This window comes from Stenotrophomonas maltophilia group sp. SKK55, assembly GCF_057179845.1.
The window spans coordinates 2,148-57,949 of sequence record NZ_JBXUHP010000059.1; the positions used below are offsets into that span (position 1 = coordinate 2,148).

The following is a 55,802-nucleotide window of genomic DNA, read 5'->3' on the forward strand; positions in this document are numbered from 1 at the left end:
CCATGTTCTCCATGGCGGTGCTGGCGGCGATGGTCTCGATCGCGCTGGACATGGTGATCCGCGTGTCGGCCTCGTTCTGGATGACGGCGCTTGTGAACAAGTTCCCGCTCATGGGCGCATCCAGTGACGGTATGACCAGTCAGGCGATGCAGCAGGGCGGCATGGGATTGATCCTGACTACCTTGATTCTGACTGCGCCCCCAATGGCGGCCATGTTCTTCCAGGGCACCTTGGGCAGCTTCATGGCATATTCGCAGATAGGCGGTAGCCCGGTGGCGCAGGCACCGGGCCCGAATGGGCAGCCGCCGGGTAGTTACTACACGCCGGATAAGCCTTCGACGAGCAAGGGAAGTGAAGGCGCTAATGAAGTTGGTGCTCCAACAAAGATGTTCACCGGTCCTTCTAACTCCACGCCTGAGCATGATCCAGGCAGGATGGGGATTGGCAATAAACCGAGATAGAGCCAGGGTGATTGTGATGCGTGCAGCGAATAAATTCAGGGCGAAGCAACTGGTAGCAGCGTACGCCTCGATGCTGTCTTTGCTGTTGATCCTCTTCTTGGTGGATGCTCCCTCCGCTAGCGCAGAAGGTCGTTGCCCACCCGGACAATATCCCATTGGTGGGCAGGGCGTGGGGGGGTGTGCACCGATTCCGGGCGGGGACAGTGGGGCGAATGCAACGGCGGCGCCTCGGCCAACAGGCCGCTGGTTGAAAACTTGGGGAGCTATTGCCACTGCTCCGAGCGGTGATGCCGGTGCATCAACGGGTCAGAGTTCGAAAGGCGCTGCAGAGAAAGAAGCTATTTCGCAGTGTGCCCGCGGAGGCGCTAGTGATTGCCGAGTGACGATGTCCTACAAAAACCAATGCGCTGCAATGGTTACCCCTTCGAGTATCGAAAGAGGAGGAGCGGTGACGTGGCGGGCCGAGACGGAGGCTCTCGCCACGAAGCTTGCAATGGATGAATGCACAAAGCGGGGAAGCGCAGGGTGTAAAGTATTTTATTCCGCATGCTCTGATCCGATTTTTCAGGAGTACTAGTGGAATTTCAGCGTGAGCGAATTTTGAGGCTGGCTTGCAAGTATTCCTACTTGGCAGGTGGAGTCTGGAGCTGACGGGCGGTGCGCTTTGCTGCTAGATTTAAGTGACGTCCGTTTATTTGAGGTGGCTTAATTCAGTTGGGCTCCTCAACATGATGTCGCGAATAGCCTCCAACTTCGTCAGGCTGTACGGCTACTCCGCGTGCAATCCTATGCGTGTGTTTTTGATGGCGCGCGTATACGCTGAGCGCGAATTGAATTGGTAAGCTTGGGCTCAGTTCGTGGGAAGTGCTGATGTGATATCGGCTCATCAATGATAGCCCCGGTGATTCAAGAGACGTAGGCCGGCCTGTTCTCGACTGTTGTGGCGACGAGCATGGGCATGTTCGGTCGCGACCTCCATGAATTTCTGACGGAAGACGTGAAGGGGCTGATCACGTACGTTGTGACCGGCAAGGACGAAAAGCCCGAGGCGCAGATCGACAAGAGCCTTGCCTGGATGCAGGTGGCGTTGTCCAGCATCGATGGGATCAAGATTCTCAATGATCCCGAGCTGCAGGCTGACAAGACCCGCGCGATGTGGTTCATCGGCCTGGGCACGGGTGGCCCTGCGGTGACGGCAGGTTCAATGCTGCTGCTGTATGAGGTCGCCATGGCCCTGTTCATCGGCTTGGGACCACTGTTCATTCTGTGCCTTCTGTTCGACCAGACCAAGCAGCTGTTCCAGCGATGGCTGTTCTACGGTATTGGAATCATGTTCTCCATGGCGGTACTGGCGGCGATGGTCTCGATCGCGCTGGACATGGTGATCCGCGTGTCGGCCTCGTTCTGGATGACGGCGCTTGTGAACAAGTTCCCGCTCATGGGCGCATCCAGTGACGGTATGACCAGTCAGGCGATGCAGCAGGGCGGCATGGGATTGATCCTGACTACCTTGATTCTGACTGCGCCCCCAATGGCGGCCATGTTCTTCCAGGGCACGTTGGGTAGCTTCATGGCATATTCGCAGATAGGCGGTAGCCCGGTGGCGCAGGCGCCGGGGCCGAGCGGACAGCCGCCGGGTAGTTACTACACGCCGGATAAGCCATCCAACAACGCTAATGTGTCCACCAACACCCAGGACGCGACCGCTGGAGTATCACGCATGACGTTGCCGCAGAGTTCGACGTTGGGAGCACAGGAGACGGGTCTTCGGGGAGCAAATCGTTAGGTCCGCCGTCCTCCATGATGGCCGTTTCACCGAATTGTCTTGGTCGTTGAATAGAGCTTATGAAAATTGAGAAAGTGATGCTGTTAGTTCTGTTGCTCGCGTTCTCTGTAAGTGCATATGCGGAGGGTCGTTGTCCGCCCGGACAGTACCCGATTGGCGGCCAAGGAGTAGGCGGCTGCGCTCCGATCCCTGGTGGAACTGGTGGGGGGGAGGTTCCGAGCCCTCGAGCGACCGGGCGTTGGATAAAGACCTGGGGGGCCATCTCTCGTTCGATTACAACGGGTGACGTGGGCGCTTCTGTCGGAAAGCGTGCCAAGGCGGAAGCAATAGCTGAGGCGCAGTCGCGATGCGCATCGTATGGGGCGGTGGACTGCGCTGTTGGGCTCACCTACAAGAATCAGTGTGCTGCTCTCGTGGCTCCTGAATCTGGGTCTGGTGGGAGGATATCAATGGCTGGAGGGCCTTCTAAAGATGTCGCTACAAAGGCAGCGATGAAGAGTTGTTTAGATAACGGGGGGAGGGCTTGCGTGGTTAAGTACACCGACTGCAGTGAGCCCTTGTTTGAGAAGTTCTGACTCAACTGTGAACTTGTCCTGCTCGCTGCCGTTGTCCACATTGACTGCGCCCGGCGATCCTCGCTGGGCTGCCAACCTTGTCATTGCCTCCGCCACATGCTCCCCGCGTAGCGACTGGTCCACGACGATGGCAAGACACTCACGCGTGAAGTAATCAACCACGGTCAGCATCCGGAAACGGCGACCGTCAAACAGTGCGTCGCTGACGAAGTCCATTCCCCAAAGTGCATTGGGAGCAACGGCTACCTTTATCGGCTGACGCTGGCGTGCACTTCTACTGCGCCGAGGCAGGCAATGCCTTAAAGAATGGCCTTCCTCCTTGCAAATACGATGGACCCGCCGACCCGGGTGCGTCGCTGGGCAGGCCTCAGAACTTTTTTGTGACCACCTCCTGCAACATGGCTTTGTCCAGGCTGAGATCAGCAACCAATTGCTTGAGCTTTCGGTTTTCCTCTTCCAGCAGCCTTAAACGTTTCAATTCCGAATGGCCAAGTCCACCGTACTTATTTCGCCATACGTTGAAGGTTGCCTCGGCAATACCCATTTTCCTGCAGATCTCGCCAGCTGCCGTTCCCAGCTCCGCCAGCTTCAGCGCGTAGGCAATCTGCTCCTCGGTGAAACGCGACTTCTTCATGCCTGAATCCTCGTTTGTCACGGGGCCCAATGCTGCCGACGTCTCTACTTTAGCCTGCACCAGTTTTCTGGGGGTGGGTCACTTTCGTTCACGCTTAAGGTGCCGACTCTGCGCCAAAGGGGGGGCGTCCCGCGAGGCGACGCGCCTGGCCGTGCCATAGGGCGCCATCCGCGCTACCGTGAGTCTTCGCGCCATTCGAAGGAACGAATCATGCAGAATCCAGGCCGTGTTGCCTTGCTGATTGGCGGACTGCTGTTCGCTTCGCTGGCACAAGCTACTGATAGCTGGGTCATCTTCACCGGTGGCGAAACGCCGAACCGCGAGGCATGGGTGGTCGATGCGCAAACGCTCGCCGACCGCTCGGATCTGGGCGGTTTTCTTCAGCGTGCCATGCCGGCAGAGCAGAACGCGTACCTGAAGCAATTGCGCCGCAGGAAGCGGCCAAAGCCCGGTGAGCCCGTTGCTGGGCCGGAGCCGTGTACGAGATCCAGGTCGATACCGTCTACGAGAACGCGACCAAACCGAATCGATTGGTCAGAAAGTACTGGGTGAACTGCTCACGGAACACCGTGGCCATCAGGACGAGTCTGATCCAGTGGCGCGATCGGCCAATGGAGAACGACCCTCCGGATAAGTTCGAACCGCGAATCGAGGCGATTGCTCCTTGGCAGGTGCAACTGGTGCGTTTTGCCTGTCTCGTGGGGCCTGATCCCAAGGCCAAGGTGCCGGCGGAAATGATGAAGCGTGGCTTCCTTTCCATCGGTGACGTCGGGCGATCGCCTGTGGATTTCATCTGGGGCAGCCTGTGGAAGGACGGCAAGCGCCCAGCATTCACCTATCGGCCGACCGACGCTGAAATGGATCGTACTGTGCGTAGCCTGGAAGCGACTGTGGCGCGCGGCCAGAATGAAACCAGCAGAGCTCTGGATGAGTCGCGTCGCGCAGCGAACCGGGTGGGTCGCAACAATCTCATGGAGCTGTGGATCGGCAAGACAGAGCAGGAATTCGTGCGGACGTGGGGCCCACCGGATCGTGTGGAGATTGGGGCCGATGGTTCGCGCACCTTGTACCTGCATCGTGGCGAGCGTATGCAGGGATTGAATGCTTATGGGCATGTCGTCAGTGACGTCAACCATCGATGCGATATCACGGTGCTGACGATGGACGGCTACGTCCGTGACTACGCCACACAGGGGGCTACATGCGCGCAGCAGTTGCGCTGATTGTGATTGCTGGCTACGACGCGCGGATCCAAGGCGCGTGCAGGATCCAGTACCCATCCGCATAGGCGACGCAGACCTTCCGTGCAACATCGCCCCGGCCGGACCAGACCGTATGTGGGAATGCGAGCCATACCTGCGGTGCCATCCACCGCGTGTCTGATTGTCGGATAAGCCACCATTCACGTTAACCGCGCTTTTTATGTGATCAAGTGCGCTTTTCATCCCGAGCCCCCTTCGACGAGCGCTGCCTCCTCGAAGTAAGCTGCGTGCGCGTCAAAATCCCGGCGCGCCGGTGCCATCGAACGCAGGAGCTTTTCCGTCCATGAGGACTGTGTCCCCCCGCGATGCGGGTGACGCTTGCCACCATCGCGGTTGCCGTGGGCTCGGGGCTATCATCCGCCATGGCGGCCGCAGGACACGTGCGAGGCATCGCCCCGTTTCCGGCCTCCGCTCGGGAACTGGCAAGACGGGATTGAAGGAGTTGCAGGGGATGGAGAAGGGGAGTGGCGTACACATGGACAATGCCCTGGCGTTCGTTCCGTCCGGCGCGAACCTGCTGGAAGCCGTGCGCGGTGATCTGACCGGCAATGGTTTCCAGGACCAGCTGCTGGTGATCGACCAACCTCCTCCGGAGGGCTTGCTGCCCGGCGAGCACGGTCCCAACCGGGTGCTGTTGCTGCTGCTGGGCGACGCCACGGGTCGATGGCAGTTGGCGGCGCGCAACGACAAGCTGGTGCCGTGTTCCACCCGGGGAGGCATTGCCGGCGATCCCTTCGCGTACGTGACCATCGAGGATGGTGCGTTCAGTGTGATCACCAACGGCGGCAGTCGCGAACGCTGGAGCAGCGTCTACACGTTCCGGTATGCACCTGCCGAGCAGGCGTGCTGGGTGCATGGCGTGCAGCGCAGGGTGGTCGACACCGAGACCGAAGCCACCCATACGCGTGACTTCTCGGCCGCCGAACTTGGCCGGGTGCGGTTCGAGGATTTCGATCCGTCCGTCGTCGCCGACGTCAGCTTGCCCTGAGTGCCATGCCGGTGAGGAGGCGGGAGTATCCAACGATGATCGAGCAGGAGTTTCACCGTGTCGCAGGATAGGGAGTCGCAGCTGTTGCGGCAGGCCACGGAGGCCGGCATGACCTCGTCCCGGGAACTGGCCAACTTCATGGCGCAGGCCGGGCACGAGTCCCGTGGCCTAAGCCGGCTCAATGAAAGTTTCAACTTCACCCGGGGTATCTCGCAGATCCCGGTGGAAGCGGCGTGGCGCAATGGCAATGGTGCGCTTGAGAGCGCGCGCCAGGAGGCGCTGCGTGGGCGGCCGGAGAACCTGGCCGAACTGATGTATGGCGGGCGTATGGGCAATGACGCGCCTGGCGATGCGCTGAAGTATCACGGCCGTGGCTATCTGCCTCTGGTCGGCAAGGAGAATTACGAGCGTGCCGGCAAGGCGCTGGATCTGGACCTGGTGAATCACCCGGAACTGGCCGCGCAGCCCGAGCACGCAGGCCGCATTGCCGTGTGGCAGTGGCAGACGCGGGTGCCGGAAGCGGCGCGCGAGGACGTGCGCGAAGCGACGCGCGCGATCAATGGTGGCCTGAACGGCATCGAGGCCCGCCAGCAGCGATTCGAGGTGTGGCAGCAGAAGCTGACGCCTGATGTGATGGCGCGGCTGGAGCGGGGCGAAGTCGGGGCGCCGGCCCAGCAGGCCACCGTGCGCGACATGTCGCAGCCTGGCGCGCCGGGGCATGCCCTGTTCCAGGGCGCCCGCCACCATCTGCAGCAGATGGGACCACAAAGCGGTCTGCGCAGCGTGCAGGAACTGGACAATGCTGCCGGCGCACTGGCGCTGAGCGCGCAGAAGGCGGGGATGTCGCGCATCGATCATCTCCTGGCTGGCAACGACGGCCGCACGTTGTTTGCCGTGCAGGGCGCGCTGGGTGACCCGGCCATGCTGCGCGCTTCGGTCGAGCGCGAACAGGCGGCGCAGCAGCCGCTGGCGCAGAGCAGCCAGCAGTTGGCCGCCAGTGTCGCCCAGCAGGACCCCGCGGCCGCGCTCGCCCGCGAGCAGGAGCAGCGCTCTCGATCCCTGTAGCACCTGATGCCGGCGGGCAGAGTGCCCGCAGGCGCTTTACGTACGACGCGTGGCGCCCTGTGGCGCCGACATGGAAACCCACTCGTAAGGACACCACATGCGAATCGTTCCCTCGAATACCCGGCACGCCGCTGCCCGCTGCACTGCATCCGTGCGCTGCCTGCCGCCGCTCTGGCTGTTGTCACTTGGACTTGTCGCGGGCGCGGCACAGGCTCAGGAGGCAGCGGCACCTGTGGTGGAGACGCCCCCCGCTGCCGAGGCTACCGTTGAGGCGCCTGCAGAGGCGGCGCCCGTTGCCGCGCCCGCGGCGCCGGCGCCTGTGGCTGCACCGCCTGCCGCCGTCGAGCCAACCGTTCCCGCGGTAGCCCCCGCTCCGCCCGCATTGGCCATCGTGCCGTTGCCGCCCGAGCAGGCGACCGAGCGGGCGCTCGGTGCTCGCTGCCCGGTGGATCTGGCCGGGCGACTGGCGACCCAGGGCGACCTGCTGATTGGCGCCTGCCAGGGCACCATGCCGGCGCATCTGGCCGCGTTGCTGGTCGCGCTGCCCGTGCAGGACATCCACCTGCCGCGCAGCTGGCGCGAGCGTGAGGTGCGGCAGAAGGCCTGGTTCAAGGCTGTGCCGGGCTACGGCCAGCGCCCGGACTTCATCGTGCGGATGGGCGACATCTGGGTGCGTTCGCTGGAAGGGCGCGACGCCGACAGCACGTTCTATCTGGTGTCGGCGCCGTTCACCTGCAGCGACCAGGTTGCCAACCGGGATGAGTACGGCGCGGAGCCGGTCCGCGTACCCGCAGGTGATTGCCGCGAGGCTTATGTGGCCCAGCGTCTGTACCAGGTCCGCGGCGATGCGGCGCCGCGGGATGTGACCGCCGATGCCATGCCGACGATGCCCCCGGTCACGGAGGCCGATCGTGCGCGCCAGCTGTCGCGTGAGGGCCGGATCAGCCTGGACCACAGCAAGCTGCAGTACGGCCCGGCCATGCGTTGGTTCGTGCAATACCCGGAGTCGGCGCAGAAGGGTGGTCCGCGCGCCTACAGTGACTGGAACCGTGAGCACATCGCGTTTGTGGTCTGGACCGGTGATCGCTTCGAGCTGCGCGAGAAGGTCGCGCGCGCGCAGTGGCCCTGTGACCCGGTGGCACCCGGCGATCGCGCCTGTGGCGGATTCCCGGATTCCGGGCCCGATCTGTTCGTGACGGCCGCAGCATCCGTGCCAATGGCAGCGTCCAGCCCCTGAGCCGGAGTCTCGAAGTGATGCGGGAGCCGGGCTGACCGGCTCCCGCGCTGCATCAGGCCTGCAGGCTGCGGGTCTGGTTCCGCTGCTGTTCCAGCTGCTGGTCGCGCTCCAGCGCAACGCGCTGGTCGGCGGCCTGCTGGTCGATGCGCTGGCTGCTCTGTTCCAGCGGGGTGTTCATCGCCACTGCCGTATCCACCGACACGCGAAGGTGGGCCGGGTCGCCGCCCTGGCCCTGCACGGCGAAGCTGCGCGAGGCATCAGCATTCATGACCACTTCGTCGATGCGCTTGCCGCCTGCTGCGTGCATTTCGGCGGCCAGGCTGCCTGCCAGTTGCGTGCTCATCACGTCTGGCACGCGTCCGACGCGCACGTCCTGCGCGTGCACGCCGCGGATCGCATCGTTGAACAAGGGATTGCCAAGATGGTTGGCATCGTCCATGCGCAGCATGCTGGTGTGATGGCCGTTCTTCTCCGCTTCGCGACGTGCCGGCTCACCGGGCTGCAGCGGGCCGCGGATATGGTCGTACAGATCGACGGCGCCGCCCGGAATGCCGCGTGCCGCGCGGGTGACACCACGACGCAGTGATTCGACGTCGTCGCGGTACTCCTCGATCATCTTGGCGTTGTCTTTTGCCAGCTTCTGCGTTTCCGGGTGTTGCAGCACCGAGCCGTCACCGAGGAAGTTGCCCAGCTTGTGCGCGCCGAACGAGCTGCCTGCTGCGACGAGCGGGCTGTCCGGGATCAGGGCGCGCATCGGGTGATTGCTGAAGCCGTTTGCGGCGAGTGTCTTGATCTCATCCGGCCTGGCATAGATGCGCACCTGGCCGAAGTGCGGCGAGGCCGAGCTGACCGGATCGGAGGCCATGACGTGGTTGATCATGGTGTTGCCGCCTTCCGGGATGCGGTAGCTGAGGCTGACCGCGCCATAGGCGTTGAAGGTCTCGCCCTTGACGTTGAAGTGGTGCGAGGTGATCTGGGCCAGGGCGCCGCCGAGAGAGTGGCCGGTGACGGTGACTTCGGGGGGGCGCTGTCCGAGATCCTGCCCCTCCTTCTTGGCGTAGGCGAGGGCGCGTTGGGTCAGCGCGATGGCATCCGGTGCCTGGACGTTGGTGCGGGCGACAACCATGCCACCATCGGTCAGGATCGCATCGCGGGCGATCTGTTCGGTGCCGCGATGTGCGACGACAATCTCGTTGGTATCGACTCGCTGGTAGATCGTTCCCTGATAACCGTTCAGTCGATTGTCGACGTGCTCGAGGATCTTGTACTCATGCCCGTTGATCGCTACGAGCTCTTCTTTGCCGGGAGCGCGTCGACCGACCGCACGGTCCTTGTACACGTCGTCGGAAATGCCCGCGTAGTCTTGGCTGCTGAGGCTCATTGGCGGACCTCATTGGCTTCAAGTGAAGCCGAGAACAGCGCATTCTGCAGTTCAGGGCGGAACTTGGTGGGGTCTTCCTGGCCGCTTGCGCCGTAGTCAGGAATCTCGTTCACGCGCGGATAGTCCGAACGAGGATAGTGGCGAGTTTCGGTCTCGCCTTTGACGAAGGGCGCTGCTTCAATGAATGAAAGGAAGCGCGTCTCGCCTTCGGCACCCGTCGCTTTCAGCATCGCGCCGGCACCGGTGAACTCCCACTTGCAGACACCGCGACCGTAGTAGTCCTCGTCCAGCATGCGATCGATGTATACGGTGCCGCGGTATTCGCCATCAGCGACCTTGCGCAGCTCCACTGGTTCCTGGCTGGTGATGCGTGCAGCCGTGCCTGTGGCCGGCTCGATGTGGCCGCACTGGTCTTCGTTGGTGACGTCGTACTGCGCGACACCTTCGACCACCGCGAAGTCGCCCGGGGCATCCTTCAGGCGCAACACCAGTTCATAGGCCTTGCGCGGGCTGGGGTTGAGCTTTGCGAGCCCGCGCCCACCCTGGGCGACATCGGCTTCAGCAGCGGCACGTTCCTGGTTCATGGCGGTCTCCGGGTGGCAGGCGGTCAACAGAAGCAGAGCAAGGCACGGAATCATCTTGTGGCGCAATGTCGGCCTCCTTGGTGGTAGAGGTAAATGTGACACTGGCAGTTCATGGCGCGAGCTTCTGCACAGTGGTGGTGGTTGAGAACAGCGCGTCGCGCAAATCTTCGCTGTACCCCGACGGATCTTCCTCGCCACTGGCGCCAAAGTTGGCGACATTGTCGGCGCGCGGATAGATAAGGTTCGGGTAATAAAGCGTCAGAGGGGAGTCGTTCTCCATGCGTTTGTTGTCGACGAACGTCAGGAATCGCGTATCCGCCTTGTCATTCGTGGCGCGCAACATTGCACCAACACCCGTCAGCGACCAATGGCAGACGCCACGCCCGTAGTAGTCCTCGTCCTGCATACGGTCGAGGTAGAACGTGCCGCGATATTCGTTCTCGCCGATCTTGCGCAGCGTGACGGGCTCTTGGCTGGTGATGCGGCCCGCAGTGCCTGTCGCGGGTAAGATCCGCCCACAATCTGCGTAGTTGCTGGCGTCATACTGGGCCACGCCCTCAACAATCGCGAACGGGCCCGGCGCGTCCTTCAACGTCAGCACCAGCTCATAGGCCTGCTTCGGCGCCGGGTTGAGCTTGGCCAGGCCGCGTCCACCCGCGGCGACGTCACGCTCGGCATCGGCGTACGGCGAGCACGCCGCCAGCGGGAGGAGGGTGAGCAACGCCAACAGCGGTCGTCCCCTGTGCGCGCGGTGTGCTACACCCATGGCCCGATCCTGCATCGTGCGTCCATGTCCATATATCCTTCCTGGGTGGCAGGTTTCTCGATTATGGAACGTGCCGGGAGCCCTGTGCCACCCCTCGAGACGGATTTTTGACGTGCCCAGGGCGCGCCGCGCCGGCAGATCGCTTGCCGCACAGGGCATCCCATCGTCGCGCTGGCTCTGCTGCCGGACGCAGGTTCGTAGCTGAATCCGTGACGGAAATCGATCATTCACATGTCCATCACTTCACCAGAGGCGTTCTTCTTGAACTGCACGATCCGCCCCGAAACCCGCGAAGACCACGCGGTCATCCACGCACTCACCGCAGCGGCCTTCCGCGAATCCCCGCACAGCAGCCACACCGAGCAGTTCATCGTCGACGCGCTGCGTGCACGCGGTGAGCTGAGTATTTCGCTGGTCGCCGAGCGGCAAGGGCAGGTGGTCGGCCACATCGCCCTGTCGCCGGTGACGGTCAGCGATGGCAGTACGGGCTGGTTTGGCCTGGGGCCCATCTCGGTGCTGCCCGGATGGCAGGGGCAGGGCATTGGCGCGGCGCTGATGCACGCGGCGCTCGACGCATTGCGTGGGCAGCACGCGCACGGCTGTGTATTGCTGGGGGAGCCGGCGTATTACGAGCGGTTCGGATTCCGCATGGAGCCGGGCCTGGTACTACCCGGTGTTCCGCCGGAGTACTTCCAGGCGCTGTGCCTGCGTCCGCCGATGGCGCAGGGCGAGGTGAGCTACTCCACGGCCTTTGAAGCCACCGCCTGAGAGCGCGGGAGGTCAGGGCGCACGCCAGACGGTGGGCTCGGGTTGCGGCTTGGGAATGCGGTAGCCGCCGATGTGTTCAAGTGAACTGACGGCGTCACGCCAGCACGTGGCTGCTGCCGAGGGATGTCAGCCGTTGTACCGGAGATGAATCAGGGGATAAGGACGGCCCTGCGAATCGAGCAGTGAGCGGCCGGTTTCGACGAAGCCCATGCGCAGGTAGAAGCCAACGGCCTGCGCGTTCTGTTCGTTGACGTCGGTACTCAGCTGCGGATGCAGGGCCAGCGCGTGCTGCAGCAGGTGCCGGCCGATACCGGTACCGCGCACGTCGGGATCGATGAACAGCGCTTCCATGTGCGCGCCGTCGATCAGCATGAAGCCTACGGGCCGATCCTGCGCATCGACGGCAACGGTCATCGGCGCCTGCGGCAGGAAACCGGCGACTTCGGCCTCGATGGCCTGGCGGTCATCGGTACTGAGGAAGTCGTGTGTGGCGTCGACGGCGCGACGCCAGAGGTCGACGAGGGCGGTGCCGTCGTCGGCGCGCGAGGGGCGCAGGGTGGTCATGGGTTCACCAAGGTGCTTGACTGGAATGCGCAGTATGAAGTTTTCCGGCCGCGCCTGCAGAAGCGGATTCATCCGGTGTGGCGATGGCGGATGAAGGGGCTGTAGGCTGTGGCCTCCGCGCGCAGCACCACGCCGTCCTCGAAGTCCTCGCTGTCATTGAAAGGCACGATCGGCCACTGCGTCCACTGAGCAAGTCGTTGCCGGTAGTTGCTTGCAGCCATGGTGAGCGCCTCGTCGTGCGCCTGCACGCGCTCCGGTGCCAGCCCGGAACGCACGCCGTGCACTACATGCGGTTCCATCACGTCGAGGCCGACGTAGCGCAGGCTGTACATCAACGGCCACAGCAACAACCGGGTATCACCCTCGCGGCCGTCGACGGCGCAGGCCCGTGCCGATGAGCCGGTGGTGACGCTCAGCAACGCGCGCTTGCCGCGCATCACGCCGTGCTCGTGGCGCTGGCGGCTGTTGTACATCGGCCCGTAGACCAGCACGCGGTCCAGCCAGCCCTTGAGGATGGCCGGTGCCGCGAACCACCACAGCGGGAACTGCAGGATCAGCATGTCAGTGGCCTGCAGCAGCTTGAGGTGGCGGCGCACGTCGGTGGGCAGAAAATCATGCTCGGCGCTGTGGCGTTGTTCGCGCTGGGCATCGAAGCGTTCGCGCTGCAGGCGCTGAGGATGATGGTATGCGGCTTCCAATGGATCGAAGCCTTCCGCATACAGATCGATTGCCTCCACCTGCACACCGTCACGCCGCAGCTGTTCGGCGGCCTGCGCGGCCAGGTAGGCGTTGAACGAGCGGGGTTCGGGATGGGCAAGCAGGATCAGGGCGCGCATGGGGCGAGGTGTTGGTGGAGTGTGCGACCATCCTCGCGATGCCGGAGTGCCCCGGCAATTACGCACCTTGAGGTAACCATGGCCTGTCCGGGCGATGTCTATGCCGCCGATTGTTCGGCACGTGATGCGCTGGCGCTGATCTCCGGCAAGTGGGTGATGCTGCTGTTGCCGGCACTGGCGCAGGGGCCGCTGCGCAATGGCGCGCTGCTGCGGAAGATCGAAGGCATCTCGCAGAAGGTGTTGACCCAGACCCTGCGGCAGCTGGAGCGCAATGGCCTGGTCGAGCGGTGTGAGCTGGGCAAAAAGCCACTGCATGTGGAGTACCGGCTGACCGAAGTCGCGCGTGGCCTGGTTGACACGCTGTCCGCTCTGGACCGTTGGGCCGAGCACAACTTCCCGGCACTGGACGCCGCCCGCGAGCGCTTCGACGCACGCTAGCGCCGCCTGCACGGCCGCGGGCGTACAATGCGGCCCCGGCGGCCATCCTGGCCCTGCACACACGCGAGAACCGCCATGACCGACGCCCTGGGTGTACCGGTGCACGACGCCGATGAACACTGGATGCGCCATGCGCTGGCGCTGGCCGAGCGTGCGCAGCGCGAGTACGACGAGATCCCCGTTGGTGCGGTACTGGTGGGCGCCGATGGCCAGCTGCTGGGCGAGGGCTGGAACCTCAACATCGCCTCGCACGACCCCAGTGCGCATGCCGAGATCGTGGCCATGCGCGCCGGCGGCACGCGGCTGGCCAATCATCGGCTGCTCGGCAGCACCCTGTACGTGACCCTCGAACCCTGCGCGATGTGTGCGATGGCGATCGTGCATGCACGCGTTGCCCGCCTGGTCTACGGCGCCAGCGACCCCAAGACCGGCGCCTGCGGCAGCGTGTTCGACCTGCTGGGCGATGCCCGCCACAACCACCGGGTAGAGATCCACGGTGGGGTGCTGGCCAAGGAGGCCAGCATGCGCCTGACCAATTATTTCCGCGCCAAGCGCGGCAAGCCGCCGCTGCTGCTGGAAGACCACGCCGGCGAGGGCTGAGGGGCGAACGGGTATGATGGGCGCCTCTTTCCTTCACCGGTAGGCCGCGCGCCTGCCCAGCAACGAGGCGACACATGGCGGACAACGGCGCGGCCAACGAGCGACTGATCTGGATCGACCTGGAAATGACCGGGTTGGATACCGACAACGATTCGATCATCGAGATCGCCACCGTGGTCACCGATGCCCAGCTGAACGTGCTGGCCGAAGGGCCGGAATTCGCCATCCACCATCCGCTGGAAACGCTGGAAGCGATGGATGAGTGGAACCGCAACCAGCACCGTCGTTCGGGCCTGTGGCAGCGCGTGGTGGACAGCACCATCACCCTGGGCCAGGCCGAAGCGCAGACGGTGAACTTCCTGGCGCAGTGGATCCCGGCCGGCCTTTCGCCGATGTGCGGCAACTCGATCTGCCAGGACCGCCGCTTCCTGCACCGCCAGATGCCGCGCCTGGAGAAGTACTTCCACTACCGCAACCTGGACGTGTCCACGGTGAAGGAGCTGGCCAAGCGCTGGGCGCCGAGCGTGGCCGCCGGCGTCGGCAAGAACAGCAACCATACCGCGCTGAGCGATGTACACGATTCAATCGCCGAGCTGCGTCACTACCGCCAGTTCATGGGCGCGCTGTCGGGGTTGCCGGCTGCCTGAACGACGCCGCCGGGTGACACGCCCACGGGTAGTGCCGGCCGCTGGCCAGCAAGGCGCCGGATCCGCCCCTTCTGGCGTGACCCGCGACGAACCGTTCAACTTCCGGGCGCTAAGATCGGCGCCATGAACGAGCCCATCCTGCTCCCCCGCGACATCGCCCATGACGCCCGCGACTGGTCCGACCTGCAGCGGGCCGTCGCTCTGCTCGAAGCGCCGACCCTGACCGCGCGCATGGCCAACCTGGTCGGCACGCCGCTGGAATTCGCGGTGAAGGCGCTGCCCAGCTCGGTCTCCAACCGCATCCACGGTGCGGTGCAGGCGGCGCTGTCCAAGTCGGTGCAGGCAGCCCTGTGGAGCATGGACAACTCGCCCGGCAAGGGAGCGTCGACCCGCTGGCACAAATTGGCGGCAGCCACCTCCGGTGCGGTCGGCGGCGCCTTCGGCTTTGCCGCCTTGCTCATCGAGTTGCCGGTGTCGACCACGATCATGATGCGTGCGGTGGCCGACGTCGCCCGCAGCGAGGGGTTTGACCTGTCCGAGTTCAGCACCCGCCAGGCGTGCCTGGAGGTGTTCGCGCTGGGCGGCAACTCGCCGCGTGATGACGCCAGCGAGACGGGCTATTACCTGGCTCGAGGTTTCACCACCGATGTGATGCGCCACCTGTCGGCCGAGCTGGCCGGGCGGGTGGTGACCGGCCGCGACCTGACTCTGGGCGTGGCGCCGAAGGAAGCCGGCAAGCTGCTGGCGAAGATGGTGGAGAAGGTGGCGGCGCGCTTTGGCGTGGTCGTTACCGAGAAGTTCGCCGCGCAGGCGGTGCCGATCGTTGGTGCCGCCGCGGGTGCAACGCTGAACACCATGTTCACCGACTACTACCAGGACATGGCGCGTGGTCACTTCATCGTGCGCCGGCTGGAGTTGAAGTACGGGGAAGATGTGGTGCGCACCTGCTATGACCGCGTGGCACACGGTGCGGTAAGGATCGAGCCAAGGGTGGAGTAGATCCACGCCATGCGTGGATGAGCCCTCGTACCGGGTGATCCTTGCCGTGGGGGAACAACTGTTTTGCCAGTGCGTGCCTGTTGCCTGGCGGGGGCCATCCCCATTCTTGGTGGCACTCCTCCCGCAAGAGATCGCCGCCATGTTGTTCACTCCTCATCATCTGGGCGCACTGACGCTGCCCAACCGCATCGTGATGCCGCCGATGACCCGCTCGCGCTCGTCGGCCGGCAACGTGCCCACTGCCGAAATGGCCACGTATTACGCGCAGCGCGCCAGCGCCGGCCTGATCGTCAGCGAAGGCACCCAGATCAGCCCTCAGGGCCAGGGCTATGCCTGGACCCCGGGCATCCATAGCCCGGACCAGGTGAAGGGCTGGCGCCGGGTGACCGATGCCGTGCACGCTGCCGGCGGTCGCATCTACGCCCAGCTGTGGCATGTCGGCCGGGTCTCGCACGTGGCGCTGCAGCCGGGTGGCGCCGCGCCGGTGTCGTCGTCGGCGTTGTTGGCGGAAGGCGTGAAGGTGTTCGTCGACCCGACCGGGGCAGGCCCCGAAGCCGGGGTAGGCGAAATGATCCAGCATTCGATGCCGCGCGCGCTGCGCGAAGGCGAGATTCCGGGGATCGTCGCCGACTACGCCCAGGCGGCACGCAACGCGCTGGACGCAGGCTTCGATGGCGTGGAGTTGCACGGTGCCAATGGCTACCTGATCAACCAGTTCATCGACTCGCAGGCCAACCAGCGCACCGACGGCTATGGCGGCGCGTTGCAGAACCGCCTGCGGTTCCTGCGCGAGGTGGTGCAGGCGGTGGTTGCGGTGGTCGGTGGTGACCGCGTCGGCGTGCGCCTGGCGCCACTGACCACCTTGCAGGGCGCGGTGGACGATACGCCGCAGGCGACCTATCTGGCCGCCGCGCATCTGCTGGGCGAGCTCGGCGTCGGTTACCTGCACATCGCCGAGGCCGACTGGGACGACGCACCGCTGATGCCGGTGGCGTTCAAGCAGGCGCTGCGCATGGTCTACCCGGGTACGCTGATCTATGCCGGCAAGTACACCGCCGAACGCGCCGAGCAGGCACTGGCTGAAGGCTGGGCCGACCTGATCGGCTTCGGCCGGCCGTTCATCGCCAACCCGGATCTGCCTGAGCGCCTGCGCCTGGGTGCGGAACTGAATCCGCCGGATCGCGCCACATTTTTCGGTGGCGGGGCGGTCGGCTTCACCGATTACCCGACGCTGGAAGAGAGCGTCGCGGCCTGATCCTGAAGGCTGCCGGCCGCTGGCCGGCATTTCAATGTCGTATCGCCGATGGGTGGGGGTGCCGACCGTTGGTCGGCACTGCCGGCATGGATCAGGGCTTGTCGCGCACCAGCGCGTCCGCCTCGACCACACCGCCATCCTTTCCATGCAGGTACAGGTGCATGTCCTGCTGCGGGTACGGGATGTTGATGCCGGCCTTGTCGAAGCCCAGCTTGAGCTGCTCCAGCAGCGTGACCTTGGTGCCGAACCAGTCGGCCGACTTCACGTAGCAGCGGATGCCGAGGTTGATCGCGTGCGCACCCAACTCGTACACCACCACGTCCGGTGCCGGCGTCTGCAGCACGCGCGGGTCCGCCTTCATCAGCGCCAGCGCGGTGTCGCGTGCCAGCTGGATGTTGTCCTCGTAGCCGATGCCGATCACCAGTTCGACGCGGCGGGTCGGCTCGGCGGTCAGGTTGATGATCGGTGCGGCGGTGATCAGCGTGTTCGGAATGGTGGTGTGCTGGTTGTCGGCACCGGTGATGACGGTCTGGAAAATGCGCACTTCGCGCACCGTGCCTGTCTGTCCGGCAACGGTGACCACGTCGCCGACGCGGAACGGCCGCAGTGTCACCAGCATCACGCCCGAGGCGATGTTGGACAGCGAATCCTTCAGGGCAAGGCCAACGGCCAGGCCGGCGGTGCCGAGCACGGCCAGCAGCGGCGTGATCTGCACGCCCAGCGTGCCGATGGCCAGCACCACCACGATCACCAGCGACGCGGCGTACACCACGTTGCGCAGGAAGCTGCCCAGCATCGGGTCCACGCCCATGCGCGCTGTGGCGCGCGGCATCGCATTGGACAGGCGACGCGCCACCCACAGGCCCACCAGCAGCACCACGATGGCAGCCAGTAACGGCACACCGTAGGTTTCCAGCAGGCGCTCCCAGTTGAGCGAGTGGAACCAGGGCGTTGCGGCGGGGGCGGGAGGTGCGGCGGCGATCATGCGGAAGTCCTTTGCTGCGTAGCGATGTCTGCGTGGGGCTGGGCGTGCGCGGACGCCAGAAACAGCAAGCCCCGCAGAGGCGGGGCTTGCGTGCAGCAGCAGTATGGGCGGACGTCGATGAAAGCGACGTCAGCCCATCACGGCATCAGCCGTTGGCCTTCAGCTTGGCCAGGCGCAGCCAGGTATCAACCACGGTATCCGGGTTCAGCGACACCGACTCGATGCCTTCCTGCATCAGCCATTCGGCCAGATCCGGGTGATCGGACGGGCCCTGGCCGCAGATGCCGACGTACTTGCCCTTGGCACGTGCTGCCTTGATCGCCATCGACAGCAGCTTCTTCACTGCCGGGTTCCGTTCGTCGAACAGGTGCGCGACGATCGACGAGTCGCGGTCCAGGCCCAGGCTGAGCTGGGTCAGGTCGTTGGAGCCGATCGAGAAGCCGTCGAAGATCTCTAGGAACTCATCGGCGAGCAAAGCGTTGGACGGCACTTCGCACATCATGATGATCTTCAGGCCGTTCTCGCCCTGCTTCAGGCCGTTCTGTTCCAGCACCTCGATGACCTTGCGGCCTTCTTCCAGGGTGCGCACGAACGGAATCATGACCCACAGGTTGTCCAGGCCCATTTCGTTGCGCACACGCAGCACGGCCTTGCACTCCAGCGCGAAGGCGGCCGAGAAGCTCGGGTCGACATAACGGCTGGCGCCGCGGAAGCCGATCATCGGGTTCTCTTCGTGCGGCTCGTAGTTGCTGCCGCCGATCAGGTTGGCGTACTCGTTGGACTTGAAGTCCGACAGGCGCACGATCACGGCGTTCGGGGCGACCGAGGCGGTGAGGGTGGCGATGCCTTCGGCCAGGCGGTCGACGTAGAAGCTGACCGGATCACCATAGCCGGCGATCTTCTCGTCGATCTTCTTCTTGGTCGCGGCGTCCTGGCGGTCGTATTCCAGCAGCGCATTCGGATGGATGCCGATGTGGCTGGCGATGATCATTTCCAGGCGGGCCAGGCCGATGCCGGCGTTCGGCAGCTGGCCGAAGTCGAAGGCACGTTCCGGGTTGGCCACGTTCATCATGATCTTCAGCGGCGCCGGCGGCATGTTGCCAAGATCGGTGGTGGTGCGCTCAAAGCCGAGCTTGCCTTCGTAGATGAAGCCGGTATCACCTTCAGCGCAGCTGACGGTGACCAGCTGGCCATCCTCGATGACCTGGGTCGCGTTGCCCGAACCAACCACGGCCGGCACGCCCAGCTCGCGCGCGATGATCGCGGCGTGGCAGGTGCGGCCACCGCGGTTGGTGACGATGGCCGAGGCGCGCTTCATCACCGGTTCCCAATCGGGATCGGTCATGTCGGCGATCAGCACGTCGCCCGGCTGCACGCGGTTCATGTCGTCCAGCGTCTTCACCACGCGGGCCACGCCCGAACCGATCTTGGCGCCGACGGCGCGGCCCTCGGCCAGCACCTTGGCGCCCTTCTCGGTCAGCGCGAAGCGCTCGATCTGGGTGGCGTGGCTGCGCGACTTCACCGTTTCCGGGCGCGCCTGCACGATGAACAGCTTGCCGCTGACACCGTCCTTGGCCCACTCGATGTCCATCGGGCGGCCGTAGTGCTTTTCGATGACCAGCGCCTGCTTGGCCAGTTCCTGCACGTCCTCGTCGCTGATCGAGAAGGTGGTGCGCAGTTCGGCCGGGGTGTCTTCGATACGGACGCGCTCACCGGGGACATCCGAATACACCATGCGGATCGCCTTGCTGCCGAGCGAGCGGCGCAGGATCGCCGGCTTGCCGGCCTGCAGGGTGGGCTTGTAGACGTAGTATTCGTCCGGATTGACCGCGCCCTGCACGACCATTTCGCCCAGGCCGAACGAGGAGGTGACGAACACCACGTCGCGGAAGCCGGACTCGGTGTCCAGGGTGAACAGCACGCCGGAGGAGCCGACGCCCGAACGCACCATCAGCTGCACGCCGGCGGACAGGAACACGTCCTCATGCTTGAAGCCGTGGTGCACGCGGTAGGCGATGGCGCGGTCGTTGTACAGCGAGGCGAACACTTCCTTGACCTTGTGCACGACGTCGTCGGCACCGGTCACGTTGAGGAAGGTTTCCTGCTGGCCGGCGAAGGAGGCATCCGGCAGATCCTCGGCGGTGGCCGACGAACGCACGGCCACGGCCACGTCACCGCCGCCATTCTCGGCGCTCAGCTTGGCGTAGGCGGTGCGGATGTCCTGGTCCAGCTGCGGCTGCAGCGGGGCGTCGATTACCCAGCCGCGGATTTCCTTGCCGGCGGCGGTCAGCGCGTTGACGTCCTCGACGTCCAGCGTGGCCAGCCTGTCGAAGATGCGCTTGGACAGATCGTTGTGCGCGATGAAGTCCTTGAAGGCTTCAGCGGTGGTGGCATAACCGCCCGGCACCGAAACGCCCAGACCGGCCAGGTTGCCGATCATCTCGCCCAGGGACGAATTCTTGCCGCCTACGCGGGCCAGATCGGCCAGACGCAGTTCGTGCAACCACAGGATGTTCTCGTTCAAGCGCGATGCTCCGTTTGGCCATCGCCCGAGGCGGGCTGAGTGGCCGCGTCCGTAGGAAGAAGCCGATATGATGCCGGGCAGAGCACCGTCGGCACAAGCTTGTGCTGGCGGCCTTTTTAGGCTTCGTAGGGGGTAAAAGCGCGCATGTCGACCATCCGTCCGGTGTTCTACGTTTCCGATGGAACCGGTATCACCGCTGAAACCATTGGGCATAGCCTGCTGACCCAGTTCTCCGGGTTCAGCTTCATTACCGATCGGATGTCGTTTGTCGACGACCCTGAAAAAGCGCGTGAAGCCTGCGCCCGGATCCAGGCGGCGGGGGAGCGGTACCAGGTCCGGCCGATCGTGGTGAACTCCTGCGTGGACCAGAGCCTGAGCCTGATCCTGGCCGACAGCGGTGCCCTGATGCTGGATGTGTTCGCGCCGTTCATCGAGCCGCTGGAGCGCGAACTGGCCAGCCCGCGCCTGGCCCGGGTCGGCCAGGCCCACGGCATGGTCGATTTCGACACCTACCACCGGCGCATCAACGCGATGAACTTCGCCCTGACCCACGATGACGGTATCGCGGTGAACTACGACGATGCCGACGTGATCCTGGTAGCGGTGTCGCGCGCTGGCAAGACGCCCACCTGCATCTACCTGGCCCTGCATTACGGGGTGCGCGCGGCCAACTACCCGTTGACCGACGAGGACCTGGAAAGCGACCGCCTGCCGCCACGCCTGCGCAACTACCGGCGCAAGCTGTTCGGGTTGACCATCGATCCGGACCGCCTGCAGCAGATCCGCCAGGAGCGCCGCCCGAACTCGCGCTACGCCAACCTGGACACCTGCAAGCGCGAGGTGGCCGCGGCCGAGACCATGTTCCGCATGGAGCGGATCCCGACCCTGAGCACCACCCACACCTCGATCGAGGAGATTTCCAGCAAGGTGCTGGCCACATTGGGGCTGCAGCGCGAGCTGTATTGATCCTTTCCGGCGCACCTGGCTGCGCCCGTGGAGCCGAGCCCACGCTCGGCTGGGCCACCGGGTTCTGGCCGAAGCGCAGCCGAGCGTGGGCTCGGCCCTGCAGGGGATCGTCGTCGTCGGGTTGGCTGTGGCTCGAGGCGCCCCCACGTTGAAGCACCAACGTGTAGGATCGACCCATGGCCCGAGCCTTGCCCCGTACCGAACGCATTCCCCGCCTGAGCCGGCTGAGCTGGCTCATGGGCCTGTACGCGGAAAACTACCGCCATCTGGTGCGCCTGTTCGAACCGGCGGGACTGGCGGCGGGCAGCTACATTTCCTCGATCGGCGACGGCCTGGATGTCCGCCTGGACGTGATCGAGTGCCACCGTTATACGGTGGAACTGCGGCTCACCTACGACATCGCCGACCCGGTCACCGGCGAGCCGGATCCTTCGGCCTATGTTCGCCTGTACCGTGACGCGCGCCAGGCCGAGACCACCCATTGCTACGTCGGCCGCCGCTGGCAGGACACCATGGGCCTGTACCCGCCACCGGCGGAATTGATCAGCCACCGCATGCGGATGAACACCTTCCTCGGCAAGTGGCTGGAATACCTGGCCGAGCGCGGCCACGGCGTCGCCACGCTGCGCCGTGACCCGGATGGCGCCGGTGCGCCTGCCGAGCGCCGCCTGTCGCTGGTGCGCTGATCGGCCATAATCCAGGGCTGACCTGCCGCTGGATGCCGCCCCATGCCGTACACCCCGATCGTCGCCACCCTGGGCTATGTGCTGTCGCCCGATCGTCGCCAGGTGCTGATGATCCATCGCAATACGCGCCCCGGTGACCATCACCTCGGCAAGTACAACGGCCTGGGTGGCAAGATCGAAGCGGACGAGGACGTGGCGGCCAGCATGCGCCGCGAGATTGCCGAGGAAGCCGGCATCGACTGCACCGGCATGCGCCTGCGCGGCACTCTCAGCTGGCCCGGTTTCGGCAAGCACGGCGAAGACTGGCTGGGCTTCGTGTTCGTCATCGACAGCTTCGAAGGCACCCCGCACGGCGGCAACCACGAAGGCACGCTGGAGTGGGTGGATCTGGACAAGCTGGACACGCTGCCGATGTGGGAAGGCGACCGCAACTTCCTGCCGCTGGTGTTCGACGCCGACCCGCGCCCGTTCCACGGCGTGATGCCGTACAAGGACGGGCGCATGGTCAGTTGGTCCTACAGCCGGCTGTGACCCGGCGAATCGGGGAGGTGCCAACCGTTCCGGTGGGTGCCACCCTGGGTTGGCACGCTCTTTCGGCCAATTAATACCCGGGAAATATTGACGACCATAAATTACCCGGGCAATATTCGTGCATCACCGCTGATGCCATTGCCATGCCTGCGTCCCGACTCCCTCCCTTCAGTTGTTTCGACGGCCATCGCCTCGTTGCGTCCGGCAGACCGGAAATGGCCGCACAGGCGCTCAAGCGGCTGCGCGCCGACAACGCTGCTGGACCATTGCTGGTGTTCGACAACGCCACGGGCCATACCCGTGATTTCGATACGCGCGGCAGTGATGCAGAACTGCTGTCGCGGGTAAGTGCAGCGTTTCCCGCCGTGGAGACGGATGCCGAGGGCATTGCCGAAGACGCACCCGCGGCCCCGCGTGGCCGTGGCCGCCCGAAGCTGGGCGTGGTAGCGCGCGAAGTGACGTTGCTGCCGCGCCACTGGGCATGGCTGGCAGAGCAGCCGGGCGGGGCCTCGGTGGCACTGCGAAAACTGGTGGAGGCGGCCAGCCGCGCCGGTGCGGACAAGGACCGCCGGCGTCGCGATGCCGAGCGCGCCTATCACTTCCTGCAGACCATCGCCGGTGACCTGCCGGGCTTCGAGGAGGCCATCCGCGCGCTGTTCGCGCACGACCGTACGGGCCTTGAAGCGGTGCTGCATTCCTGGCCCAGGGATGTGCGCGACCACGCCCTGCGTCTGGCGTTCGACAGCGCTGACGGCTGAACCATCGCGCCGTCGTTGAGCGGCGGCGCCACCTGATCGCGGGCTGCGGCCCGGTCCCCTGTGCTTGCTTTGCTGGTGGAAACGCCGGGCAGGGCAGCGCCTTGCCCAGAGAACCCCATGAACTCCCCTGTACATTCCACGCCCCTGGTCGCGCCGCCTCTGTGGCGCACCTACCTGGCCCTTCTGCTGCCGATGCTGCTGACCAATGCGCTGCAACTGGCCGCAGGCACGCTGGACAACATCTACCTCGGCCATCTGCTCGGTACCCAGGCGGTGGCCGTGGCCGCTGCGTTCTTCCCGGTCTTCTTCCTGCTGCTGCCCCTGGTGATGGGTCTGGCGACCGGCGCGATGGTGCTGATCGGGCAGGCCTGGGGCGCGGGTCGGCCGCAGCAGGTGCGCGCGGTGGCTGGCAGTGCGGTGGCGCTGATCCTTGTGCTGTCGGTGCTGGTGATGGCTCTGGGGAGCGGTTTCGCACCACAGCTTCTGATGTCACTGGGTACACCGGCACCGATCCTCGGTGAGTCCATCGTCTACGCGCGCGTGCTGCTGCTGGCGGCGCCGGCGTTCTTCCTGCTGTGGCTGGCCACTGCCGTGAGCCGCGCAGTAGGCGATGCGAAGACGCCGCTGCATGCGCTGCTGCTGGCCACGGCGGTGGGCCTGCTGCGCACGCCGCTGCTGATTCTGGGCTGGGCCGGCCTGCCGCGGCTGGGATCGGCCAGTGCGGCGGTGTCGGCGGCGTTTGCCTCGCTGTTGGCCCTGGGCTGGCTGCTGTTGCGTTGGCATCGGACAGGACATCCCCTGGCACCGCGACCTGAGTTGTTGCATGCCATCCGTTTCGATGGCGCGATCATCCGATCGATGCTGCGCATCGGCATACCCTCCTCGCTGCAGATGCTCAGCCTGGCCGTCGCCGAAATCGTGTTGCTGGGCTGGATCAACCGCTATGGCTACACGGCCACGGCAGCCTACGGTGCGGTCAACCAGCTGATGAGCTGGGTGCAGTTGCCGGCAATGTCGTTGGGGATCACCGCCACCATCCTCGCGGCGCATGCGATGGGCGCCGGGCGTACGGCACGGCTGCCGGCCATCGCCCGGACGGGTGTGCTGGTGGGGCTGGCGACGCTGAGCGTGGTGGTGGTGCTGGTTGTGGCGCTGGCGTCCGGGCTGACCGGGCTGATCCTGGCGGCGGCCGACGTGCGCGAGCTGGCTGCGTTGCAGCTGCGGACTGTGGTGTGGGGCGTGCTGGCGATGGGAGTCAGTGCGGTGCTCGTCGGGGTGATGCGCGGCAGCGGCACGGTATGGTTGCCAGCGTTGCTGGGTATGGCAGCGGTGCTGCTGGTGGAACTGCCGCTGGCGATGTGGATGCAGGCGCAGCACGGGCTGGCCGGCGTGTGGTGGGCGTGGCCACTGGGGTTGCTGGCGATGCTGGTGATGCAGGTGATGTGTTTCGCCCGGTGGCGGCGGGTGCACGCTCGGTAGTGTCGGCCGCTGGCCGGCACTCCGGAATGGCAGGGGCAGCCGGCCAGCGGCCGGCTCTACCGCTTCATGGCCGCTGCACCAGCAGCAGGTGGAAGCATCCGGCATCATCATCGTCCGTCACCAGGAATCGGACGTGGCGGCGGCGGGCCAGCCGGTGACCATAGCGCCGACCTCGCGGCTTGGGAAGTAGGGAAACCCCGCGTCAGGGTGATGAGGAAATGTCCACCGTCGCAGTCGGTGAGATCTGGTTGTCCACAGGGGGTGTGGATTACGCGTGGGCAACTTTGTGGATAAGCCGCGACAGGCGCCACCCCCCTAGGCTGTCAAGATGGGTGGCGAAAAATTCACCGCCGGTGAGGGCGGGTGAGGGGACGGTGAAGGGTGGGCCCCGTCAGCGCTGTCACCAGCGACGGCGCTCGCGGTAACCTGTGGGCCTTGATGCTCCGTGAGTCCCCATGAAACGTCACTTCTCGATGCTGCGCGAATTCCAGCTGGCCGACTGGTTCACCCTGGCCAATGCTTTCTGCGGCACCGGTGCGGTATTTGCCGCCATGCGCTTCCTGCAGGATGGCGAGCGCGGCTACCTGCTGTTCGGCATGGCGCTGATCCCGTTGGCCTTCATCTTCGACGCCCTTGATGGGCGTATCGCGCGCTGGCGCAAGTCCAGCTCCACCCTGGGCCGCGAGCTGGACTCGCTGTCCGACGTGATCTCCTTCGGGGTGGCCCCAGCGGCGCTGGCCTATGCCTGCGGCATGCAGGGTGGCTGGGACTGGCTGGTGCTGAGCTACTTCGTCTGCTGCGGCGTCAGCCGCCTGGCACGCTACAACGTCACTGCCGAGGCAATGACCGGCGACGAGGGCAAGGTCACGTATTTCGAGGGCACCCCGATCCCGACCAGCCTGGTGCTGGTGATCGTGCTGGCGATCGCCGCCGGCACCGATGCCATCGGCCAGAACATCTGGTTCGGCCAGTGGCAGATCGGCCCGTGGCAGCTGCACCCGATGGTGCTGCTGTTCGCCCTGTCCGGGTCGCTGATGATCAGCAAGACCCTGCGTATCCCCAAGCCATGAGCCAGCCCTGCGGAGGCCTGCGATGACCAGCTCGGCCCACGACGCCGGCAGCAGCGATTTCGAGACCCTGGCCCGGCAGTACTTCGGCGCCTGGGGTGATGCTCTGCGCCATGCGGGCGCGCCCGCTGCACCTGCCGGTGACGACCCCGGCAGCTGGCAACGGTTGTTTGACTGGTGGGGCCAATTGCTGCCCGAACAGGCGCCCGGCGCGCCGGAAGATGCCGTGCGCCGGTTCCGCGAACAGGCGGGCAGCTGGTACGGCACCATGCAGGAGGTCGCCGCTCGGTTTGCCGGCCGCGACGCCAGCAGTGCCGACGTGGCCCAGGCCTGGCGCGAGGCGGTGCAGGGGCAGGGCGACGGCATGCTGCAATGGATGCTGCAGGGCGCCCGCGGCAGCACCCACGCCGGTGCCGCAGTACCTGAATTCGCCGCATGGCTGCAGCAGTTCCAGCTGCAGGCGGGCCCGTGGCTGCAGAGCCCGGCATTCGGCCCCGGCCGCGAGCACCAGGCACGCTGGCAGGCCCTGCTGCGTGCGCAGGAAGAGTACCAGCAGCATTCGCGCGCCTATGTCGACCAGATCAAGCGGGCATTGGACGAGGCATTTGCGTTGTTCGAGCAGCGCCTGGCCGAGCACGAACAGCCGGGCAGCCAGCTGACCAGCGCCCGCGCGATGTTCGACCTGTGGATCGAAGTGGCCGAGGAGGCCTACGCCAAGGTCGCCATGTCCGAACCGTTCCAGCAGGTGTACGCCTCGCTGGGCAACGCGCAGATGCGTCTGCGCGCCGGCCTGCAGCGCGAGGTGGAACAGATGAGTGAACGTATCGGCCTGCCGACCCGCAGCGAGATGGATGCCGCACACCGCCGCATCGCCGAGCTGGAGCGCAGCCTGCGCCGGCTGCAGGCACAAGTGGCGGTGCTGGCTGGAACCGCTGCGGTCGATCCGGTGGCGCAGCCGACGCCGGCGAAGGTGAAGCCAGCCGCCCGCAATGCCGCAAAGAAGGCTGCGCCGACAAAGAAGGCGACTGCGAAAAAGGCGCCTGCAAAGAAGGCCGCACCTCGCACTTCCGCGCGGGCGAGTGACCGATGAAGGGACCGCTGGGCTTCAACGCCGACGACCTGATGCAGGAAACCCTGGCGATGCAGCGCAAGCTGATGGAGGGGCTGAAGCTGCTGCCGCAGGTGGAAGACGTAGACTACGGCGTGACCGCCCGCGAGGAAGTGTGGCGCGACGGCAAGGTGGTGCTGTACCGCTTCGTCGGCGAACAGGCGCCGACCCGGCGCACGCCGCTGCTGATCGTCTACGCGCTGGTCAACCGGCCGTACATGGTCGACCTGCAGGCCGACCGCTCCCTGGTGCAGAAGCTGTTGGCGCTCGGGCAGGATGTGTACGTGCTGGACTGGGGCTACCCGGATCGCTCGGAGCGCTTCCAGACGCTGGAGGACTACCTGCTGCGCTATATCGATGGTGCAGTGGATGCCCTGCGCGTGCGCAGTGGTGGCCCGGTGGACCTGCTGGGTATCTGCCAGGGCGGCGTGTTCGCACTCTGCTACGCCGCGCTGCGCCGGCAGAAGCTGGGCAAGCTGATCACCATGGTCACCCCGGTCGACTTCCAGACGGCCGACAACATGCTCTCGCATTGGGCGCGGCAGGTGGACGTGGACCTGCTGGTCGACACGCTGGGCAACATCCCGGCCGACCTGATGAACGCCAGTTACCTGATGCTCAAGCCATTCCGCCTGAACGTGCAGAAGTATGTGGGCCTGCTCGATATCCTCGACGACAAGGCGGCGCTGGAGGATTTCCTGCGCATGGAAAAATGGATCTTCGATTCGCCGGACCTGGCGGGCGAGGCGTTCCGCGACTTCATCAAGCAGTTCTACCAGGGCAACGGCCTGGTGAACGGTACGGTGCGGATCGGCGAGGAAGCGGTGGATCTGTCGCAGGTGACCTTGCCGGTGCTGAACATCTATGCCGAGCAGGACCATCTGGTACCGCCGGACGCCTCGCGCGCGATGCGTGGGCGCCTGGGCACGGACGACTACACCGAGTCCAGTTTCCGCGGTGGCCACATTGGTATCTATGTGTCCGGCCGCGCCCAGCGCGAAGTGCCGGCCACGATCGATCGCTGGTTGAAGGCGCGTGACCTGTAGAGTCGAGCCATGCTCGACTGACTTGGGGGGATGATGAGGTACCGGACTTTGTTGATTCTTGCGGCACTGCTGGCAGCACCACTTGCCCACGCCGCACCCAGTGTGGATGCACGCCGGGAGATCGCTCAGCTGATCTCCAGCCTGGATGGCTCGCAGTGCCGGTTCCAGCGCAATGGCAGCTGGTACGACGGCAGCGATGCGCGCGCCCATCTGCAGCGCAAGTATGACTACCTGCTGAAGAAGGACATGGTGGACAGCGCCGAGCAGTTCATCGAGCGCGCCGCCAGCCAGAGCAGCATGAGCGGGAAGCCTTACCGCATCCAGTGCCCGGGGCAGCCTGAGCAGACCGCGGCCGCCTGGTTCAGTGCGCGCCTGCAGGCGCTGCGTCTCCGCACGCCGTAGACATGGAGGCGGTGTAGAGTCGCGGCGTGCTCGACTGATTCTGCCCGCAAGCCGAGGAGACACCGCCGTGAACACCACGCCCAAGACGCTGTCGCGTTCGTTGAACGACCGCATGATTGCCGGCGTGATGGGCGGCATTGCCCATCGCTTCGGCTGGAACCCCACCCTGGTGCGGATCGTGTTCGTGCTGGTATCGATCGGCTCGGCCGCCTTCCCCGGCATTCTGATCTACCTGATCCTGTGGCTGCTGATTCCGAACGAGGCGGATTGAACACCGCCGCTCGATCCTGGCCGCTCTGGCTGCGCGCGCTGCAGATGCTGGGCGCCGCATGGACGCTGCCCAACACACTGATCGGCCTGATCGGCGGCCTGGCCGGCATGCTCGGCGGCGCGACATTGCGCTGGAGCAGCCGTGACTGCGCGCTGGTGTTCGATCGCTGGCCGTGGGGGCCGGGTGGGGCGATCACCCTGGGCAACGTGATCCTGCATACCGGCCATGACCTCGGCATCTGCTGCCGGACCTATGCGCATCAGGCGGGGTGGGGCGTGGAGCCGCTGATCCGGCTGGACGACCACGAGCGCGCGCACGTTTACCAGTACATGGTGCTGGGGCCGCTGTACCTGCCGGTGTACCTGCTGTGTGGTGGGGTGAGTGCACGCAATCCGTTCGAACGCGCGGCCGATCATTTCGCCCGGTTCGGGCGTGGCTGGTGGCCGTAGTTTCCAGCCTACGGCGCAGCCCCTCGTGGCTTGGTCGCGGAATGCCTGCTTCCTGGGGGCTGGCCGGGTGGGTGGGGCTGGCGGTGACGCCGTGCTTCGCGGACTGGCCTGAAAGCAGCCGAGCATGGGCTCGGCTCTACAAAAAGTGAGCCGGCCAGGCCGCTTTTGCTCTGGTCTTCTTTTTTCTTTTCCGTGGCTGGACGTGCCCGAAAACTGTCGGGGGGCGGTCGGGGGGGGTTCGCGGGACCGTTGGCGCCATGGATGGCGCCATCGAGCCCCCATGGACGGGTTTACGGCGTGTCCCGCGAACCCACCCCGACCGACCCGATCACATGAAGCGCATTTCGCGACCAAGCCACGAGGGGCTGCGCCGTTGGGGAAATCCCCCGCCGATTCGTTAGCCGGAAGTTAAAGATCCGTAAGCATTCTGCTGCGATCCCGCAGTCATCTGCATGCAACCGATCGTCATTAGCCTTCGTGACGTTCCAGTCAGGTTCGACGCGGTAAGCTCTCCCTCGATGAGCTCGCAGCATCGCTCATCGAACGCAGTACGCAGTAGCAATTTGGAGGAAGACATCACATGGCAATCGTTCTTTATGTCGGTGGTAGCAAGGATGGCGAGAAGGGCGTGGTGCCCTACGGCTTCAGCAAATCCCGCGCCGACACCGCGCTGGGGCCGGAGTTCTACACGGAGCGGTTCATGGAACTGCAGGGTGTCGGCAAGGTCCGCCTGATGGCCCTGGAAGGCATGCGTGACGACATCGTCATGCAGCGCGCCGCCCGCCACTACCGCTGACCGTCGCAACACGCGGCAGGGCGCGCCCACCATCGCGCGCCCGCGCCGGCATCCCAGCCCCGGGCCAGTCCGAGCCCGCTCTTTGCCAGGATGCCGGCGTCCAATCCGGCTTCGCCGCTGAACCTCGCCCCCTGTCAATGCCTTGTCCGGCTCCGTCGCGGATTGCCAGAATGGGGGCTTCCCGAAACGCGGCACAGACCTGAAGCAATGCACGACGCCAAGAACGCCCAGAGCGCGCTCGCCCAGCAGATCGCCCAGACCATCGCCGACGAAATCGGTGCCCAGTCCGCCCAGGTACGCGCCGCCGTCGGCCTGCTTGACGAAGGCGCCAGCGTTCCGTTCATCGCGCGCTACCGCAAGGAAGTGACCGGTGGCCTGGACGACACCCAGCTGCGCAACCTGGAAACCCGGCTGACCTACCTGCGCGAGCTGGAGGACCGTCGCGCGGCGGTGCTGGCCAGCATCGGCGAGCAGGGCAAGCTCAGTGACGAGCTGCGCAATGACATCCTGGCCGCCGATACCAAGAGCCGGCTGGAAGACCTGTACCTGCCGTACAAGCCCAAGCGCCGCACCCGTGCGCAGATCGCCCGCGAGGCCGGCCTGGAGCCGTTGGCCGATGGCCTGCTGGCCGACCCGACGCAGGACCCGCAGACATTCGCGGCCACCTTCGTCGACGCCGACAAGGGCGTAGCCGACACCAAGGCCGCGTTGGAAGGCGCGCGCGCGATCCTGATGGAGCGCTGGGGCGAAGACGCCGCGCTGGTCGGTGAACTGCGCACCTGGCTGGGCGAGACCGGGGTGATCCGTGCCCGCGTCGCCGAGGGCAAGGAAACCGAGGGCGCCAAGTACCGCGACTACTTCGAGCATGCCGAGGCGCTGGCGAAGATTCCGTCGCATCGCTTGCTGGCACTGTTCCGTGCGCGCCGCGAGGAAATCCTGTTCCTGGAACTGGACCCGGGCAGCGATGCCGAGGCTGGCCATCAGTACGCCGAAGGACGCGTGGCGCGCAAGGCCGGCATCGCCGACCAGGGCCGTGCCGCCGACCGCTGGCTGCTGGATGCCTGCCGGCTGACCTGGCGTGCCAAGCTGCACACCCATCTGCTGCTGGACCTGTTCAACCAGGCCCGCGAAAAGGCCGAAGCCGAAGCCATCGCGGTGTTCGGCGACAACCTGAAGGACCTGTTGCTGGCAGCGCCAGCTGGCCCGAAGACCGTGCTCGGACTGGACCCGGGCATCCGCACCGGCTGCAAGATTGCGGTGGTCGATGCGACAGGCAAGCTGGTCGCCACCGACACCATCTATCCCCACGAGCCCAAGCGCCAGTGGGAACAGTCATTGCAGACAATCAAGCACCTGTGTGCGAAGCACAACGTGGACCTGATCGCGATCGGCAACGGCACCGCCAGCCGCGAAACCGACAAGCTGGCCGGCGAAGCGATCAAGGCCGCTGGCAACCCGAAGCTGCAGAAGGTAGTGGTCAGCGAGGCCGGCGCGTCGGTGTACTCGGCGTCCGAGTTCGCGGCCAGGGAGTTCCCGGAGCTGGACGTGTCGCTACGTGGGGCAGTGTCGATCGCCCGCCGCCTGCAGGACCCGCTGGCCGAACTGGTGAAGATCGAACCCAAGGCGATCGGTGTCGGCCAGTACCAGCACGATGTGGACCAGTACCGCCTGGCGCGCGCGCTGGATGCCCGCGTGGAGGACTGCGTGAACGCGGTGGGCGTGTACGTGAACACCGCTTCGGCTGCACTGTTGTCGCGGGTGTCCGGCCTGTCGGCCACGGTGGCCGAGAACATCGTGCGCCACCGTGATGCGAACGGCCCGTTCAAGCGCCGCAAGGACCTGCTGAAGGTCGCGCGCCTGGGCGAGAAGACCTTTGAACAGTGCGCGGGCTTCCTGCGCATTGCCGACGGTGATGAACCGCTGGATGCTTCGGCGGTGCACCCGGAAGCCTACCCGGTGGTCGAGCGCATCGTGGCCAGCACCGCGCGCCCGATCAAGGCGCTGATCGGTGATGGCAGCTTCCTGCGCGGCCTGAAGGCCGAGCAGTTCACCGATGCCACCTTCGGCGTGCCGACCGTGCGTGACATCCTCAAGGAACTGGAGAAGCCGGGCCGCGATCCGCGTCCGGAGTTCAAGGCGGCGCGCTTCGCCGAGGGTGTCGAGGACATCAAGGACCTGCGCGAGGGCATGGTGCTGGAAGGCGTGGTGAGCAACGTGGCGGCCTTTGGTGCCTTCGTCGATATCGGCGTGCACCAGGACGGCCTGATCCACATCTCGGCGCTTTCCGATACGTTCGTGAAGGATCCGCGCGACGTGGTCAAGGCCGGCGATATCGTCAAGGTGAAGGTGCTGGAGGTGGACGTGGCGCGCAAGCGCATCGCCCTGACCCGGCGCCTGGACGATACCCCCGGGCAAGCCACCAGCCGCCCGGGCCAGCGTGATGAGCGCGGCCATGGGCAGGGTCCGCGCGGCGATGCAGGCGGCCAGAACCGCGGGCCGAACCGGGGCCAAGGCAATGGCGGCCGTCCCGCCGCGTCCGCGCCCCCGGCCAACAACGCCCTGGCCGAGGCCTTCGCCCGCGCCAAGCGCAGTTGAGGACCGTGTTCCCCGTCACGCTTGATTCGTGGCGGGGGACTTGTCGATTTTCCCCGTGATTGCGCACACTTGCGCTTGAGGGGAGGCGTCCGGCCACCCCGCTGTTGCTGGGGAGGGCCATGACGCCAGCACCACCCGTCGCTCGTACCGGCGGTCGCAGCGCTGCGCTGCGGTCGGCGCCTGCCCGTGCCGGCAGGAGACCGGATTGATGCCGGGCCAGGGCACCCACGGCAATGGACTGCTGGAGCGCCGCCTGCAGGAGCTGGCGGAAGAGCGTCGCCGCCTGGCGATGATCATCGACGGTACCGCCGCGGGAACCTGGGAATGGAACGTGCAGACCGGCGAGATGCGGGTCAACGCGCGCTGGGCCGAGATCGTCGGTTACCGCCTGGAAGAGCTGGAACCCATCTGCCAGAAGACGTTCCTGAGGCTGGTCCATCCCGATGACGTTGCGTTGTCCGATGCTGCGCTGGACGACCATTTCCAAGGGCGCAGCGACAACTACGCCTGCCTGCTGCGCATGCGCCACAGGAACGGCCAGTGGATCTGGATCCAGGACCGTGGGCGCGTCTTTGAATGGGACGGGCAGGGCAAGCCGCTGTGGATGGCCGGTGCCCATGCCGACGTCACCGAGCTGCAGCAGGCGAGGCAGGATGCGGCCGAAACCCGCCAACGCCTGCAGGCCGTGGTCGATGCGTCCGATGAGGTAGCGGTAATCGCCACCGATACCGATGGCACCATCACCCTGTTCAACACGGGTGCGGAGCGCCTGCTGGGCTACAGCGCAGCGGAGGTGGTCGGCCAGCGCCGGCTCGATGCGTTCCACGATCCGGAGGAACTGAAAGCCTGGCTGGAGCCGCTGGCCGATGCCGAGGGCAACCTTCCCGACGTGTTCGAAGCGCTCAGTGCTCGCGCTGACGGGCAGACCTACTCGCGGCAGTGGACGTTGCTGCGCAAGGAGGGCCTGCCACGCCAGGTGCGCCTGTCGATCAGCCGCATGGAAGGTGCCGATGGCGCACGCATCGGCTACGTCGGCATGGCCATCGACATCACCGAAATCCTGCAGGCACGGGCCGAGGCGCGGCTGTCGGCGGAGAAGTTCGCCGGTGCATTCACGTCGGCGGCGCTGGGCATGGCGCTGGTGTCGCTGGAGGGGCGTTGGCTGGACGTCAATGATGCGCTGTGCCGGATCCTGGGTTATCCGCGCGAAGAGCTGCTGCAGGTCGACTTCCAGCGCCTGACCCATCCCGATGACCTGCAGACCGACCTGGCCCTGGTGCAGGATCTTCTGGCCGGACGGCGCAGCCATTACCACCTTGAGAAGCGCTATCTCGACCGCGACGGCCGCATCATCTGGGCGCGGCTGTCGGTGTCGCTGGTGCGCAGCGAGCATGGCCAGCCGCTGCATTTCGTGTCGCAGATCCAGGACATCACCGCCCAGCGCAGCAGTGAGCAACGCCTGTTCGAGAGCGAACAGCGCAGCCGCATCACCCTGGATGCGGTGGCCGACCTGGTGCTCAGCGTCAACCTTGACGGCCGCATCGACTATGCCAACGCGGCCGCGGTACGCACCTTGGCCGGTGATGGCGCGCTGTCGCTGGCCGGGCACAGGGTGCAGGACGTGCTGGCGCTGACCACCGAGTACGCGCCCGGCTCGGTACTGGATGTGTCGGTACTGCTGGACCCGGAGAGCAACGCGGTGGACCTGCACGCCGACCTGCTGCTGCGCCTGGGCACGGCAACGGTGCCGGTGGACCTGACGCGGGCCTGGCTGCGCGATGACGAGGGCCATGTGCGCGGCGCGGTGTGGGTGTTGCGCGACGACACCCAGCAGCGGGCGCGGCAGCGCGAAGCCCGCCACCTGGCCGAGATCGATCCACTCACCGAACTGAGCAACCGCCGCGGTTTCGAGGTGCACCTGCAGCAGGCGATCACCCGCGTCGAGCGCACCGGGCAGGCCGCCTCGCTGATGTACATCGATCTGGACCGCTTCAAGCCGGTCAACGACACCTGGGGCCACCTGGCCGGCGATGCCGTGCTGTGGGCGGTGGCCAGTGTGCTGCGACATGGTGTGCGTGATTCGGACGTGGTGGCGCGGCTGGGCGGCGACGAGTTCGCGGTGATCCTGTCCGGGTGTACGCCGCGTCGTGCCGCACGGATCGGCGGTGAACTCCTGCAGACCCTGTCAGCGCTGTCCATTCCGTGGGATCAGCATCGGCTGCGGGTCGGTGCCAGCATCGGCATCGCGCCCCTGGCGGCGGGCATGAGCGTGGACCAGGCAGTGGCCGCTGCCGATGCACAGTGCTACCGGGCCAAGGCGCTGGGGCGCAACAACGTGCAGGTGCAGGGCGAGCTGTCGGAGCTTCCAGGCGACGATGCCGATGCCGCCCAGGACTGATCTCAGCCTGTGAGAAGAAGCGCGCGAATACTGCGCGCATCTCCCCTGAAGCAGGTGAACCCATGAATGCCTGGAACCCGACTGCGGTACGCATGTTCATCCCGGCGCTGGTCGGCTGGTGCCTGGCGCTGGCCACCAGCCTGCGCGCCGAACAGCTGCACGGCGACCCGCACGCGCAGGCGTTGTTGCCCGTGCTGCAGCAAGGCGCGGTCGCGCTGCTGGTCCTGAGCCTGGCCTGCACGGTTGCGGCCTGCGTGTTGCTGTGGCGGCATGGCCGCGGCGACGGCGGGCGTCTCGCTTCCGGCACTACACCCGTGCCGCGTCCATCAGCAGGACCCGGCACGGTGCGCGCTGGAACGCGTTGATCTGAGGCACCAGACGCTGGAAGTGCTCGCTGGCGCAATGGATATCCAGAGCGTCGCGGTCCGGCCATTGCTCGATGAAGACGAAATGCCCGGGGTCCTTCTGGTCGACGAACAGTTCATAGCCGAGGCAGAGCGGCTCTCGCCGCGTGCATGCGACAAGCTCGCGGTACAGGGGAAGCACGGTGTCCACCGCATCGGGATGGATGAAATCCTCGGCGATCACTTTCAGCATGTCGGCACCTGCAGACGGGCCTTGCAGGATAGTGCCAGCGCATGACCGGCACCTATCCTGGTCAACGCAATACTGCGTCCGTACTGACCAGCTGCACGTCGTGCATCTGATTGAGGTAGGCCTCGTAGTAGCCCTTGTGTGAGGCACCGACGATGGCCAGCATTCGGCTGCCAGGGTGCAGGCCCAGCACGTCGCGGACGTTGGCGACCATGCGCAGGTTGCGGGTTTCCCAGTAACCGACATACATCCGGCCGAACGCCTTGGAGGACGGCTCGACGAGCGTCGCGCCGAAGTCGCTCTGGTACGCTGCCAACGCTGCTGCCGGGCTGTTGTAATCGCGATACAGCGCCATGACGCCACCGGGCTTGTCCAGATTGGCCACGAGGCGTTCATCGGCCTCCCGTCGCGCCCGCAAGTGTGTATTGTTCCAGGCACCGGTGATGGCTGCACTGGCCGCCGCTTCATCCTCGGCCGGTGTGGGAGAATCGGCCGTGTGGTCGTCCACGGCCCACAGCCGTTCATGCCCGAGGCGGGCGGCAACTACGGCGGCGATCAGGCTGGTTTCATTGCGGCGGACCAGGCCTTTGCCGAGGATCTCGACCAGGGCCGGCGTCAGCCCATCGCCGGCTTTGCGCTCGGACGCAGGCAGGCGTAGCCATTGCACCTGCGCCGAGCCGCGTTCGCCCGCTGCCAGGAACAATGCTGCGAGCCGACGACGCTGGGTGGGCGTCGGCTCGTCCGGCCAGGTCGCAAGCAGGCGCTCGGCCTGGGCGTTCGCTGCGGGCACGTCCAGGCCGGTGGCAGCCTGCGCAGCGGTGGTGTCGAAGCAGTAGGTGGCCACGCTCTCCGCATAGCGTTCCGGGTAGCGACGCATGGAATCGCACTGGAGGCCGGACAGGTCTTCGGTGGCGATCAGTTCGGGCTTCCAGGCGACCAGTCGCTGCAGCAAGGGTTCAAGCAAGGCGGGCTGGAACGACTTGGGCAGGCCGGACAGGTGGGCGGTGCCCAGTACCAGCACCTCGTTCGGTCGCCCGACAGGCGGCCCCTTCAGCTGGTCCGGATGGAAGGCGGGCCGATAGGTGGCATCTGCAGCGAGGGCGCCGGTACTGCACAGGCCCAGGATCAGGAGGCTGGCCAAGCGTGGGAACATGCGATCTCCGTGTCAGTGCGCGTCCTGCGGTTCGCTGCATGCTGGCCGTTTTCACCTGCCACGGAATCGCCCGTTGGTCATGCAAACCTTTTGGGCCTGAACTGCATCGTGCCCGGCAAGGCTATGCCCAATGACGGCGACAACGCGCGACATGTTCCGTGACGACACCCGGTGTCCCCGCCGAGCGTAAGCAGAATGTGAATTACATCGCGATTGTCTACCGCGTCCCTGCAGCCGCATCTGAAGTTGCGACGGACGTCGCGTAATCCGGCTAAAGCCACTGATCGCCTCGCCGATACTCCCTCTGGATCCCGCTCCAGTCACCCGCCGCAGGACCCCAGGCCGTCCCCGATGGGCGGCCCGCGCTGTGTGTTCCGCTGCTCCCAGATGCCGATCGCACCCGCAGCAGACGTTCGTGGCAGTCGCTCGAGAGGTGCCGGTTGGCACCTGTAGTCCCTGGCACCTGAAGTTGCCGCCGGGCATCCCGCCCGTCGGGTCGCAACCGCTTACCGGACACCGAGGATCAGACAATGCTCATTCCAGGCTTCACGGCGGGCGCGCAGGCGCCGGCCGAGCTGTATACCCGTTGGTCGCCGTGGCGTGCCCTGCTGGGCGCGCTGGCTCCCCAGCACCGCACCGGCGCCGAGGCCGTGTCCGACGGCCGTGCCGAGCTGGAAGCCCAGGTCGCGGCGCTGCACCGGGTCCAGGCGGTCATCGAGTTCGCCCTCGATGGCACCATCCTGCAGGCCAATGACAACTTCCTGCAGGCGATGGGCTACCGGCTGGAGGAGATCCAGGGAAAGCATCATTCCCTGTTCGTCGATCCCGAGCAGGCGCGCAGCGCCGAGTACCGCGACTTCTGGGCGCGGCTGGGGCGTGGCGAATATGACGCTGGCCAGTACCGGCGCTTCGGCAAGGGCCAGCGCGAGATCTGGATCCAGGCCTCGTACAACCCGGTGCTGGACCGGCAGGGGCGGCCTTACAAGGTGGTCAAGTTCGCCACCGACATCACCGCGCAGAAGCTGCAGGCGGCCGACTCGGCCGGGCAGCTGGCGGCGATCGACAAGTCGCAGGCAGTGATCGAGTTCGGCATGGACGGCCGCATCCTTTCGGCCAACGACAACTTCCTGGCCGCCACCGGCTACAGCCTGGACGACGTGCGTGGCCAGCACCACTCGCTGTTCGTCGAGCCCGAGTATCGTGGCAGTGCCGAGTATCGGCAGTTCTGGGAGAAGCTGGGCCGTGGCGAATACGATGCCGGCCAGTACCGGCGCCTCGGCAAGGGCGGGCGCGAGGTCTGGATCCAGGCGTCCTACAACCCGATCCTGGATCTCAATGGAAAGCCGTTCAAGGTCGTCAAGTACGCCACCGACATCACCGCGCAGGTGCATGAGAACCAGGCCATGCAGCGCGCCGTGGCGCAGACCCGTGAAGTGGTGGCGGCCGCCAAGGAGGGCGACCTGACCCGGCGCGTGGCCACCGTCGACAAGCGCGGGCCGATCGCCGAGCTGTGCGAAGGCGTGAATTCGCTGGTCGAGGCGATGGCCGCGATCATCGGCCAGATCAAGTTCGCCGCCGACACCATCGCCGTCGGTGCCACCGAGATCGCGCAGGGCAACAGCGATCTGTCGCAGCGCACCGAGCAGCAGGCAGCCTCGCTGGAGGAGACCGCCGTGTCGATGAAGGGCCTGGCCGAGACCGTGCAGCGCACCGCGAGCAACGCACGGCAGGCCAGTCAGCTGGCCGGTGGCGCCGCCGATGTCGCTGCGCGCGGCGGCAACGTGGTGCACGAAGTGGTCGAGACCATGGCGGTGATCAACGCATCCTCGCGGCGCATCGTCGACATCATCGGCGTGATCGACGGCATCGCTTTCCAGACCAACATCCTTGCGCTGAACGCGGCGGTGGAGGCGGCGCGTGCGGGCGAACACGGGCGTGGCTTCGCCGTGGTCGCCACCGAGATCCGCGAACTGTCGCAGCGCTCGGCCAGTGCCGCCAAGGAGATCAAGCAGCTGATCGATGCGTCGGTGGCCAATGTCGGCGCCGGCACCGCGCAGGTCGAGAGCGCCGGCCGCACCATGGACGAGATCGTGCTCAACGTGCGCCGGGTCAGTGACCTGATGTCCGAGATCAGCACGGCCGCACAGCAGCAGAGCGACGACATCCAGCAGATGAACCACGCTGTCGATTTGATCGACCAGGGCACCCAGCAGAACGCTGCGCTGGTCGAGGAAGCCTCGGCCGCGGCGCGCAGCATGGAGGAGCAGTCAGCGCAGCTTCTGCAGACCGTGGCCAGCTTCCGCGTGCAGGGTGAGGCGGGGCACCTGCATGGCGCGGCGGTGCTGCGCGCGGTCTAGGCCCGGCGGTCGGAGTGCTGTTCCCCCGCCTTGTGGGTCGGGCTGATTATGCGCGGCCTGCCAGGCTACGCCGATGCTGATGGTCACATGGGCCTCAGCGGCGGGCAGGGCGGCGATGAATTCCTCGCCGCCGTCGCGGGCCAGCAGGTCATCACCGCGTTGCGGGCAGCCGTCGAGGATCGCGGCGACCGCCTGCAGGTTGTTGGCGTCCCAGCGCCCGGCGCTGATCGGATGCGTCAGGCAGATGGCGGGCGATCTGCAGCGCCATCGCCCGTTCGGAAACGTGGCCCCGGCTGGCGTGCTCGATCACGCCCGGCAGCGAGAGGTAGTGGGACCAGGCGACGGCGTCGGACGCCCGCAGGAGGGGCAATCGCGCGGGCGGTGCATGCTGGGGCATCTTCGCCAGTGTCGGCGCTCTGGCCCGGGAAAAGCAAAAGGCCAGATCATGGACCTGGCCTTTGATGCTGTGGTGCCGGTGAAAGGACTCGAACCTTCATGGGGTCACCCCCGGCTGATTTTGAGTCAGCTGCGTATACCATTCCGCCACACCGGCAGGCAGCGTACGAGTGTAACCGAGGTCGGCAGGCGATGCATAGTAGGAGGGCCTATGAGGGCGGTTCCTGTCGGCATTGGCCCCTTGATAGCTATACTCCCAGCGTGCAATTGCCTCCAGGAGCGGTAGCCGATGACAGTGTTGCAGGACCTGAGGGTGCTGGTGGTCGAGAACGACGAAATGAGCGCGGCCCTGCTGCAGATGCAGCTGGTGCATGCCGGTGCAGTCGTGGTTGGCCTCGCAGCGAGTGTGTCCGAGGCCCTGCGGCTGCTGGAGCAAAGCACTCCTGACGTGGCCCTGCTGGATTACCGCCTGGCCCGCAACGAGACCGGTGAGCCGGTGGCTGCAGCGCTTTCGGCGCGTGGCATTCCGTTCGTGCTGGCCACCGGGATGCTGGCCGAGCAGCTGCCGGCGCCGATGTTGGCCGGCCTGCTGCTGGTCAAGCCCTACCTGTCGGCTGATCTGTCACGCGCGCTGGCGCGTGCGGTGGGCCGCTCCAGCGTCAAGGCCTGAGCCGTCCGCCACGGACCGGCAGGGGGATACTGCCGACGGCTGAATGCTCGCGTCTGCGATGTTCGGCGGCAACCCCTGATCCAGGAACCCCGCCCAGGCGGGGTTCTTCAATTGCGTCCGGCGCTCAGCCCGCTTCCTCGTACACGTAACGGATCTCCTCGCGGTCATCGAGGATGCGGTACTGGCGCGCCAGGTCATCCGGTTCGGGGTTGAGCCAGGCGTCGAGGTGTTCCTTGCGGATCGGCACGACCCCGCGGTCATGCCCGGCAGCGGCGACGTCGCTGGGAGGTGCGTCGGTGATCGTGGCAAACGACAGCAGGCGGCCTTCCGGTCCTTCCCATTCCGCCCAGAGGCAGGCCAGCAGCAGGTCGCGGGGGGGATCGGGACGGAATTCGAGTACTACGTCCTGTTCCTTTTCGTCGGCACCGAGGGTGCGGCCGGCGATGGCGTGGCGGGGCACGTGCTCGTAGAACGCCTGCACCACCACTACGCCGTGGCGCAGTCCGAACGCACCCCGCCAGTAACCTTCCAGGCTGTCGCGCCGCGCATTGTAGGTGCCGGGGTAAAGCACGTCGTTGCGCGCTGGCTTGTCCGGCAGCCGGCACTGGTAGCGCATCGGCTTGATCACGCGCTGGCCGTTCTCGCTGACCATCACCGGTGCGTAGGTGCCGGGGAAAATGCGGTTGTCGCGCGGCAGCAGCTGCACCCGATGCAGGTCTTCCAGTCGGGCCTGTGCGCGCTCGATGCGGTTGCCGGCCACGCGCAGGTCGTTGCGCGCTTTCTGCGTGGGCCGGGTGCCCAGCGTGGCATGGGCAATATCGCGTCGTTCGCGTTGCCGGGCCAGTTCGGCCTCCAGGGCCTGTTGCTCCTGCGCATGCCATTGCTGGATCTTCGCCACGATGTCCCGCCCCTGTTCGGTACGCGCACCGGCGAATCCGTCATCCATCGCCTTCGGGGTCTTCGGCCGTTTTTTGCCCGGATCGTGTGCGTACAGTTCGGCGAAGTCCTCCAGCGACAGGATGGCGCCGAATTCGCGTACCAGTTTGGCGTAGTCAGCGCGGATCAGGGCGGAATAGCACATGGGACTCTGTGGGCCTGGGTCGCAGTGGCTGCGACGTGGATGCGGCAGGATAGCCCGACCCATCCGGAGATGCCGCATGAATGATCCCATCACCTGCCAGTTCCGCGAAGCCGTACCCACGGTCGAGGACTACTGCCAGTTGCGCGTGCTCGCAGGCCTCAGCGCCAAGTCCCGCGAAGCAGCCGCCCGCGCGCTGCCCAATACGCTGTTCGGCGTATGTGCCTACCAGGGCGCTGAGCTGGTGGCGATGGGCCGTATCGTCGGCGATGGCGGCTGCCACCTGCAGGTCTGTGATATCGCGGTGCTGCCGCGATTGCAGGGGCAGGGCCTGGGCAAGGAGGTGATGCGGCGGCTGGACGGCTGGATGCAGGCCAACCTGCCGCCGTCGGCGTACGTCAGCCTGCTGGCCGATGGCGAGGCGCATCGGTTGTATGCGCAGTTTGGTTTCGCACCGACTGCTCCGGCATCGATCGGGATGTATCGGCGGTTCTGAGCCGTGGGCGGGGTGAAGCCATCCACGGGCAGGGCGGTTTGATCGCAGATCGCGGGCAAAGAAAAACCCCGGCCGAAGCCGGGGTTTTCAAGAATTGGCGTCCCCACGGGGATTCGAACCCCGGTCGCCACCGTGAAAGGGTGATGTCCTAGGCCTCTAGACGATGGGGACGCACGAAAACTTCAAGTTGTAGATCCTTCGACGGCCTAATGTCGAAGTGGTGGAGCCAAGCGGGATCGAACCGCTGACCTCCTGCATGCCATGCAGGCGCTCTCCCAGCTGAGCTATGGCCCCATGAAACTCCGGATATCTGCCGGGAGCAGAGTCCGTTTTGAAACTGGCGTCCCCACGGGGATTCGAACCCCGGTCGCCACCGTGAAAGGGTGATGTCCTAGGCCTCTAGACGATGGGGACGCACGAAAAACTTCAAGTTGTAGAACTTTCGACGGCCTAATGTCGAAAGTGGTGGAGCCAAGCGGGATCGAACCGCTGACCTCCTGCATGCCATGCAGGCGCTCTCCCAGCTGAGCTATGGCCCCGTGTTACCGAGCCGCCTATCATACCTGCGTGTTCACGTTTGTGGAAGTTTTTTTTGAACTTTTTCGTCCCGGTTCAACCGTTGCCACCAAGGGCAGGGGAACCGCAACGCCACAACCTGAATGCCGGTAGGCGGTGAACAAAAAAGACCCGGTTATCGGCCGGGTCCTCGTTGTTCGTGATGAGTGGCGTCCCCACGGGGATTCGAACCCCGGTCGCCACCGTGAAAGGGTGATGTCCTAGGCCTCTAGACGATGGGGACGCAATTCTCATCAATGTTCTTTAGCGACCTTTCGGCGGCCTAATGCCGAAAGATTGGTGGAGCCAAGCGGGATCGAACCGCTGACCTCCTGCATGCCATGCAGGCGCTCTCCCAGCTGAGCTATGGCCCCACGTCGCTGAGGAGCGAAATAATAGCCTTGCCCCAGAGGGTTGGCAAGCATTTGTTGCACTTTTCTTCACGCGCGTTGCGAAGGGAACGACGATCGCACGTACTTAGTCGGCGCCGTCGGTCAGCGCCGCCAGGATTGGGCACTGATCCAGGGTGCCGTGGCCGGGGCAGGCGTCGACCAGCTGCGAGAGCGCGCTGTGCATGCGTTGCAGTTCAGCCATGCGCTGCGCGATGTCCTGCAGTCGGGCTTGCGCCGCGTCGCGCACGCTGCCCATGTCCTGCGGATGGCGATCACTGAGTGCCAGCAGTTCGGCGATTTGTTCCAGGCTGAACCCCAGCGTCTTGGCGCGGCGGATGAAGCGCAGCCGGCGCAGGTCCTGCTCACCGAAGATGCGATAGCCCCCGGCCGAGCGTGCCGCGGTGGGCAGCAACTGCTGGCGCTCGTAGTAGCGCACGGTATCGATCGGTACGCCGGCCTGGCGCGCCAGTTGACCAATGTTCATGGCGGATTCCTGCGGATGCTGCCGGTCATTCTGAAGCCTGGAGTCAGGTCCAGGGTCAAGCTCCGGTCGCGGACGGCGCATTCAGCGCACTTTGCAACTTTCTTCATAGCCCCGCCGTCGTGGCAGTTCCTACCCTGCGCCTGAACCGGCCGCTGGATGGCCTGCAACGAACCGAGGAGATGCTCTGTGGAAGGATTCAGGAACGAGGGATTCGTAGAGGTCGCGGTGGTCGAGTACCCGGGAGGGGACCCGTCGGCGGCCTCGGTGCTGACCGAAATGGCACACGTCGCCAACCGGCTTGCCCAGCAGCAGCGTCGCCCGTTCAAGCGTGTCCTGGTGACCCGCTGGGTCGTGCCAGCCAGCCAGACCGGCGTGCATCGCATTGCCGGCGCGGAGATGCTCGAGGCGGACATTCCCGCCGTGATCGCCGTGCCTGGCCAGATCAGTCAAGGCGTCTGCCTGCGCGCCGATGAGGTCCTGCTGGATTGGCTGCGCGCGCATTACGATGGCGGCAGTCTGCTGGCAGCTGCCAGCGATGGTGTCAGCATGCTGGCACGCGCGGGTCTGCTTGCCGGCCGCACCGTCAGTGGGCCGGACCTCGGGCGTCATCCGGGCCTGCAGGGACCGTCGGCCAGCTGGGTGCCCAGTGAGCGTGCGCTGGTCGACGACGGTGACCTGCTGACGGTGGCCGGTTCCCAGGCCTGGCGCTTCCTCGCCCTGCGTCTGCTGTACCGGCTGCACGGTCAGGGCGTGGCGAGCTCCGTGGCGCAGCAGCTGGGGATCACGGTGCCAGCGGCGATCCAGCAGGATCTGGAGCGTTTCAGTGCCAACTTCGCCCACGGCGATCGCGACGTACTGAAGGCGCAACGCTGGCTGCATACCACCGCTGCGCGTGGGGCCACGCTCGGAGCGATCTGCGAGGTTTCCGGACTGGAACCGCGGACTCTGCAGCGGCGCTTCCTGAAGGCCACCGGCCTGCGTCCGATCGAGTATTGCCAGCGGTTGCGTATCGCCAAGGCGCAGACATTGCTGCAGCAGGGGGCGGGTATCGATGAAGTGGCCTGGGGCGTGGGCTATGCAGACCAGAGCGCATTCCGCCGCCTGTTCCTGCGCATTGTCGGAATGACGCCGGCCAACTATCGCCGGCAGGTCAACAACAATCGGCGCGAACGACCGCTGTTGTCGTCGGTGGCGGGCAGCCTGCGCGGGCTGCAACCGGCGCCTGGCATGCAGATGCCGCGCAGCGCGGCCTAAGCCTGCGGTGGGCGTCGCACTTGCAACCTGGGCGCGACGCTTTGACCATGCAGGCAACGAGATGATGTGACAGGTGGGTTGATGTCGAGTGTTGGACCGGTGCCGATGCCGGTGGTGCTGATCCTGATGTGCGTGCTTATGGCCATGGCGGTGGCCCACCTGTGGCCGCGGCCGAAGGACGGGATGGCAGTGCCTTCCGCGGCCAGCCTGGTCCTGGACATGTTGCTGATCGGCCTGCTGTGTGGACGCATCAGCTTCGTGGCCTTGAACTTCGCGCTCTACCGTGAGGCCCCCTGGAGCATCCTGCAGATCGCCGACGGTGGGTATCACCTTGCCGTCGTGCTGGTTGCGGGCCTGGCGTGGGGCACCTGGCGGCTGCGGCTGTGGCGCGCGTTGCGTGCGCCGGTGCTGGCGGGGGCGCTGGTGGGTGTGGTGCTGTGGGCGGCGGGCAGCCACCTGCTCGCAGCATGGCAGGAGCGGCGGATGCCGCTGCCGGCGGTCCAGGTGGCCGATCTGCAGGGGCGCAGGATCGACCTGCAGCAGTTCCGTGGCAAACCGGTGGTGCTGAATCTCTGGGCCAGCTGGTGTGGTCCCTGCCGTCGCGAGATGCCGGTACTGGCATCCGCACAGCAGATCCACACTGACGTGCAGTTCGTGTTCCTCAACCAGGGAGAAACCCTGGACGAAGTGAAGGGTTTCATCGCATCCGAACAGCTCCGGCTGGGCAATGTATTGCTGGACGATACCGCCTCGGCGTCAACCGTGCTGGGTGTACAGGCCTATCCGTCGACGCTGTTCTTCGACGCCGAAGGCCGCCTGCGTGAACTGCACCTTGGCGAAATGACGGCGGCGGGTCTTGAACACAAACTGCGCCGGCTGCGGTAGCCTGCGCGGGCATCTCACTACGGAGTTCCCATGTTGTCGACTTCCCCGCGCATCGCTCCGGCGGTGCTGTTGCTGCCGGTCATGCTGGCATTGGCCGCCTGCAGCCAGGCCCAGACCCCGCCAGGCAAGGCAACGGCAGCGCCGGCAGCGAGCGCTCAGGCCCCAGCGGCCAAAGGCGAGCGCCCCGCAGTGCTGAAAGGCATCGAGAAGCACGGTTTTGAAGTCGTTGCCGAGTTCGATGCACCGGGTGGCCTGCGTGGATTCGCTGGCGTGGTGGGTGGGCAGCAACCGGCCGCAGCCTATGTCACCGCCGACGGCAAGCATGTGCTGGTAGGCAGCCTGTTCGATGCCGAGGGCAACGACGTGGCCGCCGAGGCGGTGGAGAAGCTGGTTTCAGCACCGATGTCGGCCAGGATGTGGACCAAGCTGGAGGCCAGTGCCTGGGTGCGTGACGGCAAGGCCGATGCGCCGCGCGTGGTCTATACCTTCAGTGATGCCAACTGCCCGTACTGCCACAAGTTCTGGGAAGCAGCGCGTCCGTGGGTCGATGCCGGCAAGGTGCAGTTGCGCCACATCATGGTCGGCGTGATTCGCGAGGACAGCCCGGCCAAGGCTGCGGCCATCCTGTCTGCGCGTGACCCGAGTGCGGCCTTGCTGGAAAACGAACACCAGTTCGACCGTGGTGGCATCAAGGCCCTGCCGAGCATCAGCCGCGAGATCGCCGGCAAGCTCGATGCCAACCAGGTGCTGATGATTGAAATGGGCTTCCAGGGCACGCCGGGCATCCTGTTCCAGGATGCGCAGGGCCAGGTGCAGCGTCGCGCCGGCCTGCCACAGGGCGCTGACCTGCAGACGGTGCTGGGCCCGCGCTGACCGGCACCCACGCCGTGATGCGACACCACAGGCTCGCATGGCAGCATGCGGGCCTGTGCTTTTTGTCACCTGTGCGAGTGATGCGGGCTGCGCACCTCCTGTTCGTCGTCACGTCTGAATCGTGACTGACATCAAGCATCGCGCCTTGATTCCAATCAAGGCCAAAAACGACAGGCGGATTAGCCTGTGACGCATGGAATACAGCGTCAACGCGCCAGGGATGCCGCGCCTGACACGCCCTGAACCGGGGCAGTCGGCACAGCCATTCACGACGTTCTCACTCCCTGGTTGTTACCCAGACCGCTGCGGTCGCCACCTCTCCGGCAGTGCGGCCCTGATGGCGTCGATATCGGTACGGGCGGGGCAGTGTCATCGTCCTGTTGCCTGCCATGCGCAGGCTGGCCGGTGTCGTCGACGCAGTACCCGCATTTCCAGCAACGGCAACGCAATGTCGGAGCTGCGCCTGCGCGCGCGCCGTCAGTGCGCTGCGAATGTTCGTCCAGGGAGGATGCAATGCGCTTTGCGGTACTGAGTCTGGCCTGCCTGACCGCGCTGGTGGTCACGCCAGCCTATGCGCAGCAGAATGGCCAGGAGGATGCGCACGCATTGCGCCAGGAAATCGCTGCCATGCGACAGGCACTGGAGGGCATGCAGAAGCGCCTGGATCGGCTCGAACAACGCGAGGGCGCTGTCGTGGCCGCTGCGCAGGTAACGGCGCCGGTGACACCACCTGGCAGCAGTGCCAACCTGCTGCATCCCACCCAGGTGCCGGGTGTGGCGCAACCGGTGCTGCCGCAGCGCGAATCAGTGGCCGATCCCTCAACGGCAGCCTCGCGTCCCGACAGCGCTGCTGGGCCGACCGACCCGGATCTGAAGGGCTTCTTTGCCATTCCAGGTACTGACACGGTGATCCGCATTGGCGGCTATGCCAAGCTCGATGCGATTGCCGATTCGCGTGCGGCCGGTGACGAGGATCAGTTCATCCCCTCATCGATGCCGGTGGGCGGCAGCCATCGCGATGTCTCCAATTTCAACATCCACGCCAAACAGACCCGCTTCAGCTTCGAGGCGCGGCGCCCGACCACGCACGGCAACCTGCGCTTCTACCTGGAGAATGATTTCTTCGGCAGCAGTGATGGCTACGCGTTCCGTCTGCGCCACGCGTATGGCCAGCTTGGCAATACCTATGCCGGCTACGGTTACTCCAGTTTCATGGACCCGGACAGCCTGCCCGACACGCTCGACTTCGCCGGTCCCGGCGGCGCCGGCTATCTGCTGGTGGCCGGCATCCACCACAGCTTCGCGATGGGCAAGGGCAACACCCTGACGCTGGCGGCCGAAGACCCCAGGACCGAACTGGCCGGTGCCAGTGATGAACGGGCCGCAGTGAACCGGCTGCCGGATGTGACCGTGACCGCACGCATGGAGCGCGACTGGGGCCATCTCCAGCTGGGCGCGGTGGCGCGCAGCCTGGCCTATGACGGTGACGGCGAGCGTGACCGGCGCATGGCCGGCGGCCTGCAATTCAGTGGCTCGGCATCGGTAGGCGAGCGCGATCTGTTGCTGTTCGGCGCGCTCGGCGGGCGCGGCCTCAGCCGCTACACCGCGGACCTGACCGGCTCCGGGCTGGACGCGGTGGTCGGTGCCGATGGCCGTCTCGACGCGCTGGACCTGCACGGCGGCTTCGTCGGCTACACCCATTACTGGTCCGGGTTTTGGCGTTCGAACCTGATCTTCGGCCAGTTGACCCTGGAGCGGAATGCCGCACTCGCCGCCGATGCCTTCCGGCAGAGCCGATACGGCGTGTTCAACCTGATCTGGAGCCCGGCGCCGTCGTGGACGATGGGCATGGAGCTGCTGTACGGCCGCCTGGAACAGCAGGGCGGCGCGCGCGGCGACACCGTCCGGGTGCAGGGCAGCCTGCAATACAACTTCATCAAGTAAGCGCCAGCGGCGTTACGCCAGCGCAACCGTCCCCACGCCCGGCCGCACCGGGCTCATGCCAGTACAGGAGATTGTCATGGCAGAAGCAAAGAAAATCGGGGTGGTCGGAGCCACCTTCCTCGTCGCCGGCAACATGATGGGCTCAGGCGTGTTCCTGTTGCCGTCCAGCCTGGCCAAGATCGGTACCGCATCGATCTGGGGCTGGCTGATCACCACGGCCGGTGCGCTGTTGCTGGCCTTCGTATTCGCCAAGCTGGGCAAGCTGGCGCCGAAGGCGGGCGGTCCGTATGCCTATGCGCGTGACTGGTTCGGGCCCTACATGGGCTTCCAGACCAATACCATCTACTGGTTCGCCAACTGGATCGGCAACGTTGCCATCCCGATCGCCGCGGTGGGCTATTTCAGCTACTTCTTCCCGATCCTGTCCGAGCCGCTGGTGCGCTGCATCGCGGTGCTGATCCTGGTGTGGGCGCTGAGCTTTGCCAACGTGATCGGCCCGGCCTTCGTCAGCCGTGTGCAGACGGTCACCACCAGTTTCGCGCTGGTGCCGATCCTGGGCATCGCCATCTTCGGCTGGTTCTTCTTCGATGCCGATATCTTCAAGGGCGCCTACAACGTGTCCGGTGAGTCCAACTTCGGCGCGATCTCCAGTGCCGCGGCACTGACCCTGTGGGCCTTCATCGGTGTCGAATCGGCTTCGGTCACGGCTGGCGTGGTCGAGAACCCGGAGAAGAACGTGGCCCGCGCCACCCTGGCCGGTGTGTTCCTGGCGGCCATCGCCTACATCGCCAGCTCCTCTGTGATCATGGGCATGGTGCCTAACGCGGAACTACAGGTGTCCGACGCACCGTTCGCGCTGGCGGCGGCCAAGGCGGTCGGCGGCTGGGGCGGCGCGCTGGTCAGCCTGTGCGCCTTCATCGGCGCCGCCGGCTCGCTGGGTGGCTGGATCCTGCTGACCGCGCAGAGTGCCAAGGCGGCCTCGGATGATGGCCTGTTCCCAAGCATCTTCAGCAAGACCAACAAGGACGACGTGCCGGTCAAGGGCGTGCTGATCGTGGCGGTGCTGATGACCCTGGCAGTGCTGGTGACCTCTACCTCGGAAACCGCGTCGGCCCAGTTCGACGTGATCACGTCGGCGGCCGTGGTGCTGACCCTGCTGCCCTACATCTACTCGTGCGTGGCCTGCTACTTCGTGGTCGAGCGTTCGCACACCCTGGTCCATACCGGTGCGTTCTGGACCCTCACCAGCCTGACCGTCGTGTACTGCCTGTGGGCAATCTACGGCTCGTCGGGAACCATCGTGCAGTACGCCTTCCTGTTCGTGCTGTTCATCACCGTGTTCTATCCCTTCTTCAGCGAGGAGCGCCGCCAGCAGCGGCAGCGCGCCCGCGAGGCATCGGCCATCAGCGCCCGCGCCCAGCGTTCCTGAGTTCGACAAGGAGAATCAACGTGTACTTCAAGTCCCTGGACTACCCGGTCATTGTCATCGACAACGATTACGAGTCGCCGCGCATCGGCGGCATCCTGATCCGCGCCCTGGTGGAAGAGCTGCGCAGCAACGACCAGCGGGTGCTGTGCGGGCTCAACCTGGATGATGCGCGCGCCGGAGCCCGTACCTACGTGGCGGCCTCGGCGGTGCTGATCTCGATCGATGGCAGCGAAGAGGTGGATGGCGAGTTCCAGCGCCTCACCGCCTTCCTGCGCGAGCAGAGTGCACGCCGCGCCAACCTGCCGGTGTTCCTGTACGGCGAGCGCCGCACCATCGAAAAGGTGCCGAGCAAGCTGCTCAAGTACATCCACGGCTTCATCTTCCTGTTTGAAGACACCAAGAGCTTCATCTCGCGGCAGGTGATGCGCGCGGCCGAAGACTACATGAAGAATCTCTTGCCGCCGTTCTTCAAGGCGCTGATCCATCATGCGGCCGAGTCGAACTACTCCTGGCATACGCCGGGCCATGCAGGCGGCGTGGCATTCACCAAGTCGCCGGTCGGCCGTGCGTTCCACCAGTTCTACGGTGAGAACACCCTGCGCAGCGATCTGTCGATCTCGGTGCCGGAGCTGGGCTCACTGCTGGATCACACCGGTCCGATCAAGGATGCCGAGGAAGAGGCGGCGCGCAACTTCGGTGCCGACCATACCTTCTTCGTCACCAACGGCACCTCCACCGCCAACAAGATCGTCTGGCATGGCACGGTGGCCCGCGGCGACGTGGTGTTCGTCGACCGCAACTGCCACAAGTCGCTGCTGCACGCACTGATCATGACCGGCGCGGTGCCGGTTTACTTCACCCCAAGCCGCAACGCACACGGCATCATCGGCCCGATCAGCCTGGATCAGTTCACGCCGGAGTCGCTGCAGCAGCGCATCGCCGCCAACCCGCTGGCCAGCCAGGCCTACAAGGCCGGTTCCAAGCCGCGCATTGCGGTGGTCACCAACTCGACCTACGACGGCCTGTGCTACAACGCCGAGAAGATCGCCGACGAAATCGGCAGCGCGGTCGACTTCCTGCACTTCGACGAAGCCTGGTACGCCTACGCCGCGTTCCATCCGTTCTATGAGAACCACTACGGCATGGCCAAGGGCAAGCCGCGCGAGCAGGATGCGATCATCTTCACCACGCATTCCACCCACAAGCTGCTGGCCGCGTTCTCGCAGGCGTCGATGATCCACGTACGCAACTCGGCGCAGCGCGACCTGGATGCCGAGCGCTTCAACGAGTCGTTCATGATGCACACCTCGACCAGCCCGCATTATGGGGTGATCGCGGCCTGTGACGTGGCCTCGAAGATGATGGAGGGCGAGGCCGGCCGTTCGCTGGTGCAGGAAATGCATGACGAGGCGATCGCCTTCCGCCGCGCGATGCTGCACGTGCGTGACGACCTCGGGCGCGACGACTGGTGGTTCAGTGTGTGGCAGCCGACCAAGGTCGAGCGCAGCCTGGACAAGGGCGATACGCCGGCGCCGCTGGTGGCCAAGCGCGAGGAGTGGTACCTGCAGCCGGACGCGCACTGGCACGGCTTCGAGAATCTGGTCGATGACTACGTGCTGATCGACCCGATCAAAGTGACCCTGCTGACCCCAGGCCTGACGATGGACGGCAGCATGGGCACGCTGGGCATTCCGGCGGCGGTGCTGAGCAAGTTCCTGTGGGGCCGCGGCATCACTGTGGAGAAGACCAACCTGTATTCGGTACTGTTCCTGTTCTCGATGGGCATCACCAAGGGCAAGTGGAGCACGCTGGTCACCGAGCTGATGGCCTTCAAGGAGCTGTACGACCGCAACGCGCCGCTGAGCCAGGCATTGCCGACGCTGGCGGCGGACTATCCGATTGCCTACGCCGGCTGGGGACTGCGTGACCTGTGCGATGCATTGCACGCGTTCAACCAGGAGTTCGAGGTCGCCAAGGTGATGCGCGAGATGTACGTGGATCTGCCGACGCCGGTGATGACCCCGGCCGATGCCTACAACCACCTGGTGAAGGGCGAGATCGAGCGGGTCGACATCGAGCAGCTCAGTGGTCGCGTCGCGGCGACCATGCTGGTGCCGTATCCGCCGGGCATTCCGACCATCATGCCGGGCGAGCGATTCGGCGACAGCGACGAACCGATCATCCAGTCTCTGCGTATTGCCCGTGAACAGAATGCGCGCTTCCCGGGCTTCGAGTCGGATGTGCACGGGCTCATCATCGAGCACGATGGCGATGCGACCTCGTACAAGGTGGAGGTGCTGAAGGCCTGACCGGCGACGGTCGGCCCTTCGGCGAGCGATTGATACCGCGCGCGAGCAACGCATCCTGAAGTTCTCCATCGGGGTGACCATCGCGGTGAGCGCGGTCGGCTTCATCGGTGGCCTGCTGGTGGGATCGCAGGCGATCCTGTTCGACGGCGTGTACAGCCTGGTCGACGTTGCCTTGACCCTGGTGTCGTTGTCGGTACTGCGGCTGGTGGCGCGGGAGCAGAGCCCGCGCTTCCAGTACGGCTATTGGCACCTGGAGCCGATGGTCGAGGCACTCGGCGGCGTGATCCTGTCGCTGGCCTGCGTGTATGCGCTGGCCAACGCGGTCATTGGCTTGACCACGGGCGGGCACGAGGTGAAATTCGGGCCCGCGCTGTGGTGGGCGGCGCTGCTGAGTGCCAGCAACCTGGCAATGGCGACGTTCGTCGCGCAGCGTGCGCGGCGCCTGCGCTCGGCGCTGTTGTGGCTGGATGTAAGAGGCTGGTTGCTGGGTGGGTTGATGAGCCTGGCGGTGGTGCTGGCCTTCGTGCTGGCCCTGGTCCTGCATGGCGGCAAGTGGCACCACTGGGTCCCGTACCTGGATTCGATCGTGCTGGCGTTGATCAGCCTGGCGGTACTGCCAGTGCCGGCGCGCAGTGCATGGAAGGCCATGCGCGAAGTGCTGCAGGTGGCGCCGGATGACCTGGACCGGCGCGTGCAGCAGGTGATGCAGGCGTTCGTGTCCGAGCGTGGCTATGCCGGTTTCACCAGCCACGTGGCGAAGATGGGGCGGATGCGCTTCATCGAGATCCATGTGCTGGCAGACCCCGGTACGCCATTGGGCTCGGTGGGCGAGGTCGATGCGATGCGCGATGAGATCGCCGTGCGGCTGGATGCGCGGGGCAGCACGTTCTGGTTGACCATCGATTTCACTGCGGATCCGGCGTGGACGTAGCCCTGCCTCCTTCGCGCCGGGGCCTCGCCCGGCCAGGTTCTGTTCCCCTGTAGGGCCGAGCCCATGCTCGGCTGCCGTTCGCATGGAGCAGCCGAGCATGGGCCCGGCGATACAGCACGCCGCGATCGTTGCACACGGCGGACTGCTCTGTTGCGCCGGATGTGTTTGACCTGAACCTGGGTTGAGGTTTCAGACTGCAGCACAGTTCCACAACGCCTAGCGCAGGTAGTACTCCACCGGCACCACCAGTTCCTGTGGTGCCTTCAGTTCATCGGGAATGGGCGGTAGTGGCTGCGCGCGGCGGAAGGTCTGCAGTGCGGCGCCGTCAAGCATCGGTTGGCCACTGGACTGCTCCAAGCGCAGGGTCAGCAGGCGTCCCTCGCGATTGATGCTGGCCCTGACCCAGGCAGTGCCCTGCTGGCGCCGTGCGCGGGCCGCAGCAGGGTAGTAGCGATAGCGCTCCAGCCGCGCCATCAGGCGGGCTTCCCACTGGTCGCTGGCGGCGCCGGCCTGGAAGTCCGCCGGTGGGGCGTCGGGAGCGGGCGGCGCGGCCGTGACCGATGCCGGTGCGGGACTTGCATCGGTCGCGGCCGCAGGCGGGGCGACCGGCAGGGCTTGCCGGCCAGCGCCACCGCGTTCGCTGGCGGCTACCTCGCCCTCGCGTGCGGCGGTGGGTTTCGGTGGAGGGGGCGACTTCGTGGGTTGGGATGCGCGGGCCCGCTGCGCCTGGCTGGGGGTGTCGGCCTGGCGTTCTTCCAGTGGCTGCGGCGGCGTTGCCGGTGCCAGCAGGCGCAGGCTGATACGCACGTCCTTCTCCGGCGGCGGCGGCAATGGCGGCGCGGCCACCCAGTGCACCAACAGCAGCAGGGGCAACAGGTGAAGCCCGATGCTGATGGCGATCGCCTGCCAGTGTTGGCCGCGCTCACTCATCGTCCAGCACCCATAGCAGGTCGGCGTCGGCCGCCTCGACGGATTCACCGGGCGAGGCCAGTGCAATCACCAGCGCCGGTGTGTCCGCTGGCAGGTAGCCCGGCACGCCGGTACCGCGCAGTACATGCCAGCGACCGGCCAACAGCAGCGAAGGTGCCGGTGCCTCGGTCATTACCTGTGCCATGCGCGTGTCGCGGGACTGTTGCACGGCCAGCATCCCTTCCAGCATCGGTGCTGCGTCCGCATGCTGGGCCAGCACCACGGCCGACAGGCGGTGCCGGGCGGTGGGCATCGGGAACCGTACCGACCTGTCGGAAGCGAGCAACGCATTGACCTCGGCACGCGACAGGTTGCCGCCGAGCAGGGGAATGCCGGTAGCGGTGGCGTCCTGTACCAGCCCGCCATAGGCCACCCACGGCCAGCGTGTATCCCAGCCCAGCAGCTCCTGCAGGCGCGCTCCGTCGGCATGGTTGCCGTTGGCCAGCCAGCGTTGCACCCGCTGCAGGCGCGGCTGGCGTTCGCTGGCAATCATCTCCAGCACCAGCGCGCCTTGTGGACGCTGCTGCTGAAGCGCGTGCAGCAGCCAGCGCTGGGCGGTGTGGTCACCGGCCAGATCGTGGCGTTCGCCCAGCAGCACTCGCGGGGCATTCGCTGCGCGCTTCACGAATGCGGCTTCGTCCAGGGGCTGGCCATTGGCCAGGTCGATCACCGTGCCGGGCATCGGCTGCGCGTTGACCATTGCGGCCAGCGCAAGCAGGTACAGCGGCAGCCAGCGACGGCTAGAACGCCACGTTGACGCCCATCGAGACGGTGCGGCCACGGCCGTTGCCGCGGTCCAGGATCGGGCTGAAGATGCTGTCGATCGAGGCATTGTTGTCATAGGCTTTGTTCTGCAGGTTTTCGATGTTCAGCCACAGGGTGGTGTTGGGCTGGGGCTTGAAGCTGGCGTAGAAGTCGAGGAGTACACCGGTGCCACCGGTCTTGCGGGTCTGGAAGAAGTCGTAGCCTTCTTCGGTAGGCCCGGAGTATTCGGCACGCAGTCCGGCCTGCACGCGCTGCTGCCACCAGCGGCCGCCCACGTCCAGCGTCCAGTAGCGGTCGGGCAGGGCGGTGATGTCTTCCAGGTTGACGAATTCGATGGCGGGTGCGCTGGTGTGCGAGCGGGTCCAGCTCAGCGTCGCGTGGTAGTGCGCGCTGGCGTAGTGCGCTTCCAGCTCGATACCGCGCATGCGCACCACGCCCGGGTGGTTCATCCAGCGCGTGGTGGTGCTGAAGTCGTCCACGTCCAGTGCGTCGGTCCAGGCAGTGAGCTGCGGATCGCTGTCGATCGGTACCATGGCTGGCTCCACTTCCGGTGGATGCACGATCAGCAGGTATTGCGGCTTGATGTAGTCGCGGATGCGGTTGTCGAAGCGGGTGACCCGCAGCTGGGCCAGGTCACCGTCGACCAGCAGGGAGTCGGTGCTGAGGTTGGCGCCGAACTGCAGGTTGCGCGAGCGCTCGCGGCGCAGGAATGGGTTGGCGCCGACGCCATCGGCATCGCTGATGCCTTCCAGTGGGATCTTCTCGAAGAACATCTCCTGGACGCGTGGCGGCCGCGAGGTGCGCGAGACTTCAGCGAACAGTTGCAGCCAGTCGGTGGCCTGCCATGAAACCGCCAGGCTGGGGCTGAGCGCGTGCTGGGTGCGGCGCACGTCGATGCCGCCGCCATTGATCTCCGCGCACTGGCCGGGGACATCCGAGCACACCGGGATGTGGCCACGGATGCCGAAGCGGTCCTGGCGCAGGCCTGCGGTCAGCGCGTAGACGTCGTACTGCAGTTCCAGCGTGTTGAACACGCTGTCCAGCTGGCTGCGGCCCTGCGGGTTGGCGCCGCGCAGGGTGGGGGTGTCGGCCACATGGATATCCGACTGGTGCTTGATGCCGGTGTTCCAGCGGGCCTGCAGCGCGCCGATATCGAAGCGGCTGGTGTTGTCGAGGGTCCAGCTGCTCAGGCTGCTGTGGGTGCGGCGACCGATGTAGCTGGAATCCTCCACGGGCGGATAGAACAGCCGGGTCTTGTTGCTGGCAAAGGTCGCGCGCAGGTCGATCCACGGCGAATAGGGCGTGTAGTGGTAGCTGGCGCGCTGGTTGCGTGCGGAAATCTGCCACGGGTAGTTGTGGTA

52 protein-coding genes, 7 tRNA genes and 3 pseudogenes (1 of these 62 only partly in view) are annotated in these 55,802 nt (G+C 65.8%); 39 read left to right on the top strand and 23 right to left on the bottom strand.

Features of this window, described 5'->3' with window-relative positions; genetic code table 11:
* From AC2A1N_RS18030 to AC2A1N_RS18045, 4 genes and pseudogenes are all read left to right on the top strand, one after another.
* Positions 1-461, top strand: a pseudogene (locus AC2A1N_RS18030) (TrbL/VirB6 family protein); the annotation flags it as partial.
* 70 nt (positions 462-531) lie between these two features.
* Entirely contained in the window at positions 532-1,038 is a 507-nt protein-coding gene (locus AC2A1N_RS18035) for a DUF4189 domain-containing protein (protein WP_099542783.1), read from the top strand.
* 375 nt (positions 1,039-1,413) lie between these two features.
* Positions 1,414-2,247, top strand: a complete 834-nt coding sequence (locus tag AC2A1N_RS18040; protein ID WP_484373063.1) for a type IV secretion system protein — start codon at positions 1,414-1,416, stop codon at positions 2,245-2,247.
* A 77-nt stretch (positions 2,248-2,324) separates the two neighbouring features.
* Positions 2,325-2,822 carry a DUF4189 domain-containing protein gene (locus AC2A1N_RS18045; RefSeq protein ID WP_164262764.1) on the top strand — a complete coding sequence of 166 codons (498 nt, stop codon included), beginning with the start codon at positions 2,325-2,327 and terminating at the stop codon, positions 2,820-2,822.
* Here AC2A1N_RS18045 and AC2A1N_RS18050 read toward each other — a convergent pair.
* A pseudogene (locus AC2A1N_RS18050) lies at positions 2,799-3,456 on the bottom strand (transposase); the annotation flags it as partial. The gene AC2A1N_RS18045 and the pseudogene AC2A1N_RS18050 overlap by 24 nt on opposite strands.
* Positions 3,457-3,932: 476 nt before the next feature.
* On the opposite strand from AC2A1N_RS18050, the gene AC2A1N_RS18055 reads away from it, so the two are divergent.
* From AC2A1N_RS18055 to AC2A1N_RS18070, 4 genes are all read left to right on the top strand, one after another.
* The gene (locus AC2A1N_RS18055; protein WP_242892442.1) at positions 3,933-4,679 is read left to right on the top strand and encodes a hypothetical protein; all 747 of its coding nucleotides are present in this window, start codon (positions 3,933-3,935) and stop codon (positions 4,677-4,679) included.
* Positions 4,680-5,169: 490 nt separating this feature from the next.
* On the top strand, positions 5,170-5,706 hold the full coding sequence (locus AC2A1N_RS18060) for a hypothetical protein (protein ID WP_032954278.1): 537 nt from the start codon (positions 5,170-5,172) through the stop codon (positions 5,704-5,706).
* 57 nt (positions 5,707-5,763) lie between these two features.
* On the top strand, positions 5,764-6,771 hold the full coding sequence (locus tag AC2A1N_RS18065; RefSeq protein ID WP_005417198.1) for an XVIPCD domain-containing protein: 1,008 nt from the start codon (positions 5,764-5,766) through the stop codon (positions 6,769-6,771).
* A gap of 391 nt (positions 6,772-7,162) precedes the next feature.
* The gene (locus AC2A1N_RS18070) at positions 7,163-8,008 is read left to right on the top strand and encodes a hypothetical protein (RefSeq protein ID WP_242892438.1); all 846 of its coding nucleotides are present in this window, start codon (positions 7,163-7,165) and stop codon (positions 8,006-8,008) included.
* A 52-nt stretch (positions 8,009-8,060) separates the two neighbouring features.
* Here the strand turns inward: AC2A1N_RS18070 and AC2A1N_RS18075 are convergent, their stop codons facing one another.
* From AC2A1N_RS18075 to AC2A1N_RS18085, 3 genes are read right to left on the bottom strand one after another with little or no spacing between them, the layout of a single operon-like run.
* A complete protein-coding gene (locus AC2A1N_RS18075) occupies positions 8,061-9,389 on the bottom strand; it encodes an XVIPCD domain-containing protein (RefSeq protein WP_242892435.1) in 1,329 nt (442 codons plus the stop codon).
* Positions 9,386-10,039: a hypothetical protein gene (locus tag AC2A1N_RS18080; protein WP_242892422.1), complete on the bottom strand. Its 654-nt coding sequence runs from the start codon at positions 10,037-10,039 to the stop codon at positions 9,386-9,388. Before AC2A1N_RS18080 ends, AC2A1N_RS18075 begins: the two co-directional genes overlap by 4 nt.
* 43 nt (positions 10,040-10,082) lie before the next feature.
* Positions 10,083-10,739 (bottom strand): hypothetical protein, encoded by a 657-nt coding sequence (locus tag AC2A1N_RS18085; protein WP_229298458.1) that lies wholly within the window; start codon positions 10,737-10,739, stop codon positions 10,083-10,085.
* A 261-nt stretch (positions 10,740-11,000) separates the two neighbouring features.
* Here AC2A1N_RS18085 and AC2A1N_RS18090 point away from each other — a divergent pair, with 261 nt between their 5' ends.
* On the top strand, positions 11,001-11,507 hold the full coding sequence (locus AC2A1N_RS18090) for a GNAT family N-acetyltransferase (protein WP_242892448.1): 507 nt from the start codon (positions 11,001-11,003) through the stop codon (positions 11,505-11,507).
* Positions 11,508-11,633: 126 nt separating this feature from the next.
* Here AC2A1N_RS18090 and AC2A1N_RS18095 read toward each other — a convergent pair whose 3' ends face one another.
* Together AC2A1N_RS18095 and AC2A1N_RS18100 are read right to left on the bottom strand one after the other, a co-directional pair.
* A complete protein-coding gene (locus AC2A1N_RS18095; RefSeq protein WP_154351037.1) occupies positions 11,634-12,071 on the bottom strand; it encodes an acetyltransferase in 438 nt (145 codons plus the stop codon).
* Between the two features lie 68 nt (positions 12,072-12,139).
* Positions 12,140-12,907, bottom strand: a complete 768-nt coding sequence (locus AC2A1N_RS18100) for an NAD(P)H-dependent oxidoreductase (protein WP_154351036.1) — start codon at positions 12,905-12,907, stop codon at positions 12,140-12,142.
* A gap of 78 nt (positions 12,908-12,985) precedes the next feature.
* On the opposite strand from AC2A1N_RS18100, the gene AC2A1N_RS18105 reads away from it, so the two are divergent.
* The 5 genes from AC2A1N_RS18105 (at position 12,986) to AC2A1N_RS18125 (ending at position 16,846) form a co-directional block, all read left to right on the top strand.
* Positions 12,986-13,345, top strand: a complete 360-nt coding sequence (locus AC2A1N_RS18105) for a winged helix-turn-helix transcriptional regulator (RefSeq protein WP_061479054.1) — start codon at positions 12,986-12,988, stop codon at positions 13,343-13,345.
* A gap of 75 nt (positions 13,346-13,420) precedes the next feature.
* Positions 13,421-13,945, top strand: a complete 525-nt coding sequence (gene tadA / locus AC2A1N_RS18110) for a tRNA adenosine(34) deaminase TadA (RefSeq protein ID WP_058981408.1) — start codon at positions 13,421-13,423, stop codon at positions 13,943-13,945.
* Between the two features lie 74 nt (positions 13,946-14,019).
* Positions 14,020-14,592: an oligoribonuclease gene (orn, locus tag AC2A1N_RS18115; RefSeq protein WP_242892420.1), complete on the top strand. Its 573-nt coding sequence runs from the start codon at positions 14,020-14,022 to the stop codon at positions 14,590-14,592.
* Positions 14,593-14,715: 123 nt separating this feature from the next.
* Complete coding sequence (locus AC2A1N_RS18120; protein WP_242892417.1) at positions 14,716-15,591, top strand: EcsC family protein; 876 nt, start codon at positions 14,716-14,718, stop codon at positions 15,589-15,591.
* Between the two features lie 139 nt (positions 15,592-15,730).
* Positions 15,731-16,846 (top strand): alkene reductase, encoded by a 1,116-nt coding sequence (locus AC2A1N_RS18125; RefSeq protein ID WP_154351035.1) that lies wholly within the window; start codon positions 15,731-15,733, stop codon positions 16,844-16,846.
* Positions 16,847-16,937: 91 nt separating this feature from the next.
* Here the strand turns inward: AC2A1N_RS18125 and AC2A1N_RS18130 are convergent, their stop codons facing one another.
* Positions 16,938-17,831, bottom strand: coding sequence for a mechanosensitive ion channel family protein (locus AC2A1N_RS18130; RefSeq protein ID WP_049435556.1), 894 nt, complete (start codon positions 17,829-17,831; stop codon positions 16,938-16,940).
* Between the two features lie 145 nt (positions 17,832-17,976).
* Complete coding sequence (gene ppsA, locus AC2A1N_RS18135) at positions 17,977-20,355, bottom strand: phosphoenolpyruvate synthase (protein ID WP_242892414.1); 2,379 nt, start codon at positions 20,353-20,355, stop codon at positions 17,977-17,979.
* A 144-nt stretch (positions 20,356-20,499) separates the two neighbouring features.
* Here ppsA and ppsR point away from each other — a divergent pair, with 144 nt between their 5' ends.
* The 15 genes from ppsR to AC2A1N_RS18210 all read left to right on the top strand — a co-directional run bounded on the left by ppsR (position 20,500) and on the right by AC2A1N_RS18210 (position 35,272).
* Positions 20,500-21,321 (top strand): posphoenolpyruvate synthetase regulatory kinase/phosphorylase PpsR, encoded by an 822-nt coding sequence (gene ppsR, locus AC2A1N_RS18140; protein WP_005417170.1) that lies wholly within the window; start codon positions 20,500-20,502, stop codon positions 21,319-21,321.
* Between the two features lie 176 nt (positions 21,322-21,497).
* Complete coding sequence (locus AC2A1N_RS18145; protein WP_032954273.1) at positions 21,498-22,007, top strand: DUF1249 domain-containing protein; 510 nt, start codon at positions 21,498-21,500, stop codon at positions 22,005-22,007.
* A gap of 42 nt (positions 22,008-22,049) precedes the next feature.
* A complete protein-coding gene (locus AC2A1N_RS18150) occupies positions 22,050-22,538 on the top strand; it encodes an NUDIX hydrolase (protein ID WP_005417168.1) in 489 nt (162 codons plus the stop codon).
* 143 nt (positions 22,539-22,681) lie between these two features.
* Complete coding sequence (locus AC2A1N_RS18155) at positions 22,682-23,296, top strand: DUF2239 family protein (RefSeq protein ID WP_242892410.1); 615 nt, start codon at positions 22,682-22,684, stop codon at positions 23,294-23,296.
* A 117-nt stretch (positions 23,297-23,413) separates the two neighbouring features.
* Positions 23,414-24,775, top strand: coding sequence for an MATE family efflux transporter (locus AC2A1N_RS18160; RefSeq protein WP_242892405.1), 1,362 nt, complete (start codon positions 23,414-23,416; stop codon positions 24,773-24,775).
* Between the two features lie 455 nt (positions 24,776-25,230).
* A complete protein-coding gene (locus tag AC2A1N_RS18165; protein WP_019660264.1) occupies positions 25,231-25,845 on the top strand; it encodes a CDP-alcohol phosphatidyltransferase family protein in 615 nt (204 codons plus the stop codon).
* 22 nt (positions 25,846-25,867) lie between these two features.
* Entirely contained in the window at positions 25,868-26,932 is a 1,065-nt protein-coding gene (gene phaE, locus AC2A1N_RS18170) for a class III poly(R)-hydroxyalkanoic acid synthase subunit PhaE (protein ID WP_242892402.1), read from the top strand.
* Positions 26,929-27,996: a class III poly(R)-hydroxyalkanoic acid synthase subunit PhaC gene (gene phaC / locus AC2A1N_RS18175; RefSeq protein WP_242892399.1), complete on the top strand. Its 1,068-nt coding sequence runs from the start codon at positions 26,929-26,931 to the stop codon at positions 27,994-27,996. Before phaE ends, phaC begins: the two co-directional genes overlap by 4 nt.
* 33 nt (positions 27,997-28,029) lie before the next feature.
* Positions 28,030-28,398, top strand: a complete 369-nt coding sequence (locus tag AC2A1N_RS18180; protein WP_061479120.1) for a YfeK family protein — start codon at positions 28,030-28,032, stop codon at positions 28,396-28,398.
* A gap of 112 nt (positions 28,399-28,510) precedes the next feature.
* A complete protein-coding gene (locus AC2A1N_RS18185; protein ID WP_194430536.1) occupies positions 28,511-28,669 on the top strand; it encodes a PspC domain-containing protein in 159 nt (52 codons plus the stop codon).
* 44 nt (positions 28,670-28,713) lie between these two features.
* Entirely contained in the window at positions 28,714-29,118 is a 405-nt protein-coding gene (locus AC2A1N_RS18190; protein ID WP_099486665.1) for a hypothetical protein, read from the top strand.
* A 580-nt stretch (positions 29,119-29,698) separates the two neighbouring features.
* Entirely contained in the window at positions 29,699-29,914 is a 216-nt protein-coding gene (locus AC2A1N_RS18195) for a hypothetical protein (RefSeq protein WP_005417149.1), read from the top strand.
* A gap of 207 nt (positions 29,915-30,121) precedes the next feature.
* On the top strand, positions 30,122-32,509 hold the full coding sequence (locus AC2A1N_RS18200) for a Tex family protein (protein WP_242892396.1): 2,388 nt from the start codon (positions 30,122-30,124) through the stop codon (positions 32,507-32,509).
* Positions 32,510-32,717: 208 nt separating this feature from the next.
* Positions 32,718-34,907, top strand: a complete 2,190-nt coding sequence (locus tag AC2A1N_RS18205) for a PAS domain S-box protein (protein ID WP_242892392.1) — start codon at positions 32,718-32,720, stop codon at positions 34,905-34,907.
* 62 nt (positions 34,908-34,969) lie between these two features.
* The gene (locus AC2A1N_RS18210; RefSeq protein WP_242892389.1) at positions 34,970-35,272 is read left to right on the top strand and encodes a hypothetical protein; all 303 of its coding nucleotides are present in this window, start codon (positions 34,970-34,972) and stop codon (positions 35,270-35,272) included.
* Here AC2A1N_RS18210 and AC2A1N_RS18215 read toward each other — a convergent pair.
* Positions 35,214-35,504 carry a putative quinol monooxygenase gene (locus AC2A1N_RS18215; RefSeq protein WP_061479066.1) on the bottom strand — a complete coding sequence of 97 codons (291 nt, stop codon included), beginning with the start codon at positions 35,502-35,504 and terminating at the stop codon, positions 35,214-35,216. The two genes, AC2A1N_RS18210 and AC2A1N_RS18215, sit on opposite strands and share 59 nt — an antisense overlap.
* A 61-nt stretch (positions 35,505-35,565) precedes the next feature.
* The gene (locus tag AC2A1N_RS18220; protein ID WP_242892386.1) at positions 35,566-36,654 is read right to left on the bottom strand and encodes a DUF5694 domain-containing protein; all 1,089 of its coding nucleotides are present in this window, start codon (positions 36,652-36,654) and stop codon (positions 35,566-35,568) included.
* Positions 36,655-37,184: 530 nt separating this feature from the next.
* On the opposite strand from AC2A1N_RS18220, the gene AC2A1N_RS18225 reads away from it, so the two are divergent.
* Positions 37,185-39,011 carry a methyl-accepting chemotaxis protein gene (locus AC2A1N_RS18225; RefSeq protein ID WP_242892383.1) on the top strand — a complete coding sequence of 609 codons (1,827 nt, stop codon included), beginning with the start codon at positions 37,185-37,187 and terminating at the stop codon, positions 39,009-39,011.
* 27 nt (positions 39,012-39,038) lie between these two features.
* Here AC2A1N_RS18225 and AC2A1N_RS18230 read toward each other — a convergent pair.
* Together AC2A1N_RS18230 and AC2A1N_RS18235 are read right to left on the bottom strand one after the other, a co-directional pair.
* Positions 39,039-39,209 (bottom strand): annotated as a pseudogene (locus tag AC2A1N_RS18230) (GGDEF domain-containing protein); the annotation flags it as partial.
* A gap of 269 nt (positions 39,210-39,478) precedes the next feature.
* Positions 39,479-39,564: transfer RNA gene (locus AC2A1N_RS18235), tRNA-Leu, on the bottom strand.
* Positions 39,565-39,696: 132 nt separating this feature from the next.
* Between AC2A1N_RS18235 and AC2A1N_RS18240 the strand changes: the two genes are divergently transcribed.
* Entirely contained in the window at positions 39,697-40,077 is a 381-nt protein-coding gene (locus tag AC2A1N_RS18240) for a response regulator (protein ID WP_484373073.1), read from the top strand.
* A gap of 124 nt (positions 40,078-40,201) precedes the next feature.
* Here the strand turns inward: AC2A1N_RS18240 and AC2A1N_RS18245 are convergent, their stop codons facing one another.
* Positions 40,202-41,158: an SOS response-associated peptidase family protein gene (locus AC2A1N_RS18245; protein WP_061479070.1), complete on the bottom strand. Its 957-nt coding sequence runs from the start codon at positions 41,156-41,158 to the stop codon at positions 40,202-40,204.
* Between the two features lie 76 nt (positions 41,159-41,234).
* Here AC2A1N_RS18245 and AC2A1N_RS18250 point away from each other — a divergent pair, with 76 nt between their 5' ends.
* Positions 41,235-41,651 (top strand): GNAT family N-acetyltransferase, encoded by a 417-nt coding sequence (locus AC2A1N_RS18250; protein ID WP_061479071.1) that lies wholly within the window; start codon positions 41,235-41,237, stop codon positions 41,649-41,651.
* 95 nt (positions 41,652-41,746) lie between these two features.
* On the opposite strand, the gene AC2A1N_RS18255 is transcribed toward AC2A1N_RS18250, so the two are convergent.
* The 7 genes from AC2A1N_RS18255 to AC2A1N_RS18285 form a co-directional block, all read right to left on the bottom strand.
* Positions 41,747-41,822, bottom strand: a tRNA-Glu gene (locus AC2A1N_RS18255).
* Positions 41,823-41,869: 47 nt separating this feature from the next.
* Positions 41,870-41,945 (bottom strand) — tRNA-Ala (locus AC2A1N_RS18260).
* A 44-nt stretch (positions 41,946-41,989) separates the two neighbouring features.
* Positions 41,990-42,065 (bottom strand) — tRNA-Glu (locus AC2A1N_RS18265).
* 49 nt (positions 42,066-42,114) lie between these two features.
* Positions 42,115-42,190 (bottom strand) — tRNA-Ala (locus AC2A1N_RS18270).
* 184 nt (positions 42,191-42,374) lie between these two features.
* Positions 42,375-42,450: transfer RNA gene (locus AC2A1N_RS18275), tRNA-Glu, on the bottom strand.
* Between the two features lie 54 nt (positions 42,451-42,504).
* Positions 42,505-42,580: transfer RNA gene (locus tag AC2A1N_RS18280), tRNA-Ala, on the bottom strand.
* A gap of 103 nt (positions 42,581-42,683) precedes the next feature.
* Positions 42,684-43,082, bottom strand: coding sequence for a heavy metal-responsive transcriptional regulator (locus AC2A1N_RS18285; protein ID WP_049415383.1), 399 nt, complete (start codon positions 43,080-43,082; stop codon positions 42,684-42,686).
* A 186-nt stretch (positions 43,083-43,268) separates the two neighbouring features.
* Between AC2A1N_RS18285 and AC2A1N_RS18290 the strand changes: the two genes are divergently transcribed.
* The 7 genes from AC2A1N_RS18290 to AC2A1N_RS18320 all read left to right on the top strand — a co-directional run bounded on the left by AC2A1N_RS18290 (position 43,269) and on the right by AC2A1N_RS18320 (position 52,707).
* Positions 43,269-44,336 (top strand): GlxA family transcriptional regulator, encoded by a 1,068-nt coding sequence (locus tag AC2A1N_RS18290; protein ID WP_061479072.1) that lies wholly within the window; start codon positions 43,269-43,271, stop codon positions 44,334-44,336.
* 81 nt (positions 44,337-44,417) lie between these two features.
* Positions 44,418-45,221, top strand: a complete 804-nt coding sequence (locus tag AC2A1N_RS18295) for a TlpA disulfide reductase family protein (RefSeq protein WP_061479073.1) — start codon at positions 44,418-44,420, stop codon at positions 45,219-45,221.
* Positions 45,222-45,251: 30 nt separating this feature from the next.
* Positions 45,252-46,094, top strand: a complete 843-nt coding sequence (dsbG, locus tag AC2A1N_RS18300; protein ID WP_061479074.1) for a thiol:disulfide interchange protein DsbG — start codon at positions 45,252-45,254, stop codon at positions 46,092-46,094.
* A gap of 513 nt (positions 46,095-46,607) precedes the next feature.
* Positions 46,608-48,038 (top strand): DcaP family trimeric outer membrane transporter, encoded by a 1,431-nt coding sequence (locus tag AC2A1N_RS18305; RefSeq protein WP_061479075.1) that lies wholly within the window; start codon positions 46,608-46,610, stop codon positions 48,036-48,038.
* 76 nt (positions 48,039-48,114) lie between these two features.
* On the top strand, positions 48,115-49,467 hold the full coding sequence (gene adiC, locus AC2A1N_RS18310) for an arginine/agmatine antiporter (protein ID WP_069138251.1): 1,353 nt from the start codon (positions 48,115-48,117) through the stop codon (positions 49,465-49,467).
* 20 nt (positions 49,468-49,487) lie between these two features.
* Positions 49,488-51,776: an Orn/Lys/Arg family decarboxylase gene (locus AC2A1N_RS18315; protein ID WP_484373078.1), complete on the top strand. Its 2,289-nt coding sequence runs from the start codon at positions 49,488-49,490 to the stop codon at positions 51,774-51,776.
* Positions 51,777-51,804: 28 nt separating this feature from the next.
* Entirely contained in the window at positions 51,805-52,707 is a 903-nt protein-coding gene (locus AC2A1N_RS18320) for a cation diffusion facilitator family transporter (RefSeq protein ID WP_065178510.1), read from the top strand.
* Between the two features lie 216 nt (positions 52,708-52,923).
* Here the strand turns inward: AC2A1N_RS18320 and AC2A1N_RS18325 are convergent, their stop codons facing one another.
* The 3 genes in view from AC2A1N_RS18325 to AC2A1N_RS18335 are tightly spaced (at most 40 nt apart) and all read right to left on the bottom strand, a layout consistent with a single transcriptional unit that may run on beyond the window.
* Positions 52,924-53,637 carry an energy transducer TonB family protein gene (locus tag AC2A1N_RS18325; protein ID WP_242892375.1) on the bottom strand — a complete coding sequence of 238 codons (714 nt, stop codon included), beginning with the start codon at positions 53,635-53,637 and terminating at the stop codon, positions 52,924-52,926.
* Positions 53,630-54,376 carry a ChaN family lipoprotein gene (locus AC2A1N_RS18330; protein ID WP_484373416.1) on the bottom strand — a complete coding sequence of 249 codons (747 nt, stop codon included), beginning with the start codon at positions 54,374-54,376 and terminating at the stop codon, positions 53,630-53,632. Before AC2A1N_RS18330 ends, AC2A1N_RS18325 begins: the two co-directional genes overlap by 8 nt.
* 40 nt (positions 54,377-54,416) lie before the next feature.
* Positions 54,417-55,802: the 3' portion of a TonB-dependent receptor gene (locus tag AC2A1N_RS18335; RefSeq protein ID WP_484373080.1), read on the bottom strand. The gene runs 1,086 nt beyond the window's last position; the window shows 1,386 of its 2,472 coding nt (coding positions 1,087-2,472); its start codon lies beyond the right edge, outside the window — the gene reads right to left on this strand; the stop codon is at positions 54,417-54,419.

Coding starts and splice junctions, on each gene's coding strand:
- dsbG (WP_061479074.1), top strand. CDS start 45,252: ATGTTGTCGACTTCCCCGCGCATCGCTCCGGCGGTGCTGTTGCTGCCG.
- adiC (WP_069138251.1), top strand. CDS start 48,115: ATGGCAGAAGCAAAGAAAATCGGGGTGGTCGGAGCCACCTTCCTCGTC.
- AC2A1N_RS18160 (WP_242892405.1), top strand. CDS start 23,414: ATGAACTCCCCTGTACATTCCACGCCCCTGGTCGCGCCGCCTCTGTGG.
- orn (WP_242892420.1), top strand. CDS start 14,020: ATGGCGGACAACGGCGCGGCCAACGAGCGACTGATCTGGATCGACCTG.
- tadA (WP_058981408.1), top strand. CDS start 13,421: ATGACCGACGCCCTGGGTGTACCGGTGCACGACGCCGATGAACACTGG.
- AC2A1N_RS18045 (WP_164262764.1), top strand. CDS start 2,325: ATGCTGTTAGTTCTGTTGCTCGCGTTCTCTGTAAGTGCATATGCGGAG.
- AC2A1N_RS18100 (WP_154351036.1), bottom strand. CDS start 12,907: ATGCGCGCCCTGATCCTGCTTGCCCATCCCGAACCCCGCTCGTTCAAC.
- AC2A1N_RS18155 (WP_242892410.1), top strand. CDS start 22,682: ATGCCTGCGTCCCGACTCCCTCCCTTCAGTTGTTTCGACGGCCATCGC.
- phaE (WP_242892402.1), top strand. CDS start 25,868: ATGACCAGCTCGGCCCACGACGCCGGCAGCAGCGATTTCGAGACCCTG.
- AC2A1N_RS18285 (WP_049415383.1), bottom strand. CDS start 43,082: ATGAACATTGGTCAACTGGCGCGCCAGGCCGGCGTACCGATCGATACC.
- AC2A1N_RS18210 (WP_242892389.1), top strand. CDS start 34,970: ATGAATGCCTGGAACCCGACTGCGGTACGCATGTTCATCCCGGCGCTG.
- AC2A1N_RS18120 (WP_242892417.1), top strand. CDS start 14,716: ATGAACGAGCCCATCCTGCTCCCCCGCGACATCGCCCATGACGCCCGC.
- AC2A1N_RS18145 (WP_032954273.1), top strand. CDS start 21,498: ATGGCCCGAGCCTTGCCCCGTACCGAACGCATTCCCCGCCTGAGCCGG.
- AC2A1N_RS18040 (WP_484373063.1), top strand. CDS start 1,414: ATGGGCATGTTCGGTCGCGACCTCCATGAATTTCTGACGGAAGACGTG.
- AC2A1N_RS18245 (WP_061479070.1), bottom strand. CDS start 41,158: ATGTGCTATTCCGCCCTGATCCGCGCTGACTACGCCAAACTGGTACGC.
- AC2A1N_RS18180 (WP_061479120.1), top strand. CDS start 28,030: ATGAGGTACCGGACTTTGTTGATTCTTGCGGCACTGCTGGCAGCACCA.
- AC2A1N_RS18200 (WP_242892396.1), top strand. CDS start 30,122: ATGCACGACGCCAAGAACGCCCAGAGCGCGCTCGCCCAGCAGATCGCC.
- AC2A1N_RS18205 (WP_242892392.1), top strand. CDS start 32,718: ATGCCGGGCCAGGGCACCCACGGCAATGGACTGCTGGAGCGCCGCCTG.
- AC2A1N_RS18240 (WP_484373073.1), top strand. CDS start 39,697: ATGACAGTGTTGCAGGACCTGAGGGTGCTGGTGGTCGAGAACGACGAA.
- AC2A1N_RS18220 (WP_242892386.1), bottom strand. CDS start 36,654: ATGTTCCCACGCTTGGCCAGCCTCCTGATCCTGGGCCTGTGCAGTACC.
- AC2A1N_RS18095 (WP_154351037.1), bottom strand. CDS start 12,071: ATGACCACCCTGCGCCCCTCGCGCGCCGACGACGGCACCGCCCTCGTC.
- AC2A1N_RS18325 (WP_242892375.1), bottom strand. CDS start 53,637: ATGAGTGAGCGCGGCCAACACTGGCAGGCGATCGCCATCAGCATCGGG.
- AC2A1N_RS18085 (WP_229298458.1), bottom strand. CDS start 10,739: ATGGGTGTAGCACACCGCGCGCACAGGGGACGACCGCTGTTGGCGTTG.
- AC2A1N_RS18305 (WP_061479075.1), top strand. CDS start 46,608: ATGCGCTTTGCGGTACTGAGTCTGGCCTGCCTGACCGCGCTGGTGGTC.
- AC2A1N_RS18250 (WP_061479071.1), top strand. CDS start 41,235: ATGAATGATCCCATCACCTGCCAGTTCCGCGAAGCCGTACCCACGGTC.
- AC2A1N_RS18150 (WP_005417168.1), top strand. CDS start 22,050: ATGCCGTACACCCCGATCGTCGCCACCCTGGGCTATGTGCTGTCGCCC.
- AC2A1N_RS18190 (WP_099486665.1), top strand. CDS start 28,714: ATGCTGGGCGCCGCATGGACGCTGCCCAACACACTGATCGGCCTGATC.
- AC2A1N_RS18165 (WP_019660264.1), top strand. CDS start 25,231: ATGAAACGTCACTTCTCGATGCTGCGCGAATTCCAGCTGGCCGACTGG.
- AC2A1N_RS18185 (WP_194430536.1), top strand. CDS start 28,511: ATGATTGCCGGCGTGATGGGCGGCATTGCCCATCGCTTCGGCTGGAAC.
- AC2A1N_RS18125 (WP_154351035.1), top strand. CDS start 15,731: ATGTTGTTCACTCCTCATCATCTGGGCGCACTGACGCTGCCCAACCGC.
- AC2A1N_RS18075 (WP_242892435.1), bottom strand. CDS start 9,389: ATGAGCCTCAGCAGCCAAGACTACGCGGGCATTTCCGACGACGTGTAC.
- AC2A1N_RS18215 (WP_061479066.1), bottom strand. CDS start 35,504: ATGCTGAAAGTGATCGCCGAGGATTTCATCCATCCCGATGCGGTGGAC.
- ppsR (WP_005417170.1), top strand. CDS start 20,500: ATGTCGACCATCCGTCCGGTGTTCTACGTTTCCGATGGAACCGGTATC.
- AC2A1N_RS18060 (WP_032954278.1), top strand. CDS start 5,170: ATGGAGAAGGGGAGTGGCGTACACATGGACAATGCCCTGGCGTTCGTT.
- AC2A1N_RS18130 (WP_049435556.1), bottom strand. CDS start 17,831: ATGATCGCCGCCGCACCTCCCGCCCCCGCCGCAACGCCCTGGTTCCAC.
- AC2A1N_RS18295 (WP_061479073.1), top strand. CDS start 44,418: ATGTCGAGTGTTGGACCGGTGCCGATGCCGGTGGTGCTGATCCTGATG.
- AC2A1N_RS18225 (WP_242892383.1), top strand. CDS start 37,185: ATGCTCATTCCAGGCTTCACGGCGGGCGCGCAGGCGCCGGCCGAGCTG.
- AC2A1N_RS18035 (WP_099542783.1), top strand. CDS start 532: ATGCTGTCTTTGCTGTTGATCCTCTTCTTGGTGGATGCTCCCTCCGCT.
- AC2A1N_RS18330 (WP_484373416.1), bottom strand. CDS start 54,376: ATGGTCAACGCGCAGCCGATGCCCGGCACGGTGATCGACCTGGCCAAT.
- AC2A1N_RS18105 (WP_061479054.1), top strand. CDS start 12,986: ATGGCCTGTCCGGGCGATGTCTATGCCGCCGATTGTTCGGCACGTGAT.
- phaC (WP_242892399.1), top strand. CDS start 26,929: ATGAAGGGACCGCTGGGCTTCAACGCCGACGACCTGATGCAGGAAACC.
- AC2A1N_RS18195 (WP_005417149.1), top strand. CDS start 29,699: ATGGCAATCGTTCTTTATGTCGGTGGTAGCAAGGATGGCGAGAAGGGC.